Here is a 53,920-nt window from a genome sequence, read left to right on the forward strand (position 1 = left end):
GCATGGCCCAGGGCCCGGTCGGAGTGCTTCGCGATCGCCGCCGCGATCCACGCCGCGTAGGTATCCGCGGCCCGGCGCAACGAGGTGACCGAGCGCTGGGCGGCGAACAGCGACACGTTGTCCAGCGCGGCGAACTCCCCCGCGGACGCCCCGAGCGCGGCGACCGTGTCGGCCGTCTCGCGGAGCGTGTTCGGGAGCTGTTCCATGCCACAATTCTCCCACTTCGAACAAACATTCGAAAGAGGAAACGGCTGATGGGGATGAGAATCTCTCCACAGGGGCTGTGCAAGAGAAGACCCTGTGCAGGAGAAGAACCAGTGCAGGAGAAGAACCAGTGAACCCCGGCGCGAACCTACGCCAACACCACGAGCTCCCGAACATCATCCCGAGGAAGTTCATCCACTACCGCGATGACCGCGAACTCCCGCAGCATCAGATCTGCCCAGTGGTTCGTGAGAAACGCCGTATCCGCGGCGTCGCGACCGGTCGAAATACGGACGAGGCTCTGCCGCGGGGCCAACGCCGTCGCATCCACCACCTGCCACGTGCCATCCACCCAGGCTTCCGCCACCGCATGGAAGTCCATCGGGTCGAGCCCCGGCGCGTACACGGCGACCATGCGTGCGGGGATATCCAGCGCGCGCAGCAGCGCGATCACCAAGTGGGCGTAGTCTCGGCAGACACCACGGCGGGCGAGGAGGGTCTGCTCCGCGCCATCCGTCGGCAGGCTCGATCCCGGAACGTACCGCAGCTTGCTGCCGACCCATGACCCGACGGCCGCGAGCAGCTCGTGGCCGCTGAGCCCCGCGAACTCGGAACGCGCCGTGGGGGTGAGGCTGTCTGACTCGCAATACCGGCTCGGACGCAGGTACACGATCGGGTCGAGCTCGCTCACCTCGAGCGGTGTCGCAGCGCCGGCAACCTCCGCGCGATAGTCGATCGTCATACGCCCCCTGTCGCCGAGAAACTGGTGCAGGCGGGTGCCGTGGCGATCCGAGATCTCCTGCGGCGTGATGCGCCGACCGTCAAGAGTGATCTCGAGCGTCTCGGCCTTCAGCTGGTTGCTCTGGGCTGCAGCGATACTCAGCACCATGTTGGTGTGGCCCGAGATGTCGAGTTCGAGATGGGCGGAGACGTTACGGAGCATTCGATAATCCTGCCACCCGGCGGGGCGGGTCAGGGCCAGAGGCGCTCGTGTGTCCAGCCGCTTGGCGTGCGCGTATATCGCAGCCGGATCTGGTCGTGCCCGGATGCCTGCCAGAACTCGACCGAGATCGGCTCGAGCACGTACGCGGTCCAGTCGGCGGGCACGAAGAGCGGGTCGACCGCGATCAGCTCACTCGCGGATGCGACCAGCCCCGTGACCTCCTCCGCGCCCGGCAGCGTGGTGCTCTGCTCCCCCGCGATGGCCTGCGCCCTGGCCAGTGGATGCCTCGCGAGGAAGTCCTGCTCGCTCACCGCCCGGGGCCCCGGCTCCACCGGCCCGGACACGCGCACCTGCCTACCCTGCTCGCGCCAATAGAGGGTAAGCGCCGCGCGCGGGTTTTGCGCCAGCTCCTTCCCCTTCGGCGCCGACGCGAGGCTCGCGAACCAGAACCCGTGCTCGGTGACGTCCTTCAATAGAAGGGTGCGCGCCGACGGCACCCCGCCTCGCGTTGCGGTCGACAGCGTCATGGCGTTGAGCTGCGACACTCCAGCATCCACCGCCGAGGCGGTCCACTCGAGAAAGAGGGCGATGGGGTCGTCGGGCGCGGCAACCGTGTCGAAGTCCGGCAATTCGGCCTTCGGGGGGCGGATGCTGCGGAGCAGGTCACGGAAGGAGATGTCGCTCATTCCCCCAGCCTAGGCAGACTTGCCTGTGGGGTCGGAAGCACCCGCCGCGCCCTGATAACCTTGAGCACACCCTGGCCCCCATAGCTCAGGGGATAGAGCACTGCCCTCCGGAGGCAGGGGCGGCAGTTCGAATCTGCCTGGGGGCACGTTTGTCGCGTGACACGACAGTTCGGACTTTCGCCATCTAGCTCGGACAAACAGGCTCGTCAGAGCATTCCCTGGCGTCGCACTTTGGCCAGTCCGCGGCTTCCCGACGTGTTGGCTCGAACTGGAATTTCACCTCAGCCGCTGAAGTGGGCCCTCACGTTGGTTCTCTGACAAGACTCGTCTCGAGCGAATCGAGAGTGAATGCCGATTCGCATGTCAAATATGAGTCCTTCTGCGACCGGACCGTGCGGTGCACGCGCAGAACGTCACGCAAGCGAGGGCGCCTGCTGCCCGCCAGATCAACGCGGGAGTGTCCGAGCTCCAGGACTGCTGTCGGTTTCGTTGACTCCTTGACGTGCCCCAGTCCCCTTCGGCGCAGACCGTCCGGAACTGTCGTCACGTTCGCGGCGCGACCAATGATCCAAGGGCGCGTGTGGCGCGATCGGGGAGGGTTGGCCGACTTGAAGGGCGTAACCGCGCTGGCGAGTAGCTGGTTCCGGCGGCTCGGCCGCTTGCGAGGCGTCGTGACTACGGTAGTGGTGTGCCCACAAACGATCTGCTGCCCGAACCCCCCGCTCTCGACAACCCGTCGGGGAAGCTGGTTTTGCTACGCCACGGGGAGACAGAGTGGTCGAAGGAAGGCCGACACACGGGACTCACGGATGTTCCGCTCACTGCCCGAGGTGAGGAACTTGCCCGCGGGGCAGGTCGCTTGGTTGCCGGCTACGATTTTTCGCTCGTCCTGACCTCGCCACTGCAGCGCGCGCAGCGAACCGCCGAACTAGCGGGCCTGCATGCCGAGGTCGATCCGCTCCTCGTCGAATGGGACTACGGCGGATACGAGGGGCGTACCTCACGCGACATTCGCAGCGAACTCGGCTACAACTGGAGCGCTTTCACCCACGGCGTGATTCGTGGGGGGACGCCCGGTGAGACAGTGGAGGAGGTCGCCGCACGCGCCTCGCGCGTGCTCACGAGAGTGCTGCCGGCAATGGCGGAGGGAGATGTCGCCCTAGTCGCGCACGGCCACTTTCTGCGCATCCTGACAGCCGTGTACCTGCAAATGGCCCCACGTTTCGGGGCCCAGATCACCCTGGATGCTGGATCGGTGTCGGTGCTGAGCTCCTACCGCGAGCAGCCGGCCATCCTGTCCTGGAACTACGGACCCGAGCTGCCCATGGTTCCCTCAGAGTCCTGAGCGCTTCGTGAGCGATCGCGGATGCTGGCAACCGGCACGCGACGGTCGATGTCTCAGAACGTTCCACTTGCGGTCATGGCGTGACGACGAGGAATGAGAATTCGGCCGTGCGCCTGACTGGCCACAAAGTGAATTGTCGGAACGGCCATGAGATTCGCGGGATCTACGCGAGTAGCCTGACGGGCCTCGATGCGACGCATCAACAAGGTCGCCGCTGCACTCCTCGACAAGTTCGACCCTGAAGAGCCATGCGGAAAAGCGGACGTCCTCTTCCTCTGGCTTCTCCCATGCCGATCCGCTTGCGGATCTGATTGCGAAACATGGAGGCGTCCGGGCGCACGACCGGCTATCGCGCCGGCATCCCTGTTCAATTGACCTCCGAGCGCCGTCAAGTCTGTGCAGGGTCCACGCTCGTCGCTTGCTCCGGGCTCTGACAGCTGTCGAAGGAGTTCCCCATGGGATGGTCGTCCTCGTTACTCCACAACGGCACGAGTGCCATGTTCGAGAACGCGAGAACCTTCACGGACCTGCAGGTCGAAACCGGCCCTCGGTTTCGACCTCGGCGCACGGTCCAGTGCCGTCCGGTTGATCGTGCGCTTGACGGAGTGGGGCACGTCGGCGCTGAAAACACTCGATCACCGGTCGTGCACAGTACTTATCGCAGGAATTTCACGAGCACGGGGGCGAGCGCCACGGGTGCGACGTTGTGACCTTGTCCCTCCACGGTGATTCGCGTGCCATCCGCCGCCGCCGACTCGATCGCGCGTGCGGCATTCGCGGCCCACGACGGACTGGATCCGCCATCCATTACCAGGAGCGGAACCCGGATGCCTGCGAGGCGGCCCACCGGCACAATGCCGTCGCCCGAGAGCGCGAGGTCATGCGGCAAAGTTTCGGCGAGCTGCACCATTGACGGCCACCACGGCGACCGGGCTAAGCCGTCTGGGTCTTCGGCGCCAGTGCCTCTCATGAAGTTGAGCGCCGCAAGCGAGAGGTCGCCAGCGTCGAGTGCCGACTGGACTCCCGCCATCGCGGCGAGGTTGTCGGGAGCGTAGGGCGGCTCGTAGACGGCGATCTTGGACATCGCGGCGCCGCCCATTGAGGCCTCAAGGGTCAGGATGGCGCCGGACGAGTGACCGTAAGCAAACACCGATCCACCCGCCGCCTCGATGACCGCTGCCAGGTCATCCGTCTCGCGCTCAACGGAGTACGGAAGGGTGTTGCCGCTGTCACCGCGCCCGCGGCGGTCCCAGGTGTAGACCGTGAAATGCGGGGCGAGCAGGCCGATGAGTTCGCCCGGCGAATGGCGCGTGTTGAACGCTCCGCCAGTGATGACGAGCGACGGGCCCGTTCCCGCGACGTCATACGCGGTAGACGTTCCGTCGGCGGATTTCACGAGCTCAGGCACGACGCCATCAAACCAGCTACCTGAAAATCGTGACCTCGCTTGACTCTCTTTGAGAAACGACGTGACTCAGGTCACGATCGAGATCCGTCAGAGCTCGTCGCGTTCGAGATGCGATAATTGGGGCCGCGGAGCTCAACGCCGCGTAACCCGTGTACACGAACCGGGGGGGCAAGGACAGTACCGTCGCCCGTCAGGAGAGTCCATGACCGAGCACATCCCCGTCGCCCGACTCTTTCGCTCGCGCGCTGCTGGCAGCGAAAAGGTCGCGTTCATCGAGTTGTTCTTCGACCTCGTCTTCGTCTTCGCCGTCACCCAGCTCTCCCATTACGTGATCGAACACTTGACGCTCATTGGGGTGTTCGAAGGCCTTCTGATGCTCATGGCGGTGTGGTGGGTCTGGATCTACACGACGTGGGTCACGAACTGGATGAATCCCGAAGTGGGGCCGGTGCGATGGATGCTCATTATGCTGATGCTCGTCGGCCTCGTGCTGAGTACCTCGATCCCCGACGCGTTCGGCGACCGTAGCCTGCAGTTCGCGCTCGCCTACATCCTGATGCAAGTGGGTCGCACGGTCTTCGTCATCGTCAGCTTCCGGCGCGTGGGCGATCCCGAGGGGGCGCTGAACCTCGCGAGAATCGCGATCTGGTTCATCTACTCGGCGCCGTTCTGGATCGCCGGGGCGATTCTCGGCGGCGACCTGCAGCTTGCGCTCTGGGCTGCGGCGCTCGGCATCGAGCTTTTCGCCCCGGCCGTGCGCTACTGGGTGCCACTCATCAGGGCCACCCCCATCGAGAGCTGGCAAGTGCTTGGCGGGCACATGGCCGAACGTGCGGGACTGTTCATAATCCTCGCCCTCGGCGAGTCGATCATTGTCACCGGAACCCTGTTCAGCCGCAACGAGATCACGCCATCGTCGGTGCTTGCACTCCTCGCCGCGTTCGTCGGCACGATCCTCTTCTGGTTGCTCTACTTCAGTCATGGCGCTGAACACGGCCACCGGTTCATCAGCAGTTCCCAGCAGACCGGTCGAATCGCCCGGCTGACCTACACCTACCTCCACATGCTCCTCGTGGGCGGGGTCGTGCTCGTCGCGGTCGGCGATGACCTTGTGCTCGCGCATCCCGATGACCCGCTCGACACGACGACGGCCGCGATCGTCGTGGCCGCCGCCGCACTGTACCTGCTCGGCAATCTGCTCTTCAAGCGCTCGATCGGGAGACCATGGCTGCGCTCGCACCTCATGGGCATGGCCGCACTCACGGCGCTGTTCCTCGCCTGGCCCGCGATCCCGGGAATCACCCCCCTCGCGATCACGTGGATCGTGAATGGCGTCGTGGCCCTGATCGTCGTCATCGACGAGTACGTCTGGCCCGTGAACGACGACGACGACGATGATGAGCCTGCTCAGGAGGCGGCACACGCCGTCGAGAACTGATCTGGTCGAGATCACGGCGACAGACGGCACCGTGACCGGCGTTAACGTCGACGCTGGCGACGACACGGTCCTGGCTCAGGACACCGACAGCGACACCGAGACGAACGACGAGTAGGCCGTTGTCGACAGTCTCGTTCGGCGCCGTCTGACGTGCTGGCGTCTCCGGTCGCTGGATGCGACTGGAAAGTCGGCAGGATCATTACGACGCCCCGCTCCTGCTCGGCGACCTCATTTACGTGGACGGCGACGCCGCGCAGGTCCAAGCCCGAGCCGCCACTCCGTTCACCCTGACGCCAATATTTCCGAGCGGCGCGACAGGCCTGTGGCGGTGGCTGCCGGCTTTTCGACCGCCCCAATCTGATGGTGGACAAGGCTCCACCGCGTACTCCAAGAGGGTGTTACCTCGCCGCTGAATGGCGGAAAAATAGTCTGTAAATCCACGACCCGAGGCACCAATGGGTCGTGGTGAGGATTGTCCCTCCGACAGCGACCGCTCCGCCGAGAATGATTCCCAACGTTGATACCCCGTAGTGAAAAGACAAGGCCGAGCCCGCAATCAGCACCGTGGACAGCAAGTATGAAAATCGCCGTGGTGTCGGCGTGGGCGGAAGCACTGGCCCATGAAATAGGTGTCGAAGGCCCAAATTGTAAACCAGATCAAGAATCATTCCGCGGGGGAACAGTGCTCCGCTGAGAGGAACGATTGCTCCAATTCCAAGGAACGTGGGCGACTGCAACGTCAATCCGACAACGATTAAGACGGTTCCGACTCCCGGCGAGAACCGTAGGGGCCACGCATAGCACGACTTGGCATCGTCATTCAGATTCCCAAATCCTTGCTTATCCAGATTGTTCTTCGTGAGATCACTGAGCGCTGCCATTCTGCTTTCCTGAGTCACCCCGGGTGCCTGGGGAGCAAGTTGATGGTGTCAGCCCGCTCGTTCGACGGGGTCGGTGCGAGTTTAGTCGAGACGCTCGAGCTCAATGAGTAGAGGAGTCGACGGCCCCATTTGATCACCCCCGACGTCGCCTAAACGCACGTACCGACATTCTGCGCCGTGAAATGGGCGCCAGGCTCAAGGTCGCGGCTGTCGCACCAGCCGCCTTGCCGGGAGAGTTCCCACCCTGGTGGCGTACGATCGTGCAAGCAAACAAGGGCGGATGAACAGCGAAATGTTTCGGGTTATGGCAGGTGCACCACGGCAGCACACCATCGTCACCGCGATGATCGTCGTTGCGGCCGTGCTGTTCGGAATCCTCGCTATGCACACGATGATCAATTCAGCTGCTGCCCCGGCGGCCCATTCATCGGTTGCGACCGCGCACTCCGCTTCCGAAAACGGGGCGGCAGCGGCATCCGGGGTTCACGACTCGCAGGCTGAAGCGGCCTGCTCGGCCAGTTGCATGCCGGATTGGATGCTCGTCGGAATGGCGTGTGCGATCGGTGTTTTTGCCGTCCTCGTCGCGCTCCTGCGTCACAGGCTCGATCTGCGGCGCCTGATGTTTTTACCGCTGGTGCGTGTCGTCCGCATCGCCACTACTCGCGTCTCGTTGCCATGGACGCCATCACTGGAAGTCCTCTCGATCAGTCGAGTCTGATGTATCAGTCGCACCCGCTCCCGGGCGCGATAGAGCGCCGTCTCTGCGGTACCCCCAATACATCCATTTCTACTGATTGGCACGATCACACATGTTCAACAAACGCACACTCATCGCGGTCGTCGGCGTCCTCGCCGCCTCCCTCACCCTCAGCGCCTGTTCCACGGCCAGCACCGACACGGGAGACAACTCCCCCGGATCGTCATCCGACGCCTCCGCGACCTTCAACGACCAGGACGTGATGTTCGCCCAGTCCATGGTCGTGCACCACAGTCAGGCCATCGATATGGCGCAGGTGATTCTCGATAAGGACGGCATCGACCCGCGTGTCACCGAACTCGCGCAGGACATCAAAGATGCCCAGGGGCCCGAGATCGACCAGCTGAACGGCTTCCTCGAGCAGTGGGACGCACCGGCCGACATGGAGGGCATGGACGGCATGGACGGCATGGACGGCATGTCCGGCGTGATGTCGGAGCAGGACATGGCGGACCTAGAAGCCGCCACCGGCACTGAGGCAAGCCGGCTGTTCCTCGAGCAGATGACCGTGCACCACGAGGGCGCGGTCGAGATGGCGCAGGTGCAGGTTGATGAGGGCCAGGATCCGGATGCCACGGCTCTCGCCGAGAAGATCATCAAGGACCAGAACGCCGAGCTCGAGCTAATGGACGAGCTTCTCGCGACGCTGTAGGCACCAGCGTCGCTCTACGACGCCGCATCGGGGTCGCCGTGATTCACCGCTCGGCGACCCCTCCCTCGCAGTTCGCACGCACCACGGTGCGTCGATTCCCAAGGATGTCAATGAAATCCCCAGCACCACGACCATTCACCCGCTCGCTCACCACGCGCGTCGCCGCGATCGGCGTCCTCACTCTCTCGCTCACGGCCTGCGCCGGTTCGAATCCTCCTGGTGCGGGCGCGCCTGATTCTGAGCTGCCGCCACAGTCCGAGCCCGCGGTATTCGGACATGTCCACGGTCTCGACGTCGACTCTGTCACCGGTGTCGCCTATGCCGCGACCCACGGTGGCCTGTTCGAACTTCCCCCTGCCGGTGCGACCCCGATCGCGGCCGCCGACCTCGGTGGCCCGATCGCCGGTCGCGCCCAGGACACGATGGGGTTCACGATCAATGGGCGGCAGATGTTCGGATCCGGACACCCCGATCCCGCCGAACAGTCCACCGCCCCGAACCTCGGCTTCATCACGAGCAACGACAGCTCCCAGACCTGGCAGACCCTGTCGCTCGGCGGCGAAGCCGACCTCCATGACATCGAGGTGGTCCGCGACGCGGCAGGCGCCCTGAGCGTGTATGCCGTCGATGCCAGCACCGGACAGATCACGACCAGCACTGACGGAGGAGTGACCTGGCGCTCGGGCGCGGACGTCATCATGCGCGATCTCACTGCTGACCCAGCATCCGGCACCGTATACGCGACCACCGAGCAAGGCCTCGCGGCGAGCGACGACGACGGCGCAACCTTCGAGGTCGACCCCGACGCCCCGGTGCTGTACCTCATCGACTGGATCGATGGCCCGTCGGCTGACGGATTGGTCGGAGTCGACCTCGACGGAACGGTGTGGACGAGGATCGGCGCCGATGGCTGGCAGGAGAGGGGGTCGGTCTCCGGCGATGTCGAGGCCATGGCCTACTCCCCCGTTCCGGAACCCGTGCTGCTGGTGGCGGATGCGCGAGGCATCGTCACCAGCGACAATTTCGGTGCCACCTGGCAGGCGGTGGTGGAACGATGACGATCCTTCCGTTTCTGATCCCCAGCCCTGAGATCAGCTATTTCGATTTGGGGCCTGTCCGCATCCGTTTCTATGCCTTGTTCATCCTCGCCGGCATCGTCGCGGCCGCCTGGATCACGTCCCGCCGCCTGAAAAAGGCGGGCGCCAACAGCGAGGCAGCCCTGGATGTCGTGATGTGGGCCGTGGTGTTCGGCATCGTCGGCGCTCGGATCTATCACGTGCTCACCCATCCGGCCGACTATTTCTTCCCCGGCGCCGACCTTCTGAGAACGCTCTACATCTGGGAGGGCGGCATCGCCATCTTCGGTGCCGTGACCTTCGGCGCCATCGGCATCTACATCGGAACGAGGCGTGCCGGGATCCCGTTCCTCACTTACGCCGACGCCCTTGTGCCGGGACTTCTGCTGGCGCAGGCAATCGGACGGCTCGGCAACTACTTCAATCAAGAGCTGTTCGGCACACCCACGACGCTGCCGTGGGGATTGCAGATCGACCCGACCGGCGCGGCATTCCCTGCGGGGCTTCCGGCAGACACCCTGTTCCACCCGCTGTTCCTCTACGAACTGTTGTGGAACCTCGTCGGGGTGGGCGTGATCCTGCTCGCCTCGCGACGGAAATCGATCGGGAGCGGAGTCGCACTCGGCACCTACCTGATCTGGTACGGCATCGGTCGCGCCTGGTTCGAGTCGTTCCGCCTCGACCCGACCGAACTAGAGATCTTCGGCATCAAGGCGAACATCATCACCGCCATCATCGCCGCCGCCGTGGGGATCGCAATCATCATCGTCCAGAATCGGCGCGAGAGGAAGCATCCGGATGCCCCCTCTCTCGGCGTCGAAGCGGGGCCCGTTCGCAGCGAGCCCGCACCGACCGACCCGCCGGAGCGAGCCGGGTAATGGGAGTAATGGGGTGCCCCGCTCTGGTCTTCGCCCACACCAATCTTTACTGGAGCTTCCCGACAGCCCCCGGTCGAACTGGCACGGTTGTGCCGACGGAAGCGTCGAGTTCACACGGAGAGAATCTCGGGCGAGATAAGGCCTCCACTCACGGACCCCTCGGGCCATAGGCCAACTCGTGGCATCCACCGCGACCCTCGACAGAACGCGAGCTCCGGACGCGTCTTACGGGAACAGATCGTGTCGAATCTGGCTGTCAGTGCGCGGCAAGACGGCGGCCCCGGATAAGCAGCCAGAAGATCATCGTCACTTCACCCACGAACAGGAACTGGGCGAAGACTGCGGTGAAACCAGCAACGAAGACCATGCCGACGGCATCCGCAAGATATCCGGCGCCGGCCACGGCGAGCAGGATGCCGACGACCTTCGCCATGAAGCCAGCACGGAATGCCAGATAGCCGACGAGCAGCAGGGAGGCACCGAACAGGCCCAGGCTGATGACCCAGATTGTGGTGAACGACTCCAATACCGGCAGTGCGGTCTCCGGATCGCCGAGCATTGAGAACCCGACCACCAGCCGGCTGATGGCCACCAGTAGGAGCACGGCATAAACAGTTCTTATCCAGGCAGCTGCCGCGGAGAGGCGGCGGCTCACGGGCTTGAACAGTGTGTACAGGGCTCCCGCCACGATGATGTCGAGTAGGGCAACGACGACGAAGCTCGCCACGCCAGAGAAGAAGAGGAGCGGGGAGCCAGAGATGTTTCGTGCGGTCTCGACGGCGTCTCCCGGGATGACGAGGGGCACCAGCGCACCAAAATTACCGAAGCCGCCCAGCACCGCCATGAGTGCGAGTGCGACCCCCGCGACGAGCGCCGCGGTGCGCGGCGACCATGCGGTGAATCCCATCGGGGTGGGAGGCACTGCGGCCCTGGTTGAGTCGAGTGTGGAGTGATTCATTTCTCATCCTTACGTTGTATGTTTACGGTGTAAGTAAAATAAGGCTACATGGTAAGGTTGTCAATGGACGAGATCGGGGAACCATGGAAAAGCCATCGGACACGGTGGGTGCGACGTCGCGAGGGCGGCTGAACCGAGAGCGAGTGCTCAGCGCATCCATTGCTCTTGCCGACCGCACGGGCATTGACTCACTCACGATGCGGAGACTCGGCGAGGAGCTCGGAGTCGAGGCGATGTCGCTCTATAACCATGTCGCGAACAAGGAAGACCTGCTCAATCGCATGGTCGACGCGGTCTTCAACGAGATAGAGCTGCCGTCGCACAGCGACGATTGGAAGACGGCGATGCGCAAGCGGTCGGTTTCCTTCCGAGCCGTCCTGTCCCGCCATCCCTGGGCCACAGGCCTGAAGGACTCCGGAACGAATCCCGGCCCATCCACTCTGCGACATCACGACCGGGTGATCGGTACTCTTCGAAATGCAGGATTCTCGATCGCGATGGCGGCCCACGCGTTTTCAGCATTGGATAGCTACATCTACGGCTTTGCCATGCAGGAGAAAATCCTTCCGTTCACGACCGAGGACGAGACGGCAGCGATGGCGCACGTCATGCTCGCCCAGCTTCCAGCCAACGAGTATCCCTACCTCGCCGAGCTGACGGCGAATCATGTTCTCAAACCCGGATACAACTACGGCGACGAATTTCCGCTCGGCCTCGAGCTCATCCTCGACGGCCTCGAACGGTGGCTCGAGCAACACGTGCCGGAGCAGGAGACTGACTCGGCACGATCACCAGATTCTTGACGTCGGGACGACGTCATTGAACGATCGGGGCGAGATCTCCGGCCCGATATGCGTCAATTTATCGAGATCAGCACGTGGCGGCTCAGCCTTGTACATGCCCGCATGCGAAATTACGCTGGATCACGAATGGGGGAACTGAGGAATAGATGGCAACCAACCAGTCGACACAGAATCGAAACTTCACCATTACCCGGACCGTCGCTGCGTCCCGCCATGCCGTGTTCACAGCATGGACCGACCCCGAGCACCTCGCCTGGTTCTATAACCCCGACATGCCCACGCCCACCGGCCCCATCGAAGTCGACCTTCGAGTCGCGGGAACCTGGTCGCAGCACATGGTCGTCAACGACGACCTGAGCTACCCGACCGGTGGGATCTATCTGGAAATCGTTCCCGACGAACGACTTGTCTTTCGGTGGGGAGCAGTCGGTGGCTGGCCAGAACTCGACGGCGAGAATGAACTTACTGCCCCTGTTGTCACTGTGCAGCTCAACGAGCTCGGCACAGAAACGGAGCTTGTGCTCACCGTTCAATTTTCAGAGCATCTCGACATCGACGACGTGCGAGACCAGATACTCGGCGGTATTCGGGATGGGTGGGAGGCCACCATCGACCGGGTCAACGCCAGCACAGCACTAGCCGCCAAGTCGGACCCCGGGCGCAGCGCGGGGCCCCAGATTTATGTTCTTTTCCCCGGAACAGCGCGGGAAGCGCTGACCTTTTACGCGGATGTGTTCGGGGGCGAGCTCTCCTTGCACACGTACGAAGACTTCGGCAGGAGCGACGGCGCGCCAAGCTCCATAGCTCATGGAATGCTCGATGGCACAGTGGCTCTGGCGGGAGCGGATGCAGCCGCAGGCCAAACCGCTGTCCGACTCGAAGGCATCATGCTCTCGTTGCTCGGAACCGCCGCACCGGCAGTGCTTCATGGGTGGTTCGACAAACTCTCCATCAACGGGACCGTCGTCGATCCCCTCGCGCCAAAGCCGTGGGGCGCATCGGATGGCCAGGTCATTGATCGTCATGGCCTTCACTGGCTCATCGGATACGAGCCGGAGGCATAAGCGACGCGAAATTGCGTGCTGAGCTGGCGAGCGAACGGAATCTGTGATTCGAACACTCGACGGACTGTGGGGGCATGCGGACCCGCCGCGCCGCGCTCTGAAATGACCGCGCCCCTGCCGGACATGACCCAGTATGAGCGTTGTGACCGACACCGAGCGCGAGAAGCGGATGCGCAACCTTCTCGTGCTCGTCGCCGATCCCGTGCGCCGCTACCTGCACCGCCGCACCGACTCCGCGACGGCCGACGACGTGCTCGGCGACACCCTGCTGGTGTGCTGGCGCCGCCTCGACGAGGTGCCAGAGGACGCACTCCCCTGGGCGATTGTCGTCGCTCGGCAGTGCCTCAGCAACGCCCAGCGCGCCGAGCGTCGCCGCACCCGTCTCATCGGCCGCATCATCGCCATCGATCCGCCGCCGGCCGCTGCGGACGACAACCCCGCAGCATCCGCGGCCGACGGCACCACGAACGACGCCCGCGTGGCCACCGCCCTCGCCGGCCTGCGCCGCGACGACGCGGAGATCCTGCGCCTGTGGGCGTGGGACGAACTGACGAGTCCGCAGCTTGCCGTGGTGCTCGGCATCAGCGCGAACGCCGCGGCGATCCGCCTTCACCGCGCGAAGGCGCGCCTCAAGCAGGAGCTCCTGAAATCCGACAACCCGACCGGACATGTATCCCATGACGAAGGGAGCACCGATGCACGACGATGACCGTGCGCTGCGCGATCAGTTGCGCGCCGCCGATCCGGCCCGCGCGCTGCCCCCTGCCTCACCGACGTGGCTCGACCACAGAATGGAGCAGATCATGACCGACCAGTCCCCCACCACCACGCCCGCCACCCCCGAGGAGCCGAGACCCGCCTTCCGACGGTGGATGCCGGTAGTCGGTGGCGCCGCCGCCCTCGCCATCGCCGCGGCAATCGTTGTGCCCCTCGCCCTTGGCGGCTCGAATCCCACGGTCGAGGCGCTGCAGCCTCCGCTGGGCGGAGGCCTCGCGAGCGGCAGTTGCCTCGCGCTCGAGCCAGCGACCGTCGCGGCGCAGGAGCAGGCGTTCGCCGCGACGGTGCTGGAGATCCAGGGCCAAACCGTTGTGCTGGAGGTCACAGAGCGCTTTGCCGGCGACGTCGCCGATCGCGTCGAGGTGACCCAGGTCGACGCGATGACCTCCGACTTCTCGAGTGTTCCCTTCGAAGTCGGCGACAGCTACCTGGTCGCCGCACTCGACGGAACTATCACCGGCTGCGGGGTCACCGGGGCTGACAGCGCCGAGCTCCGCGCCGTCTACGACGCGGCGTTCCCCGGCTGATCCGCGCCAGCGCGCGGAGGGCCGTAGCGGTCGTCGACTCCGACGCTGGGCCATGCGGGAGCAGCTCGCACACTGCCCCAACGATCCCGCTGTCGACTTCGTGGATCTTCGCGGCGAGCTTGCGAGCTTGGGCGCGGAAGTTCGGGTCGGTTACTGCGTGAAAAGCCGCGGCTGACCGGGCCGAACGCCACGTCAGTGGCCGCGCGTGGTGAGGGCCGGGCCGACGTGCGTGTCGACCCACGCGATAAGCGGCTCCACTGCGCGCCAGGTGTTCAGCACGTCGCTCGGAGGAATGTCGATCGGCATGCCCCGCAGGGCGGCGTAGTGCTTCAATCGCAGGAGATGGATCGCGGGGTGCGACGGATCCATACCGCGCGGCGCCGTCTTGAGCGCCGGCCCCGCAAGCTCGAAGCCGTTGTTCTCGAGCGCTCGGATGATCGAGTCGAGGTCGGCGGCGAGGTCCGGGTGCTCGGAGATCGCGGTTCGCGCGCGCTCGAGCTGGTCGCGCGAGGGGTCGTAGAGCCCGCGGCCCACCTCCAGTCGTTCGGTGTTGAGATGAAGGTAGACGCCGCCGACGGTCCCGGCCCACATGCTCGCATCGGTGCGATACGGATCCTTGTTTGCGCTGAAGCGTACGTCCCTGTTCGGGCGCATCACCTTGCCCTGACCGTAAACAGGCTCGGCCACCCCAAGCAGGTCTTCGAGCGGCTGACGGATGGCGCGCGCGTACTGGTCTCGATGCGCTTCGAAGTAGGCCTTGCTGTTGTCGGCGGCCAGTCCGGTGAGGAACGCCGCTGCCTCGGCAGTGAAGCTGGCGAGCGGACGAGCGTCGGTCATGAGGGATTCCTCTCGGCGCCGGCGCGTCGACGCGCGGCTGAGTTCTGGATGGAACGTACGGTAAACGGCCCTGTTGACAGCGGACTGGAAGCGGCCTGCGTGAACGCCGGGCTCGGTGGGATGGATGCAGATGCCCCGCGATAGCGTCAACGTCCGCGAGGCCCTCGACCGCGCCGTTCGGTATCGGCGAACGTGGGGGCGATCGCTGCGGTCACCGAACCGATCCGGACGATCCTGGTCGACTCGTGGCACGCACCGCTGCTAAGTTCAAAAATTGTGCAGTCACTCCGGGACGCTGTAGACGCATTAGCGGATCGCACCGGATTCTCCGGGGTGGTCCGTCTCGACCGAGCGGGCGAGACCGAGTTCTCGGCAGCCTATGGGTTTGCCGACCGGGCCCACGGGATCCTCAACACCGTCGACACCCTGTTCGCGATCGCGAGCGGATCGAAGGGACTGACGGCGCTGCTCGTCATGGCCCTCGTTGAGAGCGGGACGTTCGAGCTTGCTACCCCTGCCCGTTCGTTGCTCGGGGCAGACCTTCCCCTAATCTCCGACGACGTCACGATCGAGCAATTGCTGGCACACAGGTCAGGGATCGGCGACTACCTCGACGAGGACACCATCGAGAGCATCAGCGACTATGTGATGCCGGTCCCGGTGCACGAACTCGCGTCGACCGAACAGTTCCTGCCGGTCCTCGGCGGGCACGAAACCGTGTTCCCCGCCGGCGAGCGGTTCCAATACAACAACGGCGGCTACGTCGTGCTCGCCTTGTTGACTGAACGTGCAACCGGCATCGACTTCCAGCAACTGGTTCGAACACTGGTGTGCGAACCGGCAGGCATGCTCGACACCGCGTTCCTGCGTTCCGATGAACTCCCGGGCCGCGCAGCACTGGGGTACGTCTTCGCCGACGGCCTGAAAACCAACGTGTTTCACCTTCCCGTGCTCGGCAACGGCGACGGCGGCATCTACTCCACCGCGGCCGACCTCAGCGCTTTTTGGGACTCGCTCTTCGCCGGACGGATCGTCTCGCCTGAGGGCGTCGCCGAGATGGTTCGGCCTCGCAGCGACTGGCCGCAAGAGTCCAAGCGCTTCGGCCTCGGATTCCACCTGGACGCCACGGGAGACGGAGTTCAGCTGGAAGGGTACGACGCCGGCGTGTCATTCTCCAGCAGACACTACCCGTCGTCCGCAATGACCTATTCCGTCATGTCGAACTGGTCAGGGGGAGCCTGGCCGATCATGCGTCTCCTCGACGAACGGCTCGGCATCTGACGCATCCTGCCTGCGGGCCCTCTCATCGATTCTCGCCGACCACATCTCAGCCGGCCGCCTTCTTCACGAGCGCTCGAAGCTGAGCGCCGACGGCATCCGTCACCTCCAGCACGGCGAAGGAGGTGGGCCAGAAGACACCGTCGTCGAGGAGCGCATCCTCGCTGAAGCCGACCGAGCCGTAGCGGGTGTCGAATTTCGATTTCGGCTGAAAGAACACGACCACTTTGCCGTCGCGGGCGTACGACGGAAAGCCATACCAGGTCTTGGCGTCGAGATGTGGGGCCTCCTCGGCGACGATTGCGTGCAGGAGTTCAGCGACGGCGCGGTCGGACCCGTCGAGTCCTTCGATCGCATCGACGCACGCCTGCGCCTCGCGATGCTTCTTTGCCGAACCCTTGCCACTCTTCTCCTGCTCGCGAAGCTCGCCGGCACGCTGCTTCATCGCCGCGCGCTCGGCCTCGCTGAAACCCGCCTGTTCGTGGTCGTTCGTGGCCATCAGTTCGTCTCCTTATCGACATCCGACTGCGAGTGAAATCGCCAACCGCATCCATCGGGCCTCTGACCGGCGATGGCCGGAGGAATCCTCTCGTCATTAGAGCACAGTGGCGTCGTCCCCGGCATGTGGCAATGACCGATTGATGCGGGTGTTGCGGTCGGCTGCGTCAGCCCCCAGCCCTCTCGGCGGAATGGGCGGCCTCGAGTCCGTCGAGAACCAGGTCGAGGCCGAACTCGAACTCGTTGCCGTAGGCGTATCCCGGCTGCAGGATCAGCGACACCGCCATTGCGGCGAGGTTAGGGAACGCCTCGGCCATCATCGTCTGCTGCGCCATGATGTCCTCCGTCGCGGCGCCGATGTCGCCAGATGGATCAAGCGGCAGCGTCGCCTCCTGCTGCGCGAACCCCTGCACATAACTGTCGAGGATCGACATGGCGTGCCCGGTCATGGGCATCGAGAAACCCGCTGCAGTCAGGCAGCCGATCACCGCGTCAAGGTGACCGAGCGTCGCCGACCCGGGTGACGTGCGGGCCTTGATGCTGATAGCCCAGGGGTGCCGGGCCAGCACGCTCCGTGTCGACTCCGCCCTGGCACGCATCGCCGTTCGCCAGTCGTCACCGGCCCGCGGCGTCGCGAACTCGGAGTACACGACGTCGAGCATCCCGTCGAGAATGTCGTCCTTGCCTGTGACGTGGTAGTAGAGCGACATCGCCTCGATGCCGAGCGCGGCGGCCAGCTTGCGCATGCTCAGCGACTCGATCCCGCCGACATCGGCGAGAGCCACCGCCACCCGGATGGCGCGCTGCCTGGAGACCGGTTCTCGGGGTTCTGACTGCGCCATAGACATCACCTTACACCGTATGGTATGTTCACGCTGTTCACCTTACACCGTATGGTCAGCTCAGGCTTCGAGACAGGACAACCATGTACAACACACGCAAGATCGCGCGCATCGTCGGCACGCTCATGCTCGCCGCATTCTTCCTCTACGGCATCGGAAGCTCGATCGCCACGACCGCCTCCCCCGGGGTCCTGCTCGCCACGGGCACGGTGATGATGCTGCTCAACACCGTGGCCGTCATCGCGATCGGCGCGCTCATGCTGCCGATTCTTCGGCCGCAAGCTCCCGCGATCGCGGTCGGCTACCTCGTTACCCGCATCTTCGAGGGCGCGTTCCTCGCCGTCGGAGCGATCGCGCTCCTCGCTGGATTCGCCGGCACCAACTTCCTCGCGTACAACATCGCGATGGCGGGCCTCGGCATCGGCAGCCTGTTTCTCTGTGTCGCGCTCTACCGCTCGCGCCTCGTGCCGCGGTTCCTCGCGGTCTGGGGATTCGTCGGCTACGCGTCGTTCGGGGCCGGCTGCTTCCTCGAGCTCGCCGGTGTCGCTGGGGCCGGTCTCCTCTCGACGGTTCCCGGTGGCCTGTTCGAGATCTTCTTCGCCATCTGGCTCATCGCTCGCGGCTTCCGCTCGACCGCGGCCCTCTCGATGGCCGCTCGCGCATGACCGCCGCCTGGACGACGGACCGCATGCCGATCCTCGCCGGCACGACGGTCATCGTGACCGGCGCCAACAGCGGCATCGGCCTCGAATCCGCTCGCGTGCTCGCCGCGAAAGGCTCGCACGTGGTGTTCGCGGTGCGTGATGAAAAGAAGGGACGGGATGCCGCAGCAACGGTCTCCGGGTCCACCGAGGTTCGCCCGCTCGACCTCGCCGACCTGGGTTCGGTGCGTGAGTTCGCCCAGGACTGGAGCGGCGGCATCCAGCTGCTCATCAACAACGCGGGCGTGCTCGTGCCGCCGTTCGGACACACGAAGGACGGGTTCGAGCTGCAGTTCGGCATCAACCATCTCGGGCATTTCGCTCTCACCAACCTGCTTCTGCCCCACATCACCGGTCGCGTCGTCACCGTTGCGAGCGGTGCCCACCGCTCCGGAACGATCGACTTCGACGACCTCAACTGGCGGACACGGCGATACGGAGGTGGATCGGCAGCATACGCGCAATCGAAGCTCGCGAACCTGCTCTTCACCCTCGAGCTGCAGCGGCGGCTCGAAGCGTCGAGATCGAGTGTCATCGCGACCGCCGCCCACCCCGGCATGGCGGCGACCAACCTCATGTCCAGCTCAAAAAACCCCGTCATGACCCTCATTGCGAAGGTCGCGGTGGCTCTCTTCGCGCAGGAAGCCGCGAGCGGCGCCACCCCCACCCTGTTCGCCGCGACCGAGTCCGTGCCAGGTGGCAGCTACGCCGGCCCCGGAAATCGCCGCGAGATGGCCGGCCCACCCGTGCTCGTCGGCCGCTCGGAGGCAGCCAGCAATCTCGCTACCGCCGCCCGACTGTGGACGGCATCGGAACAGCTCACTGGCGTGCGATACCCCGCCGGCCCCCTTGAATCGATCGCGCGCGGCACGGATGTTGCGGGCATTGCCGAGGGGCGAGTGCACCGCGAGCGGCGTCGCGCTTGAGATGCCTTCGGGCGGTGTCTTACGATTCCGCACTCCGATTGAGCCGCTGTGCGAGCCCGTCGAGGATGAGTTCCAAGCCGTTTCGGAATTCGTCCTCGAATGCGTAATCCCCTCCTTCGAGTAGCTCCAGAAGTGAGCGGGCGAGGTACGGGTACTCCTCCGGATCAGGCGCGACACGGGAGGCGAAAGCCGCCTCGGCCCCCTCCCCCGGCGTGAACGGTAGGCCTGCTTCCGTCAGGGCGAAGCCGTACACGAAAGCGTCGATGGTCGAGAACGCGTGCGTCGCAAGTGCCGTTGTTGGAGACATGGTGGTACAGCGACATCGCTTCGACCCCGAGTTCTGCCCCCACGCTTCTCATGCTGACGCCCGCGAGCCCGGTCCGATCCGCGACAGCGGCCGCGGCGTCGACGACTCGCTGCCCACTCAACGTGCCTCGTGCAGTCACAAGTCCATTGTTGCCGCCCTTACATTCGTAAGGCTATGCTTCGGAGCATCCGTTGACGATCCGATTGAAAGGCCCTCCCGATGACCAGTTCCCATCCAGGAGTCGCTCCGCTCGATACCCGAATCCGCCTCGCCGCGTTGTGGACCTCAACAGTGTTCATTGTTGCGTTCGCCGATAACTTTTCGTTCTTCCGCGCTGATTACCTCCCGACACTGGCGGGTGCGGCGTGAAGGCGATCGTCCAACGCGGGTACGGCTCCACCGAGGTGCTCCGGCTCGAGGAGACCGACGTGCCCGCGATCGGCGCGGGCCATATGCTCATCCGTGTGCGAGCAGCATCCGTCAATCAGGCAGACTGGTTTCTCACCACCGGTACGCCCCTTGTCGCTCGCGCCGCGTTCGGCGCACGCCGGCCGAAACTGCCCGTTCGCGGGCAGGATGTCGCCGGCATCGTCGAGTCGGTCGGCCCGGATGTCACCACGTTCCGAGCCGGCGACCGGGTGTACGCGGAGGTCCCCGCCGGGGGCTTCGCCGAGTTCGTCGCCGTGCGATCCAGCCAGGTCGCGATGATGCCACGCACGATCAGCTTCGAGCAGGCGTCGGCCGTGCCGCTTGCCGCGGGCACCGCGCTGCAGGGCCTGCGCGAGATAGGTCGTTTAGGCGGCTGGAAGGCTGAGGCTGCAGCGCGCGTGCTCATAAACGGCGCCTCGGGCGGCGTCGGCAGTTTCGCGATCCAGATAGCGAAAGCGCTCGGAGCCGAGGTCACGGCAGTGTGCAGCGCGAGGAACGCCGAGCAGGCGCTGGCGCTCGGCGCAGATCGGGTGATCGACTACACGGTCACGGACTTCACGAGCGCCGGAGACAAGTACGACCTGATCTTCGACGTCGTCGGCAACCATCCGGTGCGCGCTGTGCGGCGCGCGCTCACCCGCACGGGAACGCTGGTGCTGTCGAGCGGCGGGGGTGGCCGCATCCTCGGCCCGATGGGGCGCATCATCGGGGCGCTGGTATCGGCGCCGTTTGTATCCCAGCAGGTGCGTGTGCTTGCCGCGACGCCAAGCGCTGCGCGCCTCGATGCGCTCGCCGAGCTCATCGATTCGGGCGCGGTCAGCCCGCAGGTCGAGAGGGTGTATCCGCTCGAGCAGACGGCGCAGGCGCTGCGCGATTTTGTCGAGCAGCACGCGCGGGGCAAGCTCGTGATCGCGGTGACGCCCGACAGCATTCCTGGTCAGGTCAAGTAGCGCGGTCCGGCGGGCCAGTTCCACATGACGCGTGCCTCGCCATGGTTCTCAGTAGCCCTTCGACTTGGACCTACGGCAACCATTGCAGCGGTCGTACACGCGGTGACGATCGCTGCCATCGAAATCGATGTTGTAATAATGCTACATAGCATTTATGCTACTTCCCATGGGACGCAAACCGAAGTCGGATGAGCCGGTCTACAGCCGACTCGAGAGCGTGCGCACCGATCGCGGCATCACACGGCAACAGCTCGCGGACGCGGTCGAAGTGCACTATCAGACGGTCGGGTATCTCGAACGCGGCGAATACAGCCCCAGTCTCGCGCTGGCGCTCCGCATCGCGCGGGAGCTTGACTCTCCGGTCGGGGAGCTGTTCTCACTCACTCCATTCACAAGACCGGGAGGATCCGATGAGCACGTCGCGTAGGGAGAAGAACAAACAACTGGTCGCCGAGCGCACCGAACGCCTGATGACGGACACCCGATTCCAAGCACTGCGCACCCACCGCGCCCGAATCGCACTTGCGGTCGCCATGATTGCGCTCTTCGTCGTGATCCCCGCCGCCTGGATCCTGCTGGGCTCCATCGCCGGCATTGTCGCCGTTCTCGTCGGTATCGTCGTGTGGTGGATGCTGAGGATGTCGGTGCGACTGGTTGCCGACCTCCCGGAGAAATACCTCGACGAGCGCCAGAGAACGCTGCGCAATCGCAGCTACGTCGACGCGTACCGCTGGTTCGGAGGACTCGTCATCCTCGTTGCCAGCTCTGGAATCATTGCCTTCATCGTGTTGGGCGAAGACCCCGACTCCTGGAACGTCACGCTCAACTACGACGCCGTGATGGGGGTCTTCTGGATGATCGAGGCCGCGGCGCTGAGCATCCCGTCGATCGTGCTCGCGCTCCGCGACCGGGAACTACCGCGCTAGACCCCGCTCATCCACTCATCCCCAGAGGACCGCGGGCCGCCGACCGAGTGAACTTTGGAACCGAATCAGCAACCCGACCGGACCAGCGACGAGGAACTGGCGTACACCGACTTCCTCGGCCTCAACGTCCTAGCGTGATGGACGCGCCGGGTCTGCCCGAGGTTCGAGGACCACGACGGCCGTCTCTGTCGACCGCCGCCGAGCATAGCCGTCAAGATTCTCGTCCAGCGACCGCCACCGATCCCACAGCCGCACCCGTTCCTGGCCGGTCGCCGCGCGGGCGACGACCTCGCGGGTCCCGTCGGCAAGTTGGACGATCGCCTCAGGATGCGCTTGGAGATTCAACCACCACGCAGGCTCTCCTTCGCCCCACCCGTTCATTGCCATGGTCACCAGGTTCGGGCCGTCGTCGAAATACCCGACGATTACCGACCGCTCCCCACCGCCGCGGCGTCCGATCGTGGTCAATCGCAGTGCTCCCCATCGCTCGGCCCGAGCAGGCCACAGTCCACGACGCCCACCAGTGACCCTGTAGAGCGCCCGGTGCACCTTCCACGCGAGCTGGATAAACCATCGGGGCGGCACCCGCGGGGTGCGCGCGGTCACATCCGGCATCCGCACCTCCCCGCCTGCACCGCAGGCCTCACGTCAGGGCGCCAAGCTACAGCCGATATTCCAGCGTGTCTACCGCCTGGCCCGGGTGAGATCGGCAGGGGCCAGTCGTGCGCAGTCGATTGGCGTGAATCGCGCGGAGGTCGTGAACCCAGTCGTCGGTCGACGGCCGGTAAAACTATGCTCAGCGTATCGACGCCAGAAGCTGAGCCGAAGGGAACCCGACATGGACGATGCGGTTCGCGCCTTTATCGACACTGTCCCCGGCGCCACACGACGGCGCGACGCCGAGAGGCTGCTCGAGCTATTCGGCCGCGTCACCGGACAGCCGGCCACGATGTGGGGTCCGTCGATCATCGGCTACGGGCAATACCACTACCGGTACGCGAGCGGGCGCGAGGGCGACGCCGGTGCCGCCGGCTTCTCACCCAGGAAGGCGGCGACGAGCATCTATCTTCCCGACGGCGTCGGCGCGTACGCCGAGCAGCTCGCTCGCCTCGGTGAGCACAAGGCGGCGGTCGGGTGCCTGTACATCACCAACCTCGACAAGGTCGACCTCGCCGTGCTCGAGAGCATCATCGACGAGTCCTACCGAACTGTCACAGCGGGCACATTCGGACACCGGGCAGCCGAGTCGAACGGCGGCCGACCGGCTCCGTAGGCCGCGCCTGCCGCTGAACGAAACAAAATTCTCTCTGCCCACTGCATCCAACAGACCTGTTTCGACAGAAGTACTCCATAGAACACCCCCCACGCCCGCTCACGGGCACGAACAAAGGAGTACGCCGTGAAGAAACGCGTCATCGTCACCGCTCTGGCCACGGGCGCCCTGCTCGTCAGCGCCGCCGCCCCCGCATCCGCAGCCGGGCACGAGCCGGGCACGATCGTCGACGTGGCCGTCGCCGCATCGGGCGGAGGAGCTCCCGACAGCAACCCCTACGACTACGACCTCCTCGTGCAGGCCGTGCTCTACACCGGGCTCGAGGGCGTGCTCGGCGACCCGAACGCCTCGTTCACTGTCTTCGCCCCGAATGACCAAGCCTTCCTCACCCTGGTGACGGACCTGACCGGCGTCGCGCCGGCAAGCGAAGCCGAGGCGCTGACGACGATCGTGACCGCCCTGAGTCGCGACCAGATTTCCAACGTGCTGCTCTACCACGTCACCGCCGGCAACCTCGGCAAGGTCGACGTGAACCGCGCCAAGTCGCTGACAATGGCCAATGGAGGTATCGTCAACCCGCGCGGCGTGAACCTGCGAGACGAGGGCGCACTCACCGACCCCCGCATCGTGCGCGGCGCCAGGGACATCCAGACGAGCAACGGAGTGATCCACACGATCGACCGCGTGCTGATCCCCGGAAACCTGTAGCCGACGGCTGACCCAAACGGGCCCGTCGAGACAGCGAGTGCTGTCTCGGCGGGCCCGTTGTTCGTGGTGGGCGGATGCTGCGGGGTAGCCACGCCACTCCGCGGGGCCATAACCTAATGCCTGATCACATTGGGGGCACCACCACATGCGCGACTCGCACGGCTCCACCGTCGAAAACCTCGCACTCGACGAGTGCTGGGACCTCCTCGCCGCAAACGACTTCGGCCGCCTCGCCGTCGCAACCGAGACCGGCGTCGACATCTTCCCGATGAACTACCTCGTGCGCGACCGGGAGATCTTTCTGCGGAGCGCACCTGGCTCGAAACTGGCCAGCATCACCGAACGGCCGTCGATCGCGTTCGAAGTCGACGGCAAGCGGATGCGCCGCCGCTGGAGCATCGTCGTGACGGGCAACATCGACAGGCTCGGCTTCGACTCGGAGATCGTGGAGTCGGGGATCCTCGGGCTGAAGTCGCAGAGCCCGACCGCGAAATGGAATTACCTTCGCATCTCTCCGGAGTCGGTCACCGGGCGGCGTTTCACGGCTACCCGCCGCTAGCTCCAACTCTGGGCGACCGGTCACGGCCGCCGCCTGAGCCAGTCACCGCCGCGGGTCGCCTGAGTATGTCCCCTTCAGGGCGCTTGAGGGGCGCTAAGTGGGCGACTCGCGCGCCGGGCTCGCTCAGCCTCGTCGATTAAGCTCGTCCAGTGCCCTCCGCGTCTACTCCCCTGCGCATCGCGCTCGTCTGCCTGCACACCTCACCGGGCTCCGAGCCGGGATCCGGCGACGCCGGCGGCATGAACGTCGTCATTCGGCATCAGGCCGAGGCGATGGCGGCGGCCGGGCACACCGTCGAGATCCTGACGCGGCGTTCGTCGCCCGACCAGCCCGACAGCATGCCGCTCGCCCCCGGAGTCACCCTGCGATTTCTGACCGCTGGCCCGCCGCGCCCCGTCGCCAAGGGGGAGCACGAGGGATTCGTCGGTGAATTCAGTATGCGACTGGCCGAGTTCGGCACATTCGACGTGATCCACTCCCACCATTGGTTCTCCGGCATGGCCGCGCTCCCCCTCGCCCGCCGCACCGGAACCCCCCACGTGCAGAGCTTCCACAGCATCGCCGCCGACGACTCGACGCCGCTGTCGGCGGGCGAACGCGCCGAGTCCCCCGGACGCTTGGCCGGCGAGGCCTGGCTCGCGAGGGAGTCCGATGCCGTCGTCGCCGTGAGCGCGGCCGAGGCCGACACGGTCGTGCTGCGACTCGGCGGACCGATCGATCGCGTGAGGGTCGTGTACCCCGGCGTGGACGGCGAGCTCTTCCACCCGCAGCCCGATCGCCCGGCCGGCACCGGCTACGTCGTCGTCGCCGCACGCCTGCAGCCGCTCAAGGGCCTCGACCTGGCGATCGAGGCCGTCGCCGCCGTGGCGGAGTCACTGCGGCCGCAGCTCGTCATCGCCGGCGACACGTCCTCCGACTTCGACGGGTACATCGACGAGCTCACGGTGCTCGCGGCCCGCAACGGTATCGAGAATGGCGTGCGTTTCGTCGGGCCCCAGTCCCGTGCCGACCTCGCGGCGCTGCTCCGGGGCGCACGGGCCGTGCGCGTTCCCTCCCACTCGGAGACCTACGGACTCGTCGCACTCGAGGCCGCGGCGAGCGGGGTGCCCTCGATCGTCGCGGCATCCGGTGGCCTGCGCGAGGCCGTCCACGACGGCCTTACCGGGGTCGTGCTCGACTCCCGCGACCCGGAGGCGTGGGCCGTGGCCATCGCTGAGGTGCTGGCCGACCCCTCACTCGCCGGTCGACTCGCCGACGGTGCACGGGAGCGTGCGCAGCACCTCAACTGGCCGCACTCCGCCGAGGCGTTGATCGCTGTCTACCGGGAGCTCGTCGGATCCGGTGCGGCTGGCAGGCAGCGTGACCTCGCGGTCGCCTGACCGGAACCGCACTGTGCCCCGATCACCACCGAACGGGGTATGGGCCATCCAGCGCACGCACAGGCGACCCGGTTCGATGAAACGAGAAATGTCCTCCTTTCAGTGGACAGATCGTTCAAGCTGCCTTAGTGTCAGATTTGGTCAACGACGACCTCTCGGATTACCGACCCAACCCCCGAATACCGGTCGATAACCCGGCCGGCCACCTCGCTTACCCCCCTTGAACGGGAGTGGCCGGCACCCTTCTTCTCCCTGCGCTCGCGCAGGACCGGCCCGACACACATACGCCGCACATCCGCCCGACGCATGCACGAAATGCTCCGCGCTTAGGATGCGGGAATGCAGCTCACCCCCGTCGAAGCGCGCGTGCTCGACAGCATCGACGAAACCGCCCTCGTTCAGAACCTCATCGACCTGATCCGAGTGCCGAGCATCACCGGAACAGATGCGGAATCCGAGTTGCAAAATGCGCAGGCCGGACAGCTGCGCGCCGCGGGTCTGTCGGTCGACGCCTGGAAATTCGACCTCGACGCGCTCCGTGCCGACACCCGCTTCCCGGGCACCGAGGCACCGCGCACCGAGGGCTACGGGGTCGTCGGCGTGACTGGCCCCGGGCGGCCGGCGCTCGTGCTCCAGGGCCACATCGATGTCGTGCCGACCGGCGACCTCGACCGCTGGCACGACGGCGACCCGTTCAGCGGACGCATCGAGGGCGGCGCGGTGCACGGCCGCGGAGCCTGCGACATGAAAGCCGGTGTCGCCGCGAACCTCGCTGTGCTGCGCGCCCTGCAGACCTCCGGGGTCCAGCTCGAGAGGCCGATCGCCGTCCACACGGTCGTCGGCGAGGAGGACGGCGGTCTCGGTGCCTTCGGCACGATGCTCCGCGGGCATACCGGCGACGCCGCTGTGCTGACCGAGCCAACGGGAGGACGGATCGTCACCGCGTGCGCCGGGGCACTCACCTTCGAACTCGCCGTGGCCGGGCGGGCCGCGCACGGCAGCACCCGCCTCGAGGGAGTCAGCGCCCTCGAGGCGTTCCTGCCGATCATGGCGGCGATCCAGTCGCTCGAGCTTCGGCGCAACGCCGACCCGCACCCGTTATTCTCCGACTATTCGCTGCCCTATCCGATCTCGATCGGCACCGTCCGGGCAGGCGACTGGGCGAGCAGCGTTCCCGACCTGCTCATTGCCGAGGGCCGGCTCGGGGTGCGGCTCGGCGAGGACCCGGCGGATGCGCGGCGCGAGTTCGAGATCGCGATCGCCGAGGCGAGTTCCGCCGATCCCTGGCTGAGCGACAACCCGGTCGCGGTGACCTGGCCGGGCGGACAGTTCGCGAGTGGGCGGATCGACGACGACCACACCTTCATCGACGAGGTGACGTCGGCGATCATGACCCTGAACGGCGGTGCGGTTCCGCCCCGGCGGGCGGCGCCGTACGGCAGCGACCTGCGCCTCTACTCCGACATCGGCGGCATTCCGAGCCTGCACTTCGGTCCCGGCGACGTGCGGTTCGCGCATGCCCCCCGCGAGCAAGTGCACATCGACGAACTCGTCGCGGTCACCCGCTCGCTCGCCTTGCTCGCGGTTCGGCGCAGCGGCGCACACTTCTAGCAAACGACGCGCGAACTAAGCGCAGCCGACTCTTCTACTATCAGTACGTGACAACCTCCGACGCGTTCGCCCTCGTGCTCGAGCTGATCACCTGGGTGGGGCTTCTGCCGGGGATCGTGCTGCTTGCCGCGGGCTATATCCGGCGCGCCTGGGCGAGTCGGTACCAGGAGACGTGGGGCGTCATCGTGCAGTCCCCCGCCGGCACCGACCACCTCTGGTTCCGCTGGATGGACCTGCAGCGGGAGCTGCAGTCGGCGCCCGTCTCGCTCGACGCGGACGAGGCCCTCGAACTCGGAGACGAGGTCAAGGTGTACTTCGATCCGCGCAACCCCGAGAACGGGCGCCTCGATCATCCCTCCGCCGACGGCCGGCTCATGCGCATTCTCGGCTGGCTTCTCGTCGGGGTGGGAGCCGCTGCGGCGATCATTCAGCTCGTCATACTGTTCTCGGAGTAGCGGACGGCAGCACGTCGGCGGCGTCGGGGGTGGTCTCGACCCTGGCGAGCGGGTCGACCCCGTGCGAGTCGACGCTCATCGTCGCCTCGTCGAACGGCTCGAGCCCGCCGAGCACGCGACCAAGCTGCAGGGTGTCGGTGCCCTTGGTCCAGTGCCCGATCAGAACGGTCGCGACGGCGTTCCCGGTGAAGTTGGTGAGCGCCCTGGCCTCAGACATGAACCTGTCGATTCCGACAATCAGCCCGACGCCGTCGACGAGGTCGGGGCGATGTGCCTGCAGCCCGCCAGCGAGCGTCGCGATTCCCGCACCGGAGACTCCGGCGGCGCCCTTCGACGCGATGATCATGAAGACGAGGAGCGAGATCTGCTCACCAAGGGCGAGCGGCGTTCCCATCGCCTCGGCGATGAACAACGACGCCATCGTGAGGTAGATCGCGGTGCCGTCGAGGTTGAACGAGTAGCCGGTCGGGACCGTGATGCCCACGACGGGCTTCGAGATTCCGAGGTGCTCCATCTTGGCGATGAGACGTGGCAGCGCCGCCTCGGACGACGACGTCGAGACGATGAGCAGGTATTCGCGGGCGAGGTACTTCATGAGCATGAAGATATTCACGCCCGTGACGACCTTGAGCAGCGTTCCGAGGATGAACACGATGAACAGCGCACAGGTGATGTAGAAGCCGATCATGAGCGTTGCGAGGCTGATCACGGCCTGGATGCCGGTCGAGCCGACGACGGCGGCGATCGCGCCGAACGCTCCGATCGGCGCCGTCCACATGATCATCGAGAGGATCTTGAAGACCAGCACTTGAAGGTGGCGCACCCCGGTGAGGACCGGCTGGCCCTTGGAGCCGAGTGCCTGCAGGGCGAAGCCCACCAGCAGCGCGACGAAGAGGGTCTGCAGGATGCTGCCGTCGGTCAGCGACGAGAACAGCGACACGGGAATGATGCCGAGGATGAACTCGCTGGTGCCCTTCGACTCCGTCACTCCGGCGTCGTAGGTCGTGCCCGAGATGTCGAGGCCGGCGCCGGGCTGGATGATGTTGCCGACGACGAGCCCGATCGCGAGCGCGAAGGTCGACATGATGATGAAGTACCCGAGCGCGAGGCCACCGACCTTGCCGACGGTCGCGGCCTTGGCGACCGAGCCGACACCCAGCACAATCGTGCAGAAGATGATTGGCGCGATCATCATCTTGATGAGTCCGATGAACGCCTTGCCGACGGGCTCGAGGGTCTTGGCAAACTCGGGGGCGGTGAGTCCGAGGATGATTCCCGCGATGACCGCGACGATGACAAAGATGTAGAGATAGTGCTGGCGGTCAATCCGCTTGAGCGTTCCGAATACGTTGGCCACTGGGCATCCTCACTGATCAGTTCGGCACTTCTTCGCTGCCGACACCATTGGTGGGTCAACGATGGGTCGTGTCAGCGACGGCGACCAGCTTGTGGTCATAATGTGCAGGGAGACAGCACCGACCGGGCTGTGCCGGCCGGGAGGACCCCATGACGATTCGGCCGCGCGACTGGAACATCGCCACACGGCTGTTCGTCGCGCAACTGCTCGGGATCCTCGCGTTCGCGACTGTCGCCCTCACGGTGCTCGTCGTCGACTCCCGCGTGCGCGAGGAAAGCGATGCGGCAGGGCGAGCGCTCGCGGTCGCGACGTCTATCGCGGACAACCCGTTCGTGGTCGAGTCCCTGACAACCCCCGATCCGACCGCCCTCCTGCAGCCCTATGCCGAACGCCTGCTCGCCGACACGGGCATGGACTTCATCACCATCATGCGGCCGGACCGCACCCGGCTCACCCACCCTGATCCGGACGAGATCGGGCGGCGGTTCCGCGGCACGATCGCCCCCGCCCTCGCGGGCGACTCCTTCACCGAGACCTTCCCCGGCACGCTCGGGCCATCGGTGCGCGCGGTCGTGCCGATCCTCGGCGAGAAGGAGGAGATCGTCGCCCTGGTCGCCGCCGGCATCACCGTCGGGGCGATCACCGACGCCATCAACGCCAGGCTGCCGCTCGTGATGGCGCTCGGAGTCCTCGCGGCCGTGATCGCCGCCGCGGGCTCGTGGGGGCTCAGCCGTTACCTCCGACGCGCGACCTGGGGCCGTGGGCAGGAGCAGATGCGGCGGATGTTCTCGTTCTACGAGTCCGTGCTGCACTCGGTGCGTGAGGGGCTCGTGCTCGTCGACACCGACGCGCGAATCGTGCTCTACAACGACCAGGCGGCAGAGATGCTCGGCCTGCCACGGCAACACGCCGACGACCAATCGATCGCGGTGGCTGGCCTGACGGTGCCTCCGTCACTTCGGGCGGTGCTCGCCAGCGGCGCCGCGGCGGTCGACGAGATCCACGTCACCGAGAGTCGGGTTCTCGTGGTCAACCAGGAACTGGCGCTGCCCTCCGGACGGTTCGCGCCGAGCGTCGCGGTCGGAACCGTGACGAGCCTGCGCGACCACACCGAGGTGACCCGGCTCACCGACGAACTCCGATCCACCCGGGTGCTCTCGGATGCGCTCCGCTCCCAGACCCACGAGTTCGCGAACCGGCTGCACACGATCGTCTCGCTCATCGAGCTGGGGCGAGCCACCGAGGCCCTCGACCTCGCGACCAGCGAGCTCGCGGTGAGCCAGAAGCTGACCGACGAGGTCATGGCCGCCGTCTCAGAACCGGTGCTCGCGGCCCTTCTGCTCGGCAAGTCGGCTCAGGCGAGCGAGCACGGCCTCGCCCTGTCGATCGACTGTGATCCCAACCTCGATACCGCCGGCATCCCCGCCCTCGACCTCGTCACAGTGCTCGGCAACCTCATCGACAACGCCTTCGACGCCGCAGCCGATGCCGCCGCCGGCCTGCCCGGCGGCGGCTGGGTCGAGGTGTACCTCGCGAATACCGACGACCCCGACGGGCCCACCCGGCTCGTCGTGCAGGTCTCCGATAGCGGACCGGGCCTCGACCCCGACCTGCTCGCTCGGGCGACCGGGCTCGGCGTCAGTACCAAGGCGCCCGGCCCGTTCGGCCGCGGGGTCGGCCTCGCCCTCGTGCTTCAGGCCGTGCGCCGAGCCGGCGGCACGATCCGCTCGAGCCAGGACGGCGGCTCGTCCATCGTCGTCGAGCTCCCTCTGGCGAGCCACGCCGCGGTGCCCTCGTGATCCGGGTGCTTGTCGTCGACGACGAACCGGTGACCGCCGACGCGCACGCGGCGTATGTGGCCAGGATCGATGGCTTCGAACTCGCCGGAATCGCGCACACCGGCAGCGACGCGCTGCGCCACATCACAGACTCGGTGCGGCCCGGCGGCACGCCGATCACACTCGTGCTGCTCGACATGCACCTGCCCGACCGCAACGGGCTCGACGTGTGCCGCAGCATCCGCGCGGCCCGGCTGCCCATCGACGTCATCGCGATCACGGCCGAACGCGACCTGCCGCTGGTGCGTGAGGCCCTCTCCGTCGGCGTGGTGCAATACCTGATCAAGCCGTTCGGGTTTCCCGCGTTCGCGGAGAAGCTGGCGAGCTTCGCCGCGTACCACGCCCGCCTCGCGAGCCAGGGGCCGCCGACGACGCAGGCCGAGGTGGACTCCGCCCTGTCCGCACTGCGCCGCTCGGGGAGCACCCCGCTCCCGAAGGGACTCGCGCCCGACACCCTTGCCGCGATCACCGCGCGGCTGTCGCTCGAGCCCCGGGCATTCTCCGCCACCGAGCTGAGCGAGCAGAACGGGCTCTCCCGCGTCACCGCCCGCCGATACCTCGAACACCTTGCCGACATCGGCCAGGTGCAGCGAAGCTCGCGGCACGGCGGCGCGGGTCGGCCGGAGATCGAATACCGGTGGATACGCTGACCCCACGAGCATCCCAACGTTTTCGGTCGCTCGTTCGTCTAAGTAGGTACCGGGACAATCGAGGCCGAGGAGGCGCGATGGCAGCGCAGTGGGAAAGCGTCGTGACCACTCTCGTGCGCCAGCGTGGCCAGTCCCTCACCCGCTACGCCTGGCTGCTTTCCGGCAGCGCGGATGATGCCGCCGATCTCGTGCAGGACGCCCTCGTCAAGACCTTCGGGCGGCTCAGCAACGGGTTCACCGTGACCAGTGCCGAGGCGTACGTTCGCCGCGCGATCCTCACCGGCTTTCTCGATGGCGGGCGGCGCCGCACGAGGTGGCGCAGGATCGCGCACCTCGAGCTCGCTCCGGACGCGATCGACTCCCCGGCCCCCGCATCCGAGGCCCGTATCGACCTGCAGGCCCAACTGGCGCGCCTCACGCCGCGGGAGCGCGCGTGCCTGGTGCTGCGCTATTACGAAGACCTCAAGGTCGACGACATCGCGCTCGAACTGGGCATCAGCTCCGGTGCGGTGAAGCGCTACCTGAGCGACGGGCTGGCGAGAATGGCCGTCGCCCTCACCCCCGAACCGCACCCGCCCGAGACTCAACCAACCCCAGGAGGTATCAATGCCCACCGAAGCTGAACTGCGCGCCTGGCTGCGCGAGGGCGACCTGGGGGCCTCTGCGCGGGAAGCGGATGCCGGCAGCGTGATCCGCCGTAGCCGCCGGCGCCGGCTCCCCCGCCAGCTCGCTGCCGGTGGCACACTGACGCTCGCCATTGCCGGGATCGGGGTCGCGGGCGTCACTGGGCTGCGCTCGATGCCGATGGGCGCGAGCGTGAGCGATGCGACCGCGGAGAGCGCGCCGGAGGCCTTCTCTGGCGAGGATGCGGGCGATTCGACTGATGGCGGGGCCGCCAATGCGGCCCGGGCCTCCAGGCTGAACCCGTGCGGCGGCAGCATCGCCGACATCGCCCCGAGCGCCGGCCTCGTGCTCGAGACCCGGTTCGTCCCCTCCGCGCCCGCTGACGGGCAGAGCGTCGACGGCACCGTGACGCTCACCAATACCGGCACGGAGCGCATCACCGGCACGACCGCCGCGACACCGGCGATCACGCTCTCGCAGGACGGTGAAGTGCTGTGGCACAGCAACGGCCCGATGATCATGATGGTCGTGGAGGTCGACCTGGCGCCCGGCGAATCCCTCGAGTACCCGGCGTCGTTCACTGCCGTGCAATGTGGCGAGCAGGACGAGTTGACCGAATCGTTCCGGGACGACCTCCCCGCCCTCGATGAGGGGAGCTACGAGATCTCCGCCGCAATTGACTTCCTCGCGGCCGACGGAAGCCCCCTGCCCACCATCACCGGGCCGCTCGCCCCCATCACGCTCGGCTAGAGCGTCGGGGGTTTGCCTCCTAACGCACCCGCAACCCCTCGCGGAACGGACAGTTCTGCTGGATAGAATCCGACTGGGCCGTGTCGACGGTTCGTCGTTTTCTAGTGAGGGAGTCCGTGAGTCTCATGCAGCGGAACCGCACGCGCCTGACGCAGGCGCTGTGCGCCGCGGCGCTCGCCCTCGCCGCGGTCCTCGTTCCGACACAGACCGCGTATGCCGAGCAGCCCGTCGATCTCGGCAGCACCCAGATCGTCGACACCGTCGGGGCCCTCAACGGCCAGCAGGCGCAGGTGGAGTCGGCGCTCAACCGGCTCTACAACGAGACCGGGGCGCAGCTGTTCGTGGTCTACGTCGCAAGCTTCGACGGCATCGCCGCGGACGAGAGCTGGGCGACGGCGACGGCCGAGCAGAACGGGCTCGGCACCGACGATGTGCTGCTCGCGGTCGCGACCGAGGATCGCATCTACGACATCTTCTATCCGGCTGACTTCCAGCTGGACGCGGAAAGCACACGCGACGTCGAGAACGGTTTTCTGCCCCTGCTCAGCGACGAGAACTGGGCGGGCGCTGCCGTTGCCGCCGCCGACGGCTACCGCGAGGCCATCCGGGGCCCCGGATTCCCGTGGGCCTTCGTACTCGGGGTGCTCGTCGTCGGTGCGATCGTGATCGGGATCGTCGTGTTCATCGGGCGGCGGCGCGCCTCGGCCAGACGCGAGGCCGAACTCGTCGACCTCACCAAGCTCGAACAGCGGGCAAGCGGTGCCCTCATCCAGCTCGACGACTCCCTGACGACGAGCGAGCAGGAGCTCGGGTTCGCCGTCGCACAGTTCGGCACCGAGGCATCCGCCCCCTTCGTCAACGCGCTCGAGGGCGCCCGCGCCAAGGTCGCCGAGGCGTTCCGGATCAAGCAGACCCTCGACGACGGCATGCCGGAGACCGACGACCAGAAGCGCGCCGGGCTCCTCCGGATTCTCGAGCTCTGCGAGCAGTCCGACGACGAGCTCGACCGGCAGGCCGACGCGTTCGACGAACTGCGGGCGCTTGAGCAGGCCGCACCGCAGGCCCTGGTGCAGGTGAGGGCGGATGCAGAGGGAGTCACGGCCCGTCTGGCAGCGGCGACCGAGGCGCTGCAGCTTCTCGCGCGGGGCTACTCCTCCGCCGCGGTCGCGACAGTCAAGGACAACACGAATCAGGCCGAGAAGTTGCTCGCGTTCGCGGGGCGCACCGCATCGCAGGCGGAGGGCGCGATCGCCGCGGGCAAGTCCGGTGCCGCGGCCGTGCAACTGCGCACTGCCCAGGCGAGCGTCGCCCAGTCCGGCCAGCTGCTCGACGCTATCGATTCTCTCGGCGCACGGCTGGCCGAGGCGACACGGTCTCTCGACGCCGTCGTCGCCGACACGAAGCAGGATCTCGCCGCTGCGACGGCGCTCCACGCCGAGGCGAGCTCGGCGGAGCTCTCCGCTGGCATCGCCGGCGCCGAGGCGTCGCTCGCGGCCGCGGAGAGCCCGTCGACCCTCGGCGACCCGGTCGCGCGGCTCGAGCGCCTCACCGCCGCGAACCAGGAACTCGAGGGGGCCTTCGGCCGCACGCGGGACGCCCAAGCCCGCATCCAGCACGCTCGGGTCGCCCTCGACGGCACGCTCGCCACCGCGCGGGGGCAAATCGTCGCCGCGAACGACTTCATCACCACACGCCGCGGCGGCGTCGGAGAGACGGCCCGCACGAGGCTCGCCGAGGCGAACAGGCACCTGAACCAGGCCGTCTCGCTCGCGGTCGACGACCCGGTGGCCGCGCTCGCCGAGGCGCAGCAGGCCAATTCGCTCGCGGGCGCGGCCATCTCCTCCGCCCAGAGCGACCTGAGTCGCTACCAGCCCTCTAGCCCGTCCCGTGGCACGTTCACCGGCGCGGGGATCGGCGAGGCGGTGATCGGCGGCATTATCGGCGGGCTCATCGGGGGACGCGGCGGCGGCTTCGGGGGCGTCAGCGGCGGACGTTCACGCTCGGGCGGCTTCGGCGGACTGGGCGGCTTCGGCGGAAGCTCCCGCTCCAGCGGCGGTTCCCTCGGCCGGTCAATCGGCCGTTCGGTCGGCCGCAGCAGCCGCGGGCGCTTCTAGCCCAGCGCTTCACGTTTCCACACACCACTCACCACAACGAAAGGACGCAACAATGGTCAAGCAGTCAATCTTCGGACGCATCGCGCAACTCGCCAAGGCGAACATCAACGCCATCCTCGACCAGGCGGAAGACCCGGGCATGATGCTCGACCAGATGGTGCGCGACTACACCAACAGCATCGCCGAGGCCGAGAGCGCCATCGCGCAGACGATCGGCAACCTGCGCCTTCTCGAGCAGGACTACGCCGAAGACGTGCGTAACGCCGCCGACTGGGGCAACAAGGCCCTCGCCGCGAGCCGCAAGGCCGACGAACTGCGGGCAGGGGGAAACACCGCCGACGCCGACAAGTTCGACAACCTCGCGAAGGTCGCGCTCGGCCGGCAGCTGTCCGCCGAGCGTGAGGCACGCACCGAAGGGCCGAACATCCAGTCGCAGACCGCCGTGGTCGACCAGCTCAAGTCCGGTCTCGACGCCATGCGGGGCAAGCTCGCCCAGCTCTCCTCCAAGCGCGACGAGCTCATCGCGCGCTCGAAGACGGTCGACGCGCAGCGCCAGGTGCAGGATGCTGTCAAGTCGATCGACCTGCTTGACCCGACGAGCGAGCTCAGCCGGTTCGAAGACAAGATCCGCCGCGAGGAGGCGAAGGTGCTCGGCCAGCAGGAGCTCGCCGCCTCAAGCCTCGACGCGCAGTTCGAGGCGCTCGAGGCATCCGACGAGCAGATCGAACTCGACGCTCGACTCGCCGCGCTCAAGGCAGGCAGCCCGGCACCGCGCTCGATCACGGAGTAGGCCATCGTGACCGGAGCCCCGCGCATCGTCGGTGTCGACGTTGCGCGGGGCCTCGCGATTCTCGGTATGTTCGTCGCGCACGCGGTTCCCCGCGCAGCCGACACGGAGTTGCTTGTCGACGGGCGATCCTCAATCCTCTTCGCGACCCTCGCGGGGGTCTCCCTCGGCATCATGACCGGGGCAGAGCGGCCGATCGACCGGGACCGGCGCATCGACCGCTCCCTGAGTATCGTGCTGAGGGCGCTCATCCTGTTCCTGCTCGGGCTCGTGCTCCTCACCCTCGACAGCGGCATCGCGATCATCCTCGACTACTACGGGATCATGTTCCTCCTGCTGGTGCCGCTGCTGTTCCTGCCCCGATGGTCGCTCGCCGCGCTGGGGCTCGTGATCGCCTTCGTCGCCCCCCGGCTCGCGATTGCCGCGGAGGCGGCGGATGCCGGACCCGTCGCGGCCGTGCTCGCCGACTACCTGCTGACCGGCTACTATCCCGCGCTGGTCTGGCTGCCGTACCTGATCGCCGGGCTCATCGCTGCCCGGTCGGACCTGCGCAACCCGAGAACGCAGGGCGCGATGGTCGCCGGCGGCACCGTTCTCGCGGTGCTCGGCTACGGGGCGGCCCTGGTACTGCCCGGCGTGACCGCCGAGGCCCACTCGGACTCCACGGCGGAGGTGTTCGGGTCAGGAGGCGTCGCGGTCGCGGTGATCGGGATGCTGCTGTGGTTGACGGCCGGCGATCGCACGATCGCCCGGGGGGCGCGAACAATGCTCTGGCCGATCGCGGCAGCCGGATCGATGGCCCTCACCCTGTACACGATGCAGATCGTCACCCTCGCGGTGTTCACCGTGCTGAGCGACGACAGCGGTGGGGGGATCGCCTACCCGGGCTGGCCGCTGTTGATCGGCTTGATCGTCGGCTCGCTGTTCTTCGCGAGCGCCTGGCGCACCATATATGGGGTCGGCCCACTGGAGCGGCTCATGACGCGGCTCTCGCAGCCGCGCCGGTCTCGCGTTCCCGCATGATCGTCCCAGGATCAGTGCACGTGGGGAAGAAACCGAGCCCGCCAACGTTGCACTCCCCATGACAACTCTCGGCATTATCGGTGCAGGCAACATTGGCAGCCAACTGGCCCGCAAGGCGGTACAGAACGGCTTCGACGTCGTGATCAGCAACTCCCGCGGCCCGCACACGCTCGCCGAGCTCATCACGGAGCTCGGCCCGCAGGCGACGGCAGGAACGACCCTCGAGACCGCCGAGGCTGGCGATATCGTCGTCGTGACGATCCCGCTGCGCAACATCGGCCAGATACCCACGGCTCCGCTCGCGGGCAAGGTCGTGATCGACACCAACAACTACTACCCCCAGCGCGACGGCAACATTGAACTTCTCGACACGGAATCGGCGACCGTCTCCGGGCTGCTCCAGGGCCACCTTGCCGACAGCCTCGTGGTGAAGGGCTTCAACCATATCCCGGCGCCGGAGATCAGCACCGATGGAACAGCGCCCGGCTCACCCGGACGGCGCGCCCTCGCGATCGCGGGCGACGACGACCAGGCGAAGGCATTTCTCGTCGACCTGTACGATCGCTTCGGGTTTGACGCCGTCGACGTCGGCACGCTCGACGACAGCTGGAGAATCGAGCGGGATCAGCCTGGGTACGGCCCACGTCAGAACGCCGACCAACTCCGTGCGGCGGTCGCTGGCGCGGTTCGCGACAAGAACAGCCGCTAACCAAAAAAGTGGGGCGGCGACGGGCCTGGTGCGTGGCACACTTGCACTGTGACCGCCTCTTTCGTCGTAGTCCCCCAATGGCAAGGATCGGGTTCGTCGCGCGCGATGCGCCTGATCGACGGTGCGACCGCGATCGGCGGCGACTTGCCCTCGTCGTGGACGACGACCGTGGAGGTGCCCGCCGGCGCCGGCTCAAGCCACGACAGCGGCGTCGACCGGCTGAGTTCGATCGAGCGGGTGCGCGACGGGATGCGGGTGGCGCTCGGCACCTCGACCGGCCCCACGATCACGATCGGTGGGGACTGCGGCGTCGAACTCGCCGCGATCGAGCACGCGAACATCCCGGGAGACGTCGCGGTCGTGTGGCTCGACGCGCACCCTGACCTCAACACCCCGGCCTCCTCCCCGTCCCGTGCCTTCCACGGCATGGTGCTGCGCACCCTGCTGGGCGACGGACCAGCGCAGCTGGTGCCCGCCTCGCCACTCCTGGCGTCCCGGGTCGTGCTCGCCGGAACCCGGGCCCTCGACGATTCCGAGAGCGACTTCATCGACGCATCCGGAATCACGATGCTCGGGCCGAACGAGATCACCCCGGAGAACCTCGTGGAAGCCCTCCTCGCCACCGCGGCGACCTCCGTGTACCTGCACATCGACCTCGACGTTCTCGACCCGTCGGAGTTCACGAGCCTCGGCTATCCGGAACCCTTCGGCCTGACCCTCGCGCAGTTGCTCGACCTCATCACCGCCGCCCGCCGGGCTCTCCCGCTGGCCGGAGCCGGAATCACCGAGTTCGCCCCATCCACGGCCTCCGCGACGAGCGATGAGCTTCCCGTGATTCTGCGAGTCATCGGCGCACTCACCAAGAAGCTCTGAGTCGCCGTAGGCTTTGGCCATGGACTCGTCCACCAACTCCCCCCGCGTCACCGTCGAGCGCGACGGCCACGTGCTGCTCATCGGCCTCAACCGGCCGGAAAAGCGCAATGCCGCCGACTTCCGGATGATCACCGAGCTCGCGGCCGCCTACGGCGAACTCGAGAGCGATCCCGAGCTTCGCGCCGGGTTCGTGTTCGCGCACGGGGAGCACTTCACGGCGGGCCTCGACCTCGCCGACATCGGCCCCCGGATCGGCCCCGACGGGCTCGACCTCGTACCAGGCGGCGGCATCAACCCGTGGCAGGTCGGCGGCACCCACCTCTCCAAACCCGTCGTGATGGCGGTGCAGGGCACCTGCCTGACCCTCGGCATCGAACTGATCCTCGCCAGCGACATCACCGTTGCCGCCGATTCGACGACGTTCGGCCAGATCGAGGTGTCGCGCGGCATCCTCCCGTTCGGCGGCGCGACGATCCGCCTGCCCCGCGCCGTTGGCTGGGGCAACGCGATGCGCTGGATCCTCACCGGCGACCAGTTCGACGCCGCCGAGGCACACCGCATCGGCCTCGTGCAGGAAGTTGTGCCGCATGGCAGCCAGTACGCGCGCGGCCTCGAGCTGGCCCGGCGAGTCGCTTCGCAGGCACCGCTCGCCGTGCAGGCGGCACTCGCCAGCGCCCGGCTCGCGGTGCGCGAGGGCGACGCGGCGGCCGAGGCTGGCCTGCAGCCCGCACTCGTTGAGCTCGCGACGAGCGAAGACTCGCGCATCGGCATGGAAGCATTCCTGAGTCGCCGGCCCGCCGAATTCGTGGGCAGGTAGCCCGATGGCACGCGACCTCGAGGCACAGCGGGCGATGAACTCCGAGCAGCTCGCCCAGCGGGTCAAGATGGGCGACCATCTCGACATCGCCCGGGAGATTGAGCATTTCGCGCTGTTCACCGGCCGCAAGGAGGCGGATACGGCGCGGGCGCAGCTCACTGCCGAGGGGTTCGCGACGACCCTCAAGCGCCGCGGCTGGTCGAAGTTCGAGCTTCGCGCCACGCAGAGCGCCACGATCGAGGCCAACGAGGTCGACGACATGGTCTGCCGGGTGTTCAAGGTCGTCGAGCGCAACCACGGCAGCTATGACGGGTGGGGCGGACCTCTCGCATACCCCCCGGCCTCGGGAGGAACCTCGTGACCCGCACCAACTGGGACGTCATCGTCATCGGAGCCGGGGCGGCGGGCGAGAACGCCGCCGACCGCGCCGCGCAGGGTGGGCTCAGCACAGTAATCATCGAGAGCGAACTCGTCGGCGGGGAGTGCTCGTACTGGGCCTGCATGCCCTCGAAGGCCCTGATCCGCAGTGGGCTCGCTCTTCGCGCGGCGACGAGCGTCGGCGGGGCGCGGGAGGCCGTCACCGGCGGACTCGATGTGGCCGCGGTGTTCGCTCGCCGCGACACGTTCACGAGCAACTGGAAAGACGACGGCCAGGTGAGCTGGCTCGAGTCGGCGGGAATCGACCTGCTCCGGGGTCGCGGCAGGCTCTCCGGCGAGAAGTCCGTTCGGGTGACAGCTGCCGACGGAACCATCCTCGAGATCACCGCGAATCACGCGGTCGTTGTGAGCACCGGATCCGCCGCCCTCCTGCCCAACGTGCCCGGCCTCGTCGAGGCCCGGCCGTGGACGAGCCGGGAGGCGACGAGCGCAAAATCCGCACCGGAGTCCCTCCTGATCATCGGCGGCGGCGTCGTGGGCACCGAGATGGCCACGGCCTATGCGAGTTTCGGCACGAGAGTGACCCTCGTGACGCGGAGCGGCCTGCTCGGCGCACTCGAGCCGTTCGCCGGGGAACTCGTCGCCACCGGCCTCGCGGCGCTCGGCGTGACGATTCTCTCGGGGGTGTCTCCCACGCGGGCCCGCCGCTCCAGCGACGACGACGTCGTTCTCGAACTTGACGACGGCAGCGAGGTCTCCGCGAGCGAACTGCTCGTCGCCACCGGCCGCACTCCCGTCACCGCCGACATCGGCCTGGACTCCATCGGCCTCACCCCCGGCGAGTGGATCGAGGTCGACGACACCATGCGTGCCCCGGGCTTCGACTGGCTGTACGCCGTCGGCGACGTCACCCATCGCGCCCTGCTCACCCATCAGGGCAAGTACCAGGCCAGGGCCGCCGGCGACGTCATCGCCGCTCGCGCGACCGGCGCCCCGGTGCGCGACGAGGCGTGGGGCGCCCACGTCGCCACGGCGGATCACGCTGCCGTGCCGCAGGTCACCTTCTCCGACCCTGAGGTCGCCTCCGTCGGACTCACGGCCGCGGCAGCCGAGAACGCCGGGCACCGCATCCGCGTCGTCGACTACGAGCTCGGCCACATCGCCGGCGCGAGCCTGCACGCCGACCACTACCGTGGACGCGCCCGCATCGTCGTCGACGAGTCGCGGCGCGTGCTGCTCGGCGTCACGTTCGTCGGGCCGGATGTCGCCGAGCTGCTTCACGCCGCCACCATTGCGGTCGTCGGCGAGGTGCCGATCGACCGCCTCTGGCACGCGGTCCCGGCCTACCCGACGATGGGCGAGATCTGGCTCCGGCTGCTCGAGGCGTACGGCCGGCCCAGCGCCTGACGGGCCGGCGGCCCGACTCGCCGCCGCGCGGACTCCGCCCGCCACCGGCACGACCCGCCTGCCAGACCGCGCTGCGACCCCGGGCACTGCGCCGAGTAGGCGCCGGAATTAGCCGAGGCTTGCGTAGACGCCGAGCATTGCCGTGGCGGTAGCCGCCCACGTATACCCCTCGGCATGGTGCCGTGCAGACACCGACATGCGGTCGCCTGCGCGCCGCTCGTCGAGCAGTGCCGTGACAGCCTCGGCCCACGCGCGCGGGTCCCGCGTGTCGATGAGCAGGCCCGACTCGCCCTCCGCAACGGATTCGACGAGCCCGGTGTTGCGGGAACCGACGATCGGTGTGCCACTCGCGGCCGACTCGAGGGCGACCAGCCCGAACGTCTCGCTGTACGAGGGCAGAATGGTGACGGATGCCGCGGCGAACAGGTCGGCGAGCCGTTCCCGCGAGAGTACCCCCGCAAACCTCACGTCGTCACCGACTCCGAGCTGCACGCTCAGCTCCCGCAGCGACGCGAGGTAGCCGGCGTCGCCCGGGGTGGACTCCCCCGCGATGACGAGAACGGGGGCCCAGCCGCGCAGCGCGTGCAGTTCGGCAAGGGCGCGGATGGCGAGTGCCTGATCCTTGAGCGGCTGCACGCGACCGGCAACAGCGATGATCGGCCGTCCGCTGCCGATGCCGAGTTCGCGCCGCACCGACTCGCTCGCGGCCGGCGCCCTGTCGGCGCGGAACAGTCCGAGGTCGACGCCGGGGGGAACCACCCACACCCGCTCCGGCGGGGCTCCCACTTCGTCGATCAGCGCGCTGGCCTCCGAGGCCGACCCGGCCAGGAGGGCGTTCGCCTGGGTGGCGAGAAACATCTCACTGCGCAGCCGCGCTTCCGACTCGGGCTCCTGGCCCGGCGCAACGGTGCGGTTCTTCATCGCCGCGACCGTGTGGAAGCTCTGCACGAACGGGACGCCGAGCTCGATCGCCACCGGCAGGGTGGCTAGTCCGCTCAGCCAATAGTGCGCGTGGATCAGGTCGTAGCCGCCGCCGGCGCGGCCGAGTTGCGCGACCGACTCTCCGAACTCATCAGCGACGACCGAGAGTGCGGCCTTGTCGATCGGCCCCTGGCCGCCCGCGCGCAGCTCGTGCAGTTGCACGCCGTCCGAGATCTCGCGCACGACCGGCTCGCCCTCCGCCCGGGTGAGGAGGTGCACCTCCACCCCGCGGGCGGCGAACTCCGCGGCGACCGAGAGCAGGAGCACGTTCATCCCGCCCGAGTCGCGGGTCCCGGCATCCGCGATGGGCGAGGTGTGCATCGAGACCATCGCGACGCGCGCTCCGGTGCTCCTCATTCCCCCACTGTATTGCCGGGCGCGCGGATCACGCTGAGCGGATCGTGCTACGAATGGGGCATGACGCGCGCGAGCAGGCCCACCGTCCTCCAACGCGTCGCACTGTCTGTCGTCGCCGCGGCATCCGCTCGGCCGGTGATCGTCCGCCTGGCGCGGAACCGCCGCGTCGCGCGTGCCGGTTATCTCGCGGCGACCGCAATCGGACTCGTGTGGGGTGGCGTCCTGAGCGTGGGCCGCCTCGAGGAGAGCGGCGGCGTGATCGTCGCTCGCGGATGCCCGCGCTGGGCGTTCGGCCGTGGCGGCACTACGATCGGCGGCGTCTTCCTCACCCGCGACACCGTCTCCTCTGCCGTTCTCCAGCACGAGGCGGTGCACCGCGACCAGTGGCGCCGCTACGGGCTCGCCCTGGTTCCGCTCTACCTCGCCGCCGGGCCAATCGCTTCCGACAACCGCTTCGAAGTAGAGGCGGGACTTGAGAGGGGTGGCTATCGGTGACGAGCATCGATCGTTCGATGACGGGCACGACCGTCGTGATCACGGGCGCAAGCTCCGGCATCGGCAGGCAGGCGGCGATCGAGCTTGCCGGGCGGGGCGCCCGGGTCGCCGTGGTCGGGCGCCACCGCGCACGGGCGGAGGCGGTCGCGGACGAGGTCGGCGGGGTCGCGTTCATCGCGGACTTCGACCGGCTCGACGACGTGCGCACCCTTGCCGATGACCTGCTGTTCGCGTGCGACCGCATCGACGTGCTCGCGAACAACGCCGGAGGCCTCGTTCCGACCCGCGCGCTCACCGTCGATGGACACGAGCGCACCTTCCAGTCGAACCACCTCGCACCGTTCCTGCTTACGCAGCTGCTGCTGCCGAGGCTCATTGAGTCGGGCGCCCGCGTGATTTCCACTGCGAGCGTCGCGAACCGCTGGGCGCGGCTACGGCTCGACGACCTCGACTGGGCCGCGCGGCCGTGGCTCGGCGGCTGGGGGGCGTACGGCACGAGCAAGCTCGAGACCATCCTGTTCACGGAGGAGCTCGCGCGGCGCACCGCCGGCACCGGCGTCAGCGCCTACTCGTTCCATCCCGGCTTCGTCGCCACGAGCTTCGGACACGGATCCCCCGTGATGGCGCTCATCGCCCTCGCGAGCGGTGGACGGTACGGAATCTCGGTCGAAGCCGGAGCCGTGCCGCTGATCGAGCTCGCGTCCACGCCCGACCCCGGATTCCCCAGCGGCACCTACTTCGACACCCTCACCGGCAACGGCCGCAGGCACCGGCTCTCGGGCGACGCCGACCTGGCCGCTGCACTCTGGCAGCGCAGCGCCGAGCTCGTCGGCTCCGTGACGGCCAGCTGAGCGAGGCACCGGTCGCCCTGCGACCGTGGCGGGTAGTGGGCGGGTATCGGGAATTATCACCACCCCCGCTTTGTATACTTAAGTATGGAATTCGGAATCTACAGCTTCGGCGACATCGACCTCGACCCCGCCACGAGCCAGGGCGTCGGAGCCGAGCAGCAGCTCGCCAACACGATCGAACGCGTCAAACTCGCCGATCGCGCGGACCTGGACTACTTCGGGCTCGGCGAGCACCACCGCCCCGACTACGCGATCTCGGCGCCCGCGACCGTGCTCGCGGCCGCGGCCGCCGTCACCGAGCGCATCCGCATCGGCAGCGCCGTCACGGTGCTCAGCACCGAGGACCCCGTGCGGGTCTTCCAGCAGTTCGCGACGATCGACCTGCTCTCCCACGGCCGCGCCGAGCTCGTCGCCGGACGCGGATCCTTCATTGAGTCCTTCCCCCTGTTCGGCGCGAACCTCGCCGACTACGACGCCCTCTACGCCGAGAAGCTCGAGCTGCTCCTCGCCCTCAATGAGAGCGAGCGAATCACCTGGCAGGGCCAGTTCCGGCCGGCGCTCGACGACGCGCTCATCCTCCCCCGCCCCGTGGGCACGCCCGGGAACCCCGGAAAGCTCGATATCTGGATCGCGACCGGCGGCAACCCCCAGTCCTCGGCCCGCGCCGGAATGCTCGGACTGCCCGTGAGCTACGCGATCATCGGCGGCTACCCCGAGCGCTTTGCTCCGCTCTTCGACCTCTACCGCCGGGCGGCAACGCAGTCCGGCCACGACGCCTCCACTCTCAAGACGGCGATCGCCGGACCAGGGTTCATCGGCACGGGGTCGAAGGCAGCGAAGGACGCCTTCTTCCCCTACTGGGCCACCTCGATGACCCGAATCTCGAAGGAGCGCGGCTTCCCCACCCCGACCCGGGAGGGCTACGACGAGATGACGGGCCCGCGCGGCGCGATCTTCGGTGGAAGCCCGAACGAGGTCGCCGACAAGATCATCGCCACCCACGGCCACCTCGGCAACGACCGGGTCGGACTGCAGATGGACTGGTCCGGAGTTCCCCAGCCGCTCATGATGAAGTCCATCGAGCTGTTCGCGACCGAGGTGGCCCCGCAGGTCAACAAGGAACTCGGCGCGCGGAAGCACCCCGTACCAATCGGGTAGGCCGCGAGGTACTCTCGACGCGGAGGGGACGGGGCCCGCCCTCCCCTTCGCGGGAGCGAATGCCATGAGAGTTCACCACGTGACCGTCGCCGTAGCGGCATTCCTGCTGCTGGCCGGATGCGCCGCGGAGCCGGATGGGGGCGCGCCGAGCGCATCCCCGTCGCCCCGCCCGAGCGCGACGTCCAGCGTGACCCCCTCACCAGACCCCTCCCCGAGCACCACTCCCACGCCGACCTCCGAGCCCGAACCCGCGCCCCCGGCCAGGACGACATCGACCTGCCAGTCGCTGCTCGACGGCGAGACCTCACAGCGGTTCGCCGACAGTGCCGCGGACGGCTGGGCGCTCATCCCCGACTTCGGCCAGCGGATGATCGACCAGGCCAACCCGATCGGGCTGTTCGTGCAGTACAACGGGGTTGCCTGCCAATGGGGATACCCGTCGTCGGGCGACGCATTCTCCTACGGCCACTCCGCGATCTCCATCGCCGACGCGCAGGCAGTGAAGTCCCGGCTCACCGCCGATGGATACTCCTCGCGGTCTGCGCTCGGCGGCGAGCTGTACTGCCTGCCGCCGGAGCAGTCGGTGATGGGTGAGCAGAGCTGCTTCCTCTTCGTCGGCGGCGAGTGGTTCTACTCGAACGTCGAGAGCGAGCTCGAGATGATCGTCGCGCAGGCGGGCTGAGTCACCACTGCGGCGGATGTCGGCGGTGCCAGCCCAGCCTCGTGAACGGTGTGTACTGCACCTGCTGGGCGAAGTTGCGCTCGGGATCCTCGCTGTCGTACCAGCCGACCGGGCGGGGCGTGAGGGCGAGCGCCGGCGTGAGCACGGCATCCACCCCGGCGAACTGGCGGATGATCGACCGCTCGCACGCCGCGAGCTGCGCGAGCGACTCGGCGAGCTGCCGCGCGGACAGCTCCCGGCCGCGCTCGACGAGCCAGCGGGTGAGCGGCTCGAGCAGCTCGAGCTCGGCCCCCTCGGCCGGGATCCCGGAGGCGCTCGAAGGCGGCGAAGGACGCCTTCTTCCCGTACTGGGCCACCTCGATGACCCGAATCTCGAAGGAGCGGGGCTTCCCCACCCCGACCCGGGAGGGCTACGACGAGATGACGGGCCCGCGCGGCGCGATCTTCGGCGGTAGCCCGAACGAGGTCGCCGACAAGATCATCGCCACCCACGGCCACCTCGGCAACGACCGGGTCGGGCTGCAGATGGACTGGTCCGGGGTTCCCCAGCACCTCATGATGGAGTCGAGCGAACTGTTCGCGACCGAGGTCGCGCCGCAGGTGAACAAGGAACTCGGCGAGCTGACGCGAGGCGTCCCCGTCGGCTGAAATGAGCGGTACTCTCGACACGGAGGGGGACGGCGCCCGCCCTTCCGCGCGTGAGGGGAACGCCATGAGAGTGCATCACCTGAGTGTGGCTGTGCTGGCCTGTGTGCTGCTCGCCGGATGCGCCGCGGAGCCGGATGCCGGCGGGCCGAGCGCGTCGCCGTCCCCACGGCCGAGCGCAAGCGCCTCGCCATCACCAGAACCCACGGGCAGCGCCGCCCCGGCGCCGTCCGCCGAGCCCGGCCCCACGCCCACGCCGCCGCCGGCCACGACGACCTCGACCTGCCGGTCACTTCTCGACGCCGAGACCACCCAGCGCTTTGCGGACAGCGCGGCGGACGGCTGGGCGTTCATTCCCGACTTCGGCCAGCGGATGATCGACGAGGGAAATCCGATCGGGCTCTTCGTCCAATACGGCGGGGTCGCCTGCCAGTGGGGGTTTCCGTCGTCGAGCACCGCGTTCACCTATGGCCACTCGGCGATCTCCGGCGCCGACGCGCAGGCGGTGAAGTCCCGCCTGACCGCCGACGGGTACTCCGCTCGGTCCGCGCTCGGCGGCGAGCTCTACTGCCAGCCTCCGGAGCTGACGGACATTGTCTGGCCGGGCTGCTTCCTCTTCGTCGGCACCGAGTGGTTCCACTCGAGCGTCGAGAGCGAGCTCGAGATGATCGTCAGCCAGGCCCGCGCCGGCTGAGTGGTCATCTCGCCGGGCGGTGACTCGTCTCAGTCAGCGCCGGGTCACCACTGCGGCGGATGTCGGCGGTGCCAGCCCAGCCGGCGCTCGAGCTGCGCCCCGACCGACAGCAGCACATGCTCGCCGCCCGGACGGCCGATGAGCTGGACCCCCATCGGGATGCCCCCAGCGACCTCGTAGACGGGAAGCGTGATCGCGGGCAGCCCGGTGACGTTCGCGAAGCTCGTGAACGGTGTGTACTGCACCTGCTGGGCGAAGTTGCGCTCGGGATCCTCGCTGTCGTACCAGCCGACCGGGCGGGGCGTGAGGGCGAGCGCCGGCGTGAGCACGGCATCCACCCCGGCGAACTGGCGGATGACCGACCGCTCGTACGCCGCGAGCTGCGCGAGCGACTCGGCGAGCTGCCGCGCGGACAGCTCCCGGCCGCGCTCGACGAGCCAGCGGGTGAGCGGCTCGAGCAGCTCGAGCTCGGCCCCCTCGGCCGGGATCCCGGAGGCGCCGGCCTGCCAGACGGTGCGGAAGGCGGGCGAGTAGGTGGGGTCTGGCTCGAGTGCGAGCTCGTCGATGCCGTGCCCGATCGAGGCGAGTTCGCGCACCGCGAGGGCGAGCGCGGCGGATGCTTCTGCCGACACGGTGATGTCGTAGGCGTCGTCCCACGGCGAGGTCGTCATGACGGCGAGCTGGAATCGCCCCTCGCCCCGCACCGCGGCGTTGAGGAGCCCCCCGCCGTCCCAGCGCGGGGCGCGCAGGGTGAACGGGTAGTCGCCGCCCGCGATCATGGCGTCGAGCAGCATGGCGGCGTCGGCGACGGTGCGGGCGAGCGGGCCCGGCACGACGAGCCCGGCGAGCTTGTCGATGCCGGTGCCGCTCGGCACGAGGCCGCGGGAGGGCTTGAGCCCGACGAGTCCGGTGGCCGCCGCGGGGATCCGAACCGAACCGCCGCCGTCGGTTCCCGGCGCGAACGGCAGCAGTCCCGCCGCGACGGCGACGGCCGCGCCGCCGCTGGACCCTCCAGCGCCGAGGCTCGTGTCCCAGGGATTGCGCGCTGGCGGCGCGACCCGGCTCTCTGTGTAGGAGGGAAGCCCGAACTCGGGCGCGTTGGTCTTGCCGAGGCTCACCGCACCGGCGGAGTCGAGGGCGAGGGTGAGCTCGTCGGAGGCATCCGGCACGAAGTCCGCCATGAGCGCCGAGCCGTACTTCGTGGGCACCCCGGCCCGCGGGTTGAGGTCCTTGTCGCCGAACGGGAGGCCCCACAGCGGCGCGGACTTCGGCACGGACGCCTCCACGTGCGCCGCGCGCTCGAGGGCGGCATCCGAGGTCACGGTCACGAACGCGCCAAGGCCGGCGTCGAGCCGCTCGATGCGTTCGAGGTAATGCCAGGCGAGCTCGGTCGGGGTGATCTCGCCACGCTGGAGCCAGTCCCACTGCTCCTGGGCGGTGAGGTGGTGGAGTTCAAACACCTCCCGAGCCTAGGCGTTTGGGGGCCGCGCCGGGTGTGATGACCCGTGCACCTCGATCGGGTGTTAGATTCGCGGCACACAGCCAGAAGAACGGATGCCATGACCCGCTCTGCCCGCCGCCTCGCCTCCCGCGCCGCCCTCGTCACCGTGCTTGCCGCTGCACTCGCCGGCTGTTCCCCCGCCGGCGGCGGTGACCCGGAGGCGACGACCGAGCCGGAACCCACGGCATCCGCGTCCCCGACTCCTGCCGCGGCGCCCGCCATTTTCACACTGCCGGACGACTGTGTCGAGCTCATCGGCCCCGACCTCGACGCGGAGTTCGCCGCGAACGGCGTCACCCTGTTCAGCGACTCCAACGGCAACGGCATCTACGAGCAGGAGGGATCGGTCGGCCAGGACGGCGGCGAGCCGTTCTACTGCGTCTACGGCCAGGACGGGGTCGACCTGAGCTCGTTCGAGTTCGCGGCCCAAGCACTGACCAACGATGCCCACGAGGGCGTGCTCGCCGAACTCGGCACCCGCGGCCTGGACGAGAGCGCCGACGGCGACCGGGTCGTCTTCAGCCAGGAGGGCGATGAGGGCACGCTTCCCGCAATCGTGCACATCGTGCTTCCGGACGGCTGGGTCACCGTGAACAGCACCTTCGGCGGACCAGACCGGTTCGCCGAGGTGAACGACTGGGCGGAGACCGCGGTCGAGCAGCTCTACCCGGCACCGTAGCTTCTCCGGCACCTACTCCAGCTCGGCGCGAAGGCTCTTCACGAGGTCGTGGAAGGCGAGCGGCGCCGTCTGGATGACCCGGCGGCCAGTCGCGAGCGCGGCCTTCTCACCGCGCTGCGCCACGTTCAGGACCACGTGCTCGAGATGGGAGCCGTATTCATCCGGTACAACCCGGTACTCGGCGCGGTACCACCAGCCGCCCTGGGTGACGATGAAGAAGGCGTCGGGATCGGCGAGGTAGGCACTCGCAGCGCCCGCGCCGGGGTTCAGCCGCCCGTCGAGCGCAGTGAAGACGGCCTTCGGCCTGGCCTTGATGTGGGCGGTGAAGGTGTGCAGCACGGTGTGCTTCGGGGGCCGCAACCGGGGAGCTTGGGGCATCCGCTACTTCAGGCTCTTCTGCATGAGGATCGTGCCGAGCCAGCGGTTGAACTTGAAGCCCACCTTGCCCATGTGGCCGATCTGCTTGAAGCCGAAATTCTCGTGCAGGCGGATGGATGCGTCGGCTCCGCGGTCGGCGATGACCGCGACGATCTCCTTGAGCCCGGCGGCCTTCGACCGGGCGATCAGCTCGCCCATCAGCGCCTTGCCGAGGCCCTTGCCTGTCGCGGCGGGCCCGAGGTAGATCGAGTTCTCAACCGTGAACCGGTAGGCGGCCTTCGTCTTCCAGGGGAACACGTAGGCGTAGCCGAGCACGTGTCCGTTGGGACTCACCGCCACAATGAACGGCAGTCCGAGCTTGCCGAGCTGCGCGAACTTGGCGCGGAGCTGCGCGAGGGTCATCGGCTTCTCGTCGAAGGTGACGGTCGAGTTGGCCACGTAGTGGTTGTAGATCTCGCGGATGTCGGGCAGGTCGGCGGCGGTGACCGCGCGGATCTCGTACTCGAAGGGCACCTGGAGGGGCGGCAGATTGCGCTGGGCGCCGACGGGACGGTGGGTGGCCTGGTACTCCTCTTCGAGCATCAGAACGCGCGTGTCTCGTGTCGGAGCATGCGGGAAATCCTAGTCCAGCGACCTGTGCCGCGGCACCCGCGCCCCGTGCCGCGATCGAGCCTGTCGTCACAGTCGGAACTGCCCGCCCCGGCATCCGCGAGCAGCCCGCGAGCGCCGGGTTGTCAGGGCTGAAGGCGGGCATATCTGGGCGACGCGCGACGGATTCCGACTTTGGCGACAAGGTGATCCCTGGGAGGCGGCCTCACCGACCGGACCGCGACCACACCCCCGCGTGCGATACCCCGTCACGGGGCGCGTGCCAAATGAAGGTAGTTTTGCCTGCGACGGCCAGCCGATCGCATCCGAACCCTGCCAGAACGCGGGACTTACCTTCATTTGGCACCGGAACGGCAGGGGAACGGCAGGGGAACGGCAGGGGCGCGGCGCCGCGGATCAGGTCACGTCCCGCTTCCAGGCGCCGAAGTACCCGGCGAGCGCGGTGATCGCGGCGATGGCGAACAGCACGAGGCCACCCTGCCACCATTCGAGCGACACGGTCTCGACCTGGCCGGTGCCCAGGGAGGTGAAGATGCTCGCTCCGACGAGTGCGTCGCTCGCCGCTCCCGGCAGGAACTGGCCGATTTGCGCCGTCCATTCCCAGATCGTCGCGCCGAACCGCAGGATCGGCTCGACGAACTGGGTGAAGGCGAGCACGATTACGATTGCGGCGACCTGGTTGGGCACGAGCACGCCGAGGCCGACGCCGACGACGGCCCAGAGCGACATCGCGAGCACGACGCGGGCCGCGAGCATCCAGGTCCCCGAATCGCCCAGCGCCGTCGGCACGCCCGTCGCGGCGAGAATCGGGGCGCCGAGGCCGATGGATGCGACGAGGGAGACAACCCCGTAGATGGCGCCGGCGATGGCGAGCACCACGACCTTCGCGAGCAGGACCATTCCGCGGCGCGGTGTCGCGAGGAACGTGGGGGTGAGGGTCTGGTGGCGGAACTCCGATGTGGTCGCGAGGGCGCCGAGGAGCACGGGGAACACGTAGCCCACCGCCGACGCGGTGCTGTAGACGACGGGAGGCAGCGTCGCCTCGGGAAGCTGCGGTGAGCCGGGCGTCGCCGACAGCTGCTCCCCCAACGCCCCGAACAGGCCCGCGAGGAGGCCGGCGGTGAACGCGACGTAGCCGAAGAGTACGAGCAGCAGGATCCACCACAGCCGTGTGCTGATGAGCTTGAGCGATTCGGCGGCGGTGACCCTCGCGAACCTCATGAGCGGTCCCCCTCGCCGACGAGTTCGAGGAAGACATCCTCGAGCCCCTCCTGCGTCGCCGTCAGCTTGCTGAGGGCCACCCCGGCGGCGAGCGCGATCGCGCCCACCTCGGCGGCCGTCACCCCGCTCACGACCAGCCCGTCCGCGCCCTGCTCGAACTGGGAGCCGGCACCGCTCAGCGCCACCGCGAGTCGCGCGCGGTCCGGCGCGTCAGCCACGACCGCCGTGCCCGCCTCGAGGTCGCCGAGCGTGCCGGAGTAGACGAGCCGGCCGCGGGAGATGATGACGACCTCGTCGACGGTCTGCTGCACCTCGGTGAGCAGGTGGGAGGAGACGAGCACGGTGCGCCCCTCCGCGGCGAGCGACCGGAGCAGGCCGCGCATCCAGCGGATGCCCTCCGGGTCGAGGCCGTTGACCGGTTCGTCGAGGACGAGCACACCGGGGTCGCCGAGCAGCGCGAAGGCGAGGCCGAGCCGCTGCCGCATGCCGAGCGAGTAGCCGCCGACCCGGCGATCGCCGTACTCGGTGAGTCCCACCTGGTCGAGCACGGCGCCGACACGTGACCGCTCGATACCGGCGGCGAGCGCGTACACGGCCAGGTGGTTCGCCGCCGTGCGACCGGGGTGGAAGCTCGCCGCTTCGAGCGCCGTGCCGACGCTTGCGAGCGGGTGTGCCAGGTCTCGGTAGGCCGTACCGGCGAAGGTCGCGGTTCCGGAGCTCGCGGCGACGAGGCCGAGCAGCACCCGCAGGGTCGTGGTCTTGCCCGCTCCGTTGGGCCCGAGGAACCCGGTCACCTGCCCCGGCTGCACCGTGAAGCTGAGGTCGGAGACGGCCGCGACGGCGCCGAACGCCTTCGTCAGCGAACGAATCTCGATAGGAACTCCAGTTGGCATGGGACCACTCAAGCAGAGTTGATCGGCAGCGACCAGTCCATCGGGGTCGCGCCGAGCCCGGCGAGCATCTCGTTGGCGCGGCTGAACGGCCGGGATCCGAAGAATCCGCGCCGGGCCGACAGCGGGCTCGGGTGGGCCGACTCAATAACCCTGGTGGCGCCGAGGGCCGGGCGCACGGAGGCGGCCTGCCGCCCCCAGAGGATCGCGACGAGCGGTGCATCCCTCGCCACGAGCATCCGGATGGCGTGCTCGGTCACGGCCTCCCAGCCCCTCCCGCGGTGCGAGTCGGACTGGCCGGGAGCCACGGTGAGTACCCGGTTGAGCAGCAGCACCCCGCGCCCGGACCACGCGCCCAGGTCGCCGTGCTCCGGCGTGCGTACCCCGAGGTCCTCACGCAGTTCACGATAGATGTTCACGAGGCTGCGCGGCAGCGGGCGCACGTGCGCGTCGACGGCGAAGCTCAGGCCGATCGGATGCCCGGGCGTCGGGTACGGGTCCTGCCCGACGATCAGCACGCGCACGTCGGCGAACGGGTCGGTGAAGGCGCGCAGCACCTTTCCCGGCTCGGGCAGGAACCCACGGACGGCGCTCTCGGCCTCGAGAAACTCCTCGAGCGCGGCGATCTGCGGCCCGACCGGGGCGAGGGCCGCGGCCCAGCCGGGGTCGAGTCCGCCGGTCGGCGTGAGCCTCATCCGGCGGGCCTCATGCCATGACGGGGTCGAGCACGCTCCACGGGAAGTCGATCCAACGGTCCGTCGACTTCCAGGCGAAGTCGGGTTCGAGGATCGTTCCCGGTTTGGTGTACAGGCAGACCGAGCGCACTTCGGCCCCCGTGCGTTCGAGCAGCGTCACGACCATCGACAGGGTGCGACCAGAGTCGGACACGTCGTCAACGACGAGAACGCGCTTGTCGGCGAGGGACTCCTGGTCGAGGTGCGGGGCGAGCATGATCGGCTCGGGCAGGCGCGCGTCGACCCCGGTGTAGAACTCCACGTTGAGCGCGCCGCAGCTCTTGACCTTCATCGCGTACGCCATCGCGCCCGCCAGCAGCAGCCCGCCACGGGCGATCGCCACCACGACATCCGGAACGAATCCTGACCGGACGACGTCGGTCGAGAGTTCCCGGGCCGCCGATCCGAACTCGACCCATCCAAGCGTCTCCCTGATTTCGCCAGTCATGGCACCACGTTAGCGGTGCGGGGGCTAGCCCTGCGTCTGCTGGCTCTGCGGCCGACGGGGAGTGAGCGCGCCGCGCACGACCTTGTGTGGGGCGGCCTGGGCGACCGGCTTGATCGTCACGAGATCGAGATTGATGTGCGAGGGCAGCTCGACGGCGTGCACGATCGCCGCCGCGATGTCCTCGGCCGACAGCG

At 67.7% G+C, this 53,920-nt stretch carries 63 protein-coding genes, 1 tRNA gene and 2 pseudogenes (1 of these 66 cut by a window edge); 43 read left to right on the forward strand and 23 right to left on the reverse strand.

What is annotated here, in order from left to right:
* From ABIB15_RS05685 to ABIB15_RS05695, 3 genes are all read right to left on the reverse strand, one after another.
* The coding region (locus tag ABIB15_RS05685) for a hypothetical protein (RefSeq protein ID WP_354476007.1) at positions 1-206 on the reverse strand (206 nt) is incomplete at its 3' end.
* 146 nt (positions 207-352) lie between these two features.
* Positions 353-1,147, reverse strand: a complete 795-nt coding sequence (locus tag ABIB15_RS05690; protein ID WP_354476009.1) for a transglutaminase-like domain-containing protein — start codon at positions 1,145-1,147, stop codon at positions 353-355.
* Between the two features lie 29 nt (positions 1,148-1,176).
* The gene (locus ABIB15_RS05695; RefSeq protein WP_354476011.1) at positions 1,177-1,833 is read right to left on the reverse strand and encodes a pyridoxine/pyridoxamine 5'-phosphate oxidase; all 657 of its coding nucleotides are present in this window, start codon (positions 1,831-1,833) and stop codon (positions 1,177-1,179) included.
* A 74-nt stretch (positions 1,834-1,907) separates the two neighbouring features.
* Here ABIB15_RS05695 and ABIB15_RS05700 point away from each other — a divergent pair.
* Together ABIB15_RS05700 and ABIB15_RS05705 are read left to right on the forward strand one after the other, a co-directional pair.
* Positions 1,908-1,979, forward strand: a tRNA-Arg gene (locus ABIB15_RS05700).
* A 542-nt stretch (positions 1,980-2,521) separates the two neighbouring features.
* Complete coding sequence (locus ABIB15_RS05705) at positions 2,522-3,178, forward strand: histidine phosphatase family protein (protein ID WP_354476013.1); 657 nt, start codon at positions 2,522-2,524, stop codon at positions 3,176-3,178.
* Between the two features lie 655 nt (positions 3,179-3,833).
* Here ABIB15_RS05705 and ABIB15_RS05710 read toward each other — a convergent pair.
* Positions 3,834-4,586 (reverse strand): alpha/beta fold hydrolase, encoded by a 753-nt coding sequence (locus tag ABIB15_RS05710; protein ID WP_354476014.1) that lies wholly within the window; start codon positions 4,584-4,586, stop codon positions 3,834-3,836.
* A 202-nt stretch (positions 4,587-4,788) separates the two neighbouring features.
* On the opposite strand from ABIB15_RS05710, the gene ABIB15_RS05715 reads away from it, so the two are divergent.
* Complete coding sequence (locus ABIB15_RS05715) at positions 4,789-6,024, forward strand: low temperature requirement protein A (RefSeq protein ID WP_354476016.1); 1,236 nt, start codon at positions 4,789-4,791, stop codon at positions 6,022-6,024.
* 398 nt (positions 6,025-6,422) lie between these two features.
* Here ABIB15_RS05715 and ABIB15_RS05720 read toward each other — a convergent pair whose 3' ends face one another.
* Positions 6,423-6,905: a DUF4395 family protein gene (locus ABIB15_RS05720; protein WP_354476018.1), complete on the reverse strand. Its 483-nt coding sequence runs from the start codon at positions 6,903-6,905 to the stop codon at positions 6,423-6,425.
* 280 nt (positions 6,906-7,185) lie between these two features.
* Here ABIB15_RS05720 and ABIB15_RS05725 point away from each other — a divergent pair, with 280 nt between their 5' ends.
* The 4 genes from ABIB15_RS05725 to lgt all read left to right on the forward strand — a co-directional run bounded on the left by ABIB15_RS05725 (position 7,186) and on the right by lgt (position 10,268).
* On the forward strand, positions 7,186-7,623 hold the full coding sequence (locus tag ABIB15_RS05725; RefSeq protein ID WP_354476020.1) for a hypothetical protein: 438 nt from the start codon (positions 7,186-7,188) through the stop codon (positions 7,621-7,623).
* Between the two features lie 91 nt (positions 7,624-7,714).
* A complete protein-coding gene (locus ABIB15_RS05730; protein ID WP_354476021.1) occupies positions 7,715-8,314 on the forward strand; it encodes a DUF305 domain-containing protein in 600 nt (199 codons plus the stop codon).
* A gap of 110 nt (positions 8,315-8,424) precedes the next feature.
* Positions 8,425-9,372 (forward strand): beta propeller repeat protein, encoded by a 948-nt coding sequence (locus tag ABIB15_RS05735; protein WP_354476023.1) that lies wholly within the window; start codon positions 8,425-8,427, stop codon positions 9,370-9,372.
* The gene (gene lgt, locus ABIB15_RS05740) at positions 9,369-10,268 is read left to right on the forward strand and encodes a prolipoprotein diacylglyceryl transferase (protein ID WP_354476025.1); all 900 of its coding nucleotides are present in this window, start codon (positions 9,369-9,371) and stop codon (positions 10,266-10,268) included. The genes ABIB15_RS05735 and lgt overlap by 4 nt, the downstream gene beginning before the upstream one ends.
* A gap of 256 nt (positions 10,269-10,524) precedes the next feature.
* On the opposite strand, the gene ABIB15_RS05745 is transcribed toward lgt, so the two are convergent.
* Positions 10,525-11,226: a DUF4386 domain-containing protein gene (locus ABIB15_RS05745; RefSeq protein WP_354476027.1), complete on the reverse strand. Its 702-nt coding sequence runs from the start codon at positions 11,224-11,226 to the stop codon at positions 10,525-10,527.
* A gap of 83 nt (positions 11,227-11,309) precedes the next feature.
* Here ABIB15_RS05745 and ABIB15_RS05750 point away from each other — a divergent pair, with 83 nt between their 5' ends.
* The 5 genes and pseudogenes from ABIB15_RS05750 (at position 11,310) to ABIB15_RS05770 (ending at position 14,397) form a co-directional block, all read left to right on the forward strand.
* Positions 11,310-12,029, forward strand: coding sequence for a TetR/AcrR family transcriptional regulator C-terminal domain-containing protein (locus ABIB15_RS05750; protein ID WP_354476029.1), 720 nt, complete (start codon positions 11,310-11,312; stop codon positions 12,027-12,029).
* 146 nt (positions 12,030-12,175) lie between these two features.
* Positions 12,176-12,634 (forward strand): annotated as a pseudogene (locus tag ABIB15_RS05755) (SRPBCC family protein); the annotation flags it as partial.
* Between the two features lie 72 nt (positions 12,635-12,706).
* Complete coding sequence (locus ABIB15_RS05760) at positions 12,707-13,093, forward strand: VOC family protein (protein ID WP_354476260.1); 387 nt, start codon at positions 12,707-12,709, stop codon at positions 13,091-13,093.
* A gap of 142 nt (positions 13,094-13,235) precedes the next feature.
* Positions 13,236-13,802 (forward strand): RNA polymerase sigma factor, encoded by a 567-nt coding sequence (locus ABIB15_RS05765; protein WP_354476031.1) that lies wholly within the window; start codon positions 13,236-13,238, stop codon positions 13,800-13,802.
* On the forward strand, positions 13,771-14,397 hold the full coding sequence (locus tag ABIB15_RS05770; protein WP_354476033.1) for a hypothetical protein: 627 nt from the start codon (positions 13,771-13,773) through the stop codon (positions 14,395-14,397). The genes ABIB15_RS05765 and ABIB15_RS05770 overlap by 32 nt, the downstream gene beginning before the upstream one ends.
* A 192-nt stretch (positions 14,398-14,589) precedes the next feature.
* On the opposite strand, the gene ABIB15_RS05775 is transcribed toward ABIB15_RS05770, so the two are convergent.
* Complete coding sequence (locus ABIB15_RS05775) at positions 14,590-15,234, reverse strand: DUF2461 domain-containing protein (protein WP_354476035.1); 645 nt, start codon at positions 15,232-15,234, stop codon at positions 14,590-14,592.
* 192 nt (positions 15,235-15,426) lie between these two features.
* Here ABIB15_RS05775 and ABIB15_RS05780 point away from each other — a divergent pair, with 192 nt between their 5' ends.
* Entirely contained in the window at positions 15,427-16,515 is a 1,089-nt protein-coding gene (locus tag ABIB15_RS05780) for a serine hydrolase domain-containing protein (RefSeq protein ID WP_354476037.1), read from the forward strand.
* A 46-nt stretch (positions 16,516-16,561) separates the two neighbouring features.
* On the opposite strand, the gene ABIB15_RS05785 is transcribed toward ABIB15_RS05780, so the two are convergent.
* Entirely contained in the window at positions 16,562-17,011 is a 450-nt protein-coding gene (locus ABIB15_RS05785; RefSeq protein ID WP_354476038.1) for a hypothetical protein, read from the reverse strand.
* A gap of 166 nt (positions 17,012-17,177) precedes the next feature.
* Positions 17,178-17,852 (reverse strand): TetR/AcrR family transcriptional regulator, encoded by a 675-nt coding sequence (locus tag ABIB15_RS05790; protein ID WP_354476040.1) that lies wholly within the window; start codon positions 17,850-17,852, stop codon positions 17,178-17,180.
* Between the two features lie 83 nt (positions 17,853-17,935).
* On the opposite strand from ABIB15_RS05790, the gene ABIB15_RS05795 reads away from it, so the two are divergent.
* The gene (locus tag ABIB15_RS05795; RefSeq protein WP_354476041.1) at positions 17,936-18,517 is read left to right on the forward strand and encodes a DUF4386 domain-containing protein; all 582 of its coding nucleotides are present in this window, start codon (positions 17,936-17,938) and stop codon (positions 18,515-18,517) included.
* Positions 18,514-19,479 carry an oxidoreductase gene (locus tag ABIB15_RS05800; protein WP_354476043.1) on the forward strand — a complete coding sequence of 322 codons (966 nt, stop codon included), beginning with the start codon at positions 18,514-18,516 and terminating at the stop codon, positions 19,477-19,479. Before ABIB15_RS05795 ends, ABIB15_RS05800 begins: the two co-directional genes overlap by 4 nt.
* A gap of 19 nt (positions 19,480-19,498) precedes the next feature.
* On the opposite strand, the gene ABIB15_RS05805 is transcribed toward ABIB15_RS05800, so the two are convergent.
* Positions 19,499-19,786, reverse strand: coding sequence for a TetR/AcrR family transcriptional regulator C-terminal domain-containing protein (locus tag ABIB15_RS05805; RefSeq protein WP_354476044.1), 288 nt, complete (start codon positions 19,784-19,786; stop codon positions 19,499-19,501).
* 46 nt (positions 19,787-19,832) lie between these two features.
* A pseudogene (locus tag ABIB15_RS05810) lies at positions 19,833-19,925 on the reverse strand (hypothetical protein); the annotation flags it as partial.
* Between the two features lie 226 nt (positions 19,926-20,151).
* Between ABIB15_RS05810 and ABIB15_RS05815 the strand changes: the two are divergent.
* From ABIB15_RS05815 to ABIB15_RS05825, 3 genes are all read left to right on the forward strand, one after another.
* Entirely contained in the window at positions 20,152-21,165 is a 1,014-nt protein-coding gene (locus ABIB15_RS05815) for an NAD(P)-dependent alcohol dehydrogenase (RefSeq protein ID WP_354476046.1), read from the forward strand.
* Between the two features lie 166 nt (positions 21,166-21,331).
* Positions 21,332-21,592 carry a helix-turn-helix transcriptional regulator gene (locus ABIB15_RS05820; protein ID WP_354476048.1) on the forward strand — a complete coding sequence of 87 codons (261 nt, stop codon included), beginning with the start codon at positions 21,332-21,334 and terminating at the stop codon, positions 21,590-21,592.
* The gene (locus ABIB15_RS05825; RefSeq protein ID WP_354476050.1) at positions 21,576-22,091 is read left to right on the forward strand and encodes a hypothetical protein; all 516 of its coding nucleotides are present in this window, start codon (positions 21,576-21,578) and stop codon (positions 22,089-22,091) included. Before ABIB15_RS05820 ends, ABIB15_RS05825 begins: the two co-directional genes overlap by 17 nt.
* Positions 22,092-22,220: 129 nt before the next feature.
* Here the strand turns inward: ABIB15_RS05825 and ABIB15_RS05830 are convergent, their stop codons facing one another.
* Positions 22,221-22,706 carry a nitroreductase/quinone reductase family protein gene (locus tag ABIB15_RS05830; protein WP_354476052.1) on the reverse strand — a complete coding sequence of 162 codons (486 nt, stop codon included), beginning with the start codon at positions 22,704-22,706 and terminating at the stop codon, positions 22,221-22,223.
* A gap of 223 nt (positions 22,707-22,929) precedes the next feature.
* Between ABIB15_RS05830 and ABIB15_RS05835 the strand changes: the two genes are divergently transcribed.
* The 6 genes from ABIB15_RS05835 (at position 22,930) to ABIB15_RS05860 (ending at position 28,076) form a co-directional block, all read left to right on the forward strand.
* Complete coding sequence (locus ABIB15_RS05835; RefSeq protein ID WP_354476054.1) at positions 22,930-23,364, forward strand: DUF1801 domain-containing protein; 435 nt, start codon at positions 22,930-22,932, stop codon at positions 23,362-23,364.
* A 126-nt stretch (positions 23,365-23,490) separates the two neighbouring features.
* On the forward strand, positions 23,491-24,072 hold the full coding sequence (locus ABIB15_RS05840) for a fasciclin domain-containing protein (RefSeq protein WP_354476056.1): 582 nt from the start codon (positions 23,491-23,493) through the stop codon (positions 24,070-24,072).
* A gap of 145 nt (positions 24,073-24,217) precedes the next feature.
* Positions 24,218-24,631 carry a pyridoxamine 5'-phosphate oxidase family protein gene (locus ABIB15_RS05845; protein WP_354476058.1) on the forward strand — a complete coding sequence of 138 codons (414 nt, stop codon included), beginning with the start codon at positions 24,218-24,220 and terminating at the stop codon, positions 24,629-24,631.
* Positions 24,632-24,780: 149 nt separating this feature from the next.
* The gene (locus ABIB15_RS05850; protein ID WP_354476060.1) at positions 24,781-26,010 is read left to right on the forward strand and encodes a glycosyltransferase; all 1,230 of its coding nucleotides are present in this window, start codon (positions 24,781-24,783) and stop codon (positions 26,008-26,010) included.
* Positions 26,011-26,349: 339 nt separating this feature from the next.
* Positions 26,350-27,621 (forward strand): ArgE/DapE family deacylase, encoded by a 1,272-nt coding sequence (locus ABIB15_RS05855; RefSeq protein ID WP_354476061.1) that lies wholly within the window; start codon positions 26,350-26,352, stop codon positions 27,619-27,621.
* Between the two features lie 47 nt (positions 27,622-27,668).
* Positions 27,669-28,076 (forward strand): DUF3592 domain-containing protein, encoded by a 408-nt coding sequence (locus ABIB15_RS05860; RefSeq protein WP_354476062.1) that lies wholly within the window; start codon positions 27,669-27,671, stop codon positions 28,074-28,076.
* Here ABIB15_RS05860 and ABIB15_RS05865 read toward each other — a convergent pair.
* Positions 28,057-29,433 (reverse strand): cation:dicarboxylate symporter family transporter, encoded by a 1,377-nt coding sequence (locus tag ABIB15_RS05865; RefSeq protein WP_354476063.1) that lies wholly within the window; start codon positions 29,431-29,433, stop codon positions 28,057-28,059. The genes ABIB15_RS05860 and ABIB15_RS05865 overlap by 20 nt on opposite strands.
* A gap of 149 nt (positions 29,434-29,582) precedes the next feature.
* Here ABIB15_RS05865 and ABIB15_RS05870 point away from each other — a divergent pair, with 149 nt between their 5' ends.
* From ABIB15_RS05870 to ABIB15_RS05925, 12 genes are all read left to right on the forward strand, one after another.
* Complete coding sequence (locus tag ABIB15_RS05870) at positions 29,583-31,232, forward strand: sensor histidine kinase (RefSeq protein WP_354476064.1); 1,650 nt, start codon at positions 29,583-29,585, stop codon at positions 31,230-31,232.
* Positions 31,229-31,921, forward strand: coding sequence for a response regulator (locus ABIB15_RS05875; RefSeq protein WP_354476065.1), 693 nt, complete (start codon positions 31,229-31,231; stop codon positions 31,919-31,921). The genes ABIB15_RS05870 and ABIB15_RS05875 overlap by 4 nt, the downstream gene beginning before the upstream one ends.
* A 77-nt stretch (positions 31,922-31,998) precedes the next feature.
* Positions 31,999-32,544 (forward strand): sigma-70 family RNA polymerase sigma factor, encoded by a 546-nt coding sequence (locus ABIB15_RS05880; protein WP_354476066.1) that lies wholly within the window; start codon positions 31,999-32,001, stop codon positions 32,542-32,544.
* Positions 32,528-33,295 (forward strand): hypothetical protein, encoded by a 768-nt coding sequence (locus ABIB15_RS05885; RefSeq protein WP_354476067.1) that lies wholly within the window; start codon positions 32,528-32,530, stop codon positions 33,293-33,295. Before ABIB15_RS05880 ends, ABIB15_RS05885 begins: the two co-directional genes overlap by 17 nt.
* A gap of 125 nt (positions 33,296-33,420) precedes the next feature.
* Complete coding sequence (locus ABIB15_RS05890; RefSeq protein WP_354476262.1) at positions 33,421-35,409, forward strand: TPM domain-containing protein; 1,989 nt, start codon at positions 33,421-33,423, stop codon at positions 35,407-35,409.
* A 52-nt stretch (positions 35,410-35,461) separates the two neighbouring features.
* A complete protein-coding gene (locus ABIB15_RS05895; protein WP_354476068.1) occupies positions 35,462-36,199 on the forward strand; it encodes a PspA/IM30 family protein in 738 nt (245 codons plus the stop codon).
* 6 nt (positions 36,200-36,205) lie between these two features.
* A complete protein-coding gene (locus ABIB15_RS05900; RefSeq protein WP_354476069.1) occupies positions 36,206-37,219 on the forward strand; it encodes a DUF418 domain-containing protein in 1,014 nt (337 codons plus the stop codon).
* 58 nt (positions 37,220-37,277) lie between these two features.
* Positions 37,278-37,928: an NADPH-dependent F420 reductase gene (locus ABIB15_RS05905; RefSeq protein WP_354476070.1), complete on the forward strand. Its 651-nt coding sequence runs from the start codon at positions 37,278-37,280 to the stop codon at positions 37,926-37,928.
* 48 nt (positions 37,929-37,976) lie between these two features.
* Positions 37,977-38,801, forward strand: a complete 825-nt coding sequence (locus ABIB15_RS05910) for an arginase family protein (RefSeq protein ID WP_354476071.1) — start codon at positions 37,977-37,979, stop codon at positions 38,799-38,801.
* 19 nt (positions 38,802-38,820) lie between these two features.
* Entirely contained in the window at positions 38,821-39,618 is a 798-nt protein-coding gene (locus tag ABIB15_RS05915) for a crotonase/enoyl-CoA hydratase family protein (protein WP_354476072.1), read from the forward strand.
* 4 nt (positions 39,619-39,622) lie between these two features.
* Entirely contained in the window at positions 39,623-39,979 is a 357-nt protein-coding gene (locus ABIB15_RS05920; protein ID WP_354476073.1) for a ribonuclease E inhibitor RraB, read from the forward strand.
* Positions 39,976-41,403 (forward strand): dihydrolipoyl dehydrogenase family protein, encoded by a 1,428-nt coding sequence (locus tag ABIB15_RS05925; RefSeq protein WP_354476074.1) that lies wholly within the window; start codon positions 39,976-39,978, stop codon positions 41,401-41,403. The genes ABIB15_RS05920 and ABIB15_RS05925 overlap by 4 nt, the downstream gene beginning before the upstream one ends.
* A gap of 108 nt (positions 41,404-41,511) precedes the next feature.
* On the opposite strand, the gene ABIB15_RS05930 is transcribed toward ABIB15_RS05925, so the two are convergent.
* Positions 41,512-42,741: a glycosyltransferase gene (locus ABIB15_RS05930; RefSeq protein ID WP_354476075.1), complete on the reverse strand. Its 1,230-nt coding sequence runs from the start codon at positions 42,739-42,741 to the stop codon at positions 41,512-41,514.
* Between the two features lie 60 nt (positions 42,742-42,801).
* Here ABIB15_RS05930 and ABIB15_RS05935 point away from each other — a divergent pair, with 60 nt between their 5' ends.
* From ABIB15_RS05935 to ABIB15_RS05950, 4 genes are all read left to right on the forward strand, one after another.
* Positions 42,802-43,236 (forward strand): Fe-S oxidoreductase, encoded by a 435-nt coding sequence (locus ABIB15_RS05935; protein ID WP_354476076.1) that lies wholly within the window; start codon positions 42,802-42,804, stop codon positions 43,234-43,236.
* Entirely contained in the window at positions 43,233-44,087 is an 855-nt protein-coding gene (locus ABIB15_RS05940) for an SDR family NAD(P)-dependent oxidoreductase (RefSeq protein ID WP_354476077.1), read from the forward strand. Before ABIB15_RS05935 ends, ABIB15_RS05940 begins: the two co-directional genes overlap by 4 nt.
* A gap of 84 nt (positions 44,088-44,171) precedes the next feature.
* Entirely contained in the window at positions 44,172-45,245 is a 1,074-nt protein-coding gene (locus ABIB15_RS05945; RefSeq protein ID WP_354476078.1) for an LLM class flavin-dependent oxidoreductase, read from the forward strand.
* Positions 45,246-45,324: 79 nt separating this feature from the next.
* Positions 45,325-45,927, forward strand: a complete 603-nt coding sequence (locus ABIB15_RS05950) for a hypothetical protein (protein ID WP_354476079.1) — start codon at positions 45,325-45,327, stop codon at positions 45,925-45,927.
* A gap of 1 nt (position 45,928) precedes the next feature.
* Here ABIB15_RS05950 and ABIB15_RS05955 read toward each other — a convergent pair whose 3' ends face one another.
* A complete protein-coding gene (locus ABIB15_RS05955) occupies positions 45,929-46,081 on the reverse strand; it encodes a hypothetical protein (RefSeq protein WP_354476080.1) in 153 nt (50 codons plus the stop codon).
* Between the two features lie 206 nt (positions 46,082-46,287).
* Here ABIB15_RS05955 and ABIB15_RS05960 point away from each other — a divergent pair, with 206 nt between their 5' ends.
* Positions 46,288-46,575, forward strand: coding sequence for a hypothetical protein (locus ABIB15_RS05960; protein ID WP_354476081.1), 288 nt, complete (start codon positions 46,288-46,290; stop codon positions 46,573-46,575).
* 64 nt (positions 46,576-46,639) lie between these two features.
* A complete protein-coding gene (locus tag ABIB15_RS05965; protein WP_354476082.1) occupies positions 46,640-47,266 on the forward strand; it encodes a hypothetical protein in 627 nt (208 codons plus the stop codon).
* Positions 47,267-47,310: 44 nt separating this feature from the next.
* Here the strand turns inward: ABIB15_RS05965 and ABIB15_RS05970 are convergent, their stop codons facing one another.
* Positions 47,311-48,726, reverse strand: a complete 1,416-nt coding sequence (locus ABIB15_RS05970; protein WP_354476083.1) for an amidase — start codon at positions 48,724-48,726, stop codon at positions 47,311-47,313.
* A 99-nt stretch (positions 48,727-48,825) separates the two neighbouring features.
* Here ABIB15_RS05970 and ABIB15_RS05975 point away from each other — a divergent pair, with 99 nt between their 5' ends.
* Complete coding sequence (locus ABIB15_RS05975; protein ID WP_354476084.1) at positions 48,826-49,446, forward strand: hypothetical protein; 621 nt, start codon at positions 48,826-48,828, stop codon at positions 49,444-49,446.
* A gap of 12 nt (positions 49,447-49,458) precedes the next feature.
* Here the strand turns inward: ABIB15_RS05975 and ABIB15_RS05980 are convergent, their stop codons facing one another.
* From ABIB15_RS05980 to ABIB15_RS06010, 7 genes are all read right to left on the reverse strand, one after another.
* Entirely contained in the window at positions 49,459-49,824 is a 366-nt protein-coding gene (locus tag ABIB15_RS05980; RefSeq protein WP_354476085.1) for a hypothetical protein, read from the reverse strand.
* A 3-nt stretch (positions 49,825-49,827) separates the two neighbouring features.
* Positions 49,828-50,406 carry a GNAT family N-acetyltransferase gene (locus ABIB15_RS05985; protein WP_354476086.1) on the reverse strand — a complete coding sequence of 193 codons (579 nt, stop codon included), beginning with the start codon at positions 50,404-50,406 and terminating at the stop codon, positions 49,828-49,830.
* A gap of 423 nt (positions 50,407-50,829) precedes the next feature.
* Positions 50,830-51,654: an ABC transporter permease gene (locus ABIB15_RS05990; protein WP_354476087.1), complete on the reverse strand. Its 825-nt coding sequence runs from the start codon at positions 51,652-51,654 to the stop codon at positions 50,830-50,832.
* The gene (locus ABIB15_RS05995) at positions 51,651-52,547 is read right to left on the reverse strand and encodes an ABC transporter ATP-binding protein (protein WP_354476088.1); all 897 of its coding nucleotides are present in this window, start codon (positions 52,545-52,547) and stop codon (positions 51,651-51,653) included. Before ABIB15_RS05995 ends, ABIB15_RS05990 begins: the two co-directional genes overlap by 4 nt.
* A gap of 8 nt (positions 52,548-52,555) precedes the next feature.
* Positions 52,556-53,239, reverse strand: coding sequence for a uracil-DNA glycosylase (locus ABIB15_RS06000; protein WP_354476089.1), 684 nt, complete (start codon positions 53,237-53,239; stop codon positions 52,556-52,558).
* Positions 53,240-53,249: 10 nt separating this feature from the next.
* Positions 53,250-53,726: a phosphoribosyltransferase gene (locus ABIB15_RS06005; protein ID WP_354476090.1), complete on the reverse strand. Its 477-nt coding sequence runs from the start codon at positions 53,724-53,726 to the stop codon at positions 53,250-53,252.
* Positions 53,727-53,750: 24 nt separating this feature from the next.
* On the reverse strand, positions 53,751-53,920 hold the final stretch of the coding sequence (locus ABIB15_RS06010) for an SDR family oxidoreductase (RefSeq protein ID WP_354476091.1). Its footprint extends 631 nt past the window's final position; only the last 170 of its 801 coding nucleotides appear in the window; its start codon lies beyond the right edge, outside the window; the stop codon is at positions 53,751-53,753.

It is taken from the genome of Marisediminicola sp. UYEF4, assembly GCF_040546025.1.
Lineage (GTDB): Bacteria > Actinomycetota > Actinomycetes > Actinomycetales > Microbacteriaceae > Marisediminicola.

What these genes read in the sequence shown, in the direction of transcription:
- ABIB15_RS05690 (WP_354476009.1), bottom strand. Translation starts at nt 1,147, where the DNA reads ATGCTCCGTAACGTCTCCGCCCATCTCGAACTCGACATCTCGGGCCAC.
- ABIB15_RS05695 (WP_354476011.1), bottom strand. Translation starts at nt 1,833, where the DNA reads ATGAGCGACATCTCCTTCCGTGACCTGCTCCGCAGCATCCGCCCCCCG.
- ABIB15_RS05715 (WP_354476016.1), top strand. Translation starts at nt 4,789, where the DNA reads ATGACCGAGCACATCCCCGTCGCCCGACTCTTTCGCTCGCGCGCTGCT.
- ABIB15_RS05720 (WP_354476018.1), bottom strand. Translation starts at nt 6,905, where the DNA reads ATGGCAGCGCTCAGTGATCTCACGAAGAACAATCTGGATAAGCAAGGA.
- ABIB15_RS05725 (WP_354476020.1), top strand. Translation starts at nt 7,186, where the DNA reads ATGAACAGCGAAATGTTTCGGGTTATGGCAGGTGCACCACGGCAGCAC.
- ABIB15_RS05730 (WP_354476021.1), top strand. Translation starts at nt 7,715, where the DNA reads ATGTTCAACAAACGCACACTCATCGCGGTCGTCGGCGTCCTCGCCGCC.
- ABIB15_RS05735 (WP_354476023.1), top strand. Translation starts at nt 8,425, where the DNA reads ATGAAATCCCCAGCACCACGACCATTCACCCGCTCGCTCACCACGCGC.
- lgt (WP_354476025.1), top strand. Translation starts at nt 9,369, where the DNA reads ATGACGATCCTTCCGTTTCTGATCCCCAGCCCTGAGATCAGCTATTTC.
- ABIB15_RS05745 (WP_354476027.1), bottom strand. Translation starts at nt 11,226, where the DNA reads ATGAATCACTCCACACTCGACTCAACCAGGGCCGCAGTGCCTCCCACC.
- ABIB15_RS05750 (WP_354476029.1), top strand. Translation starts at nt 11,310, where the DNA reads ATGGAAAAGCCATCGGACACGGTGGGTGCGACGTCGCGAGGGCGGCTG.
- ABIB15_RS05770 (WP_354476033.1), top strand. Translation starts at nt 13,771, where the DNA reads ATGACGAAGGGAGCACCGATGCACGACGATGACCGTGCGCTGCGCGAT.
- ABIB15_RS05775 (WP_354476035.1), bottom strand. Translation starts at nt 15,234, where the DNA reads ATGACCGACGCTCGTCCGCTCGCCAGCTTCACTGCCGAGGCAGCGGCG.
- ABIB15_RS05785 (WP_354476038.1), bottom strand. Translation starts at nt 17,011, where the DNA reads ATGGCCACGAACGACCACGAACAGGCGGGTTTCAGCGAGGCCGAGCGC.
- ABIB15_RS05790 (WP_354476040.1), bottom strand. Translation starts at nt 17,852, where the DNA reads ATGGCGCAGTCAGAACCCCGAGAACCGGTCTCCAGGCAGCGCGCCATC.
- ABIB15_RS05795 (WP_354476041.1), top strand. Translation starts at nt 17,936, where the DNA reads ATGTACAACACACGCAAGATCGCGCGCATCGTCGGCACGCTCATGCTC.
- ABIB15_RS05800 (WP_354476043.1), top strand. Translation starts at nt 18,514, where the DNA reads ATGACCGCCGCCTGGACGACGGACCGCATGCCGATCCTCGCCGGCACG.
- ABIB15_RS05805 (WP_354476044.1), bottom strand. Translation starts at nt 19,786, where the DNA reads ATGTCTCCAACAACGGCACTTGCGACGCACGCGTTCTCGACCATCGAC.
- ABIB15_RS05820 (WP_354476048.1), top strand. Translation starts at nt 21,332, where the DNA reads ATGGGACGCAAACCGAAGTCGGATGAGCCGGTCTACAGCCGACTCGAG.
- ABIB15_RS05825 (WP_354476050.1), top strand. Translation starts at nt 21,576, where the DNA reads ATGAGCACGTCGCGTAGGGAGAAGAACAAACAACTGGTCGCCGAGCGC.
- ABIB15_RS05830 (WP_354476052.1), bottom strand. Translation starts at nt 22,706, where the DNA reads ATGCCGGATGTGACCGCGCGCACCCCGCGGGTGCCGCCCCGATGGTTT.
- ABIB15_RS05835 (WP_354476054.1), top strand. Translation starts at nt 22,930, where the DNA reads ATGGACGATGCGGTTCGCGCCTTTATCGACACTGTCCCCGGCGCCACA.
- ABIB15_RS05845 (WP_354476058.1), top strand. Translation starts at nt 24,218, where the DNA reads ATGCGCGACTCGCACGGCTCCACCGTCGAAAACCTCGCACTCGACGAG.
- ABIB15_RS05855 (WP_354476061.1), top strand. Translation starts at nt 26,350, where the DNA reads ATGCAGCTCACCCCCGTCGAAGCGCGCGTGCTCGACAGCATCGACGAA.
- ABIB15_RS05870 (WP_354476064.1), top strand. Translation starts at nt 29,583, where the DNA reads ATGACGATTCGGCCGCGCGACTGGAACATCGCCACACGGCTGTTCGTC.
- ABIB15_RS05880 (WP_354476066.1), top strand. Translation starts at nt 31,999, where the DNA reads ATGGCAGCGCAGTGGGAAAGCGTCGTGACCACTCTCGTGCGCCAGCGT.
- ABIB15_RS05885 (WP_354476067.1), top strand. Translation starts at nt 32,528, where the DNA reads ATGCCCACCGAAGCTGAACTGCGCGCCTGGCTGCGCGAGGGCGACCTG.
- ABIB15_RS05890 (WP_354476262.1), top strand. Translation starts at nt 33,421, where the DNA reads ATGCAGCGGAACCGCACGCGCCTGACGCAGGCGCTGTGCGCCGCGGCG.
- ABIB15_RS05895 (WP_354476068.1), top strand. Translation starts at nt 35,462, where the DNA reads ATGGTCAAGCAGTCAATCTTCGGACGCATCGCGCAACTCGCCAAGGCG.
- ABIB15_RS05905 (WP_354476070.1), top strand. Translation starts at nt 37,278, where the DNA reads ATGACAACTCTCGGCATTATCGGTGCAGGCAACATTGGCAGCCAACTG.
- ABIB15_RS05915 (WP_354476072.1), top strand. Translation starts at nt 38,821, where the DNA reads ATGGACTCGTCCACCAACTCCCCCCGCGTCACCGTCGAGCGCGACGGC.
- ABIB15_RS05920 (WP_354476073.1), top strand. Translation starts at nt 39,623, where the DNA reads ATGGCACGCGACCTCGAGGCACAGCGGGCGATGAACTCCGAGCAGCTC.
- ABIB15_RS05930 (WP_354476075.1), bottom strand. Translation starts at nt 42,741, where the DNA reads ATGAGGAGCACCGGAGCGCGCGTCGCGATGGTCTCGATGCACACCTCG.
- ABIB15_RS05935 (WP_354476076.1), top strand. Translation starts at nt 42,802, where the DNA reads ATGACGCGCGCGAGCAGGCCCACCGTCCTCCAACGCGTCGCACTGTCT.
- ABIB15_RS05945 (WP_354476078.1), top strand. Translation starts at nt 44,172, where the DNA reads ATGGAATTCGGAATCTACAGCTTCGGCGACATCGACCTCGACCCCGCC.
- ABIB15_RS05960 (WP_354476081.1), top strand. Translation starts at nt 46,288, where the DNA reads ATGACCCGAATCTCGAAGGAGCGGGGCTTCCCCACCCCGACCCGGGAG.
- ABIB15_RS05965 (WP_354476082.1), top strand. Translation starts at nt 46,640, where the DNA reads ATGAGAGTGCATCACCTGAGTGTGGCTGTGCTGGCCTGTGTGCTGCTC.
- ABIB15_RS05975 (WP_354476084.1), top strand. Translation starts at nt 48,826, where the DNA reads ATGACCCGCTCTGCCCGCCGCCTCGCCTCCCGCGCCGCCCTCGTCACC.
- ABIB15_RS05980 (WP_354476085.1), bottom strand. Translation starts at nt 49,824, where the DNA reads ATGCCCCAAGCTCCCCGGTTGCGGCCCCCGAAGCACACCGTGCTGCAC.
- ABIB15_RS05985 (WP_354476086.1), bottom strand. Translation starts at nt 50,406, where the DNA reads ATGCTCGAAGAGGAGTACCAGGCCACCCACCGTCCCGTCGGCGCCCAG.
- ABIB15_RS05990 (WP_354476087.1), bottom strand. Translation starts at nt 51,654, where the DNA reads ATGAGGTTCGCGAGGGTCACCGCCGCCGAATCGCTCAAGCTCATCAGC.
- ABIB15_RS05995 (WP_354476088.1), bottom strand. Translation starts at nt 52,547, where the DNA reads ATGCCAACTGGAGTTCCTATCGAGATTCGTTCGCTGACGAAGGCGTTC.
- ABIB15_RS06000 (WP_354476089.1), bottom strand. Translation starts at nt 53,239, where the DNA reads ATGAGGCTCACGCCGACCGGCGGACTCGACCCCGGCTGGGCCGCGGCC.
- ABIB15_RS06005 (WP_354476090.1), bottom strand. Translation starts at nt 53,726, where the DNA reads ATGACTGGCGAAATCAGGGAGACGCTTGGATGGGTCGAGTTCGGATCG.